Below are 55,098 nucleotides of genomic sequence, written 5' to 3' on the forward strand. Positions count from 1 at the left end.
AGCGCGATCGTGCCGATGAATTTGCGGGTGCGGATTCTCATGGCGGCCTTTCACTACCGCCATTTGCCGGGCGGCGGAGCGGACTATATGGTCCGCGGCGTCTCCTGCAAGCCGAAGTCGAGCGATGTCTGACTTGTCTCTGTCCCGCCTGCGTCCGGTGCGGCTTTGGCTCCTTGCCGCCGCCGCCATGATCTTCCTGACGCTGATCGTCGGCGGCGCGACGCGGCTCACGGAAAGCGGCCTGTCGATCACCGAATGGAAGCCGGTCACCGGCGTGGTGCCGCCTTTGACGCAGCAGGCATGGCAGGCGGAGTTCGACGGCTACAAGCAGATCCCGCAGTACCGCGAACTCAACGAGGGCATGACCCTCAACCAGTTCAAAGTGATCTATTTTTGGGAATGGACGCACCGGCTCTTGGCGCGCACGGTCGGCATGGTGTTTCTGCTGCCGTTCCTGGTCTTCCTCTGGCGCGGCATGATCCCGAAGCACCTGCAATGGCGGCTGTGGGGCATCTTCGCCGGCGGCGCCGCGCTCGGCGTGGTCGGGTGGTGGATGGTGTCGTCGGGACTTGCCGGCAGCGACCGCGTCAGCGTGTCGCAATACCGGCTCGCGTTTCATCTGACGCTGGCCTGCGCCATCTTTGCCGCCATTTTGTGGACGGCGCAGCAATTGCGGCCGCAGGCGCCGCCGATGCCGGCGCGGCTGCGCGCCACCGCGGCCGTGCTCATGCTGCTGGTGCTGCTGCAAATCTATCTCGGCGCGCTGGTCGCCGGTTCCGGCGCCGGGCTCGTCTACAACACATGGCCGACGATCGACGGATCGTTCATTCCCGCGCTCGACAGTCTCCTGCACATGACGCCGGCGTGGCGGAACTTCTTCGAAAATACACTGACGGTGCAGTTCGATCATCGCATGGTCGCCTATACGATCTGGGGCATCGCGGTGCTGCACGCGCTCGACGCGTGGACGTCGCGCCGCGGCGTCGCCGGTGCGTTGACCGTGGCGATTCTGGTCACGTTGCAGGCGACGCTCGGTATCGTCACGCTGCTCTATCAGGTGGCGCTGCCGCTGGCGCTGACGCACCAGATGTTCGCCATCGTCGTGTTCACCGCGACAATCGCACACGCCGAGCGACTGTCGCATCATGAGGTTGGCCGCGTGCCGCGCGCGGTGCCGGTGGAGCAGGGCGCATGATCGAGCTCGAAACGGTCGACGGCGTCGCCGTCCTGCGCATGCAGCACGGTCGCGCCAATGCGCTCGACATCGAATTCTGCGAGGCGCTCACCGCGCGCTTTGCCGAATTGCGCGGCGAGGGCGCCGAGGCGATCGTGCTCACCGGCGCCGGCTCGATCTTCTCCGCCGGCGTCGACTTGAAGCGCGTCAGCGCCGACGGCGCCGGTTATGTGCGCGTCTTCCTGCCGGCGCTGCACCGCCTCTACGCGGAAATCTATTTCCACCCGAAGCCCGTCGTCGCGGCCATCAACGGCCACGCGGTCGCCGGCGGCGCCATCCTCGCTTGCTGCGCCGACCGCCGCATCATGGGCCACGAATGCGGCCGCATCGGCGTCACCGAGCTCCTGGTCGGTGTGCCGTTTCCGGCGCTCGCCTTCGAAATCCTGCGCGCGTCGGTGCCGGCCGAGTATCTCGCCGAGTTTGCCTATAGCGGCGCCACCTACATGACCGACGACGCGCTCGAATGCGGCTGGGTCGACGAGATCGCCGAACCGGAAGAGCTGCTCGAGGATGCCGTTGCGGTGGCCAAGGAACTTGCGACGATTTCGCCTGCCGCCTTCGCCGAGACCAAGTCGCAGATCCGCGCGCCGGTCGCCGAGCGCTATGCCGCCACGGGCGAGGCCACCGAAGCGGCGGTGACCGATCTGTGGTGCGCCGACGACACGCTCGCGCGTCTGCGCGCTTACGTCGCGCAGCATCTGACGAGGTAGTCAGCGCACCGGAAAATCATATTCCCGCCGCGGATCGGCGGCGGGATACGAGAAGTGCCACCATTCGCGCTTGTAGTTGACGAACCCGTGGCGGGCCATCGCCCGGACCAACCGGTCGCGACGTTGACGTTGCTCCACAGTCAGCCCGCCGGCGCGGGTGTAACTCTTCGTGCTGAAACAATCGAAGCTCGTGCCCATGTCGAGACTGTCGTCCGGCGCCCGCTCCGACGCCGGGCCGGCGCAGGAGCCATAACGCGCGCTCGCGTCGAAGGCCGCCGCATGCTGTGCTCCCTGCGGCACCAGCGTCAGGTCGACGGCGACGCCGCGCGAATGCGCCGAGTGCGACGCGATGTAGCCGAGCGCGAACAGGCGGCCCTTGCGCAAGCCCGGATAGAAGCGCCGGGTGTCCGGCGTCGCGTGCGGATCGGCGGCCCAGCGTGCCATCGCGGCGACCGCGCGCGTCGGTCGGTAGCAGTCGTAGACCTTCAGCGACAGGTTCTCTTTGGCCAGATCGGCCTGCGCGCGCTTCAAGGCCAGCGCCGCCGCGCGCTGCAGGATGCACGCGCCGGCGTCGTAGCCGGGCAGGGAATGGCCGGTGAAATTGTTCGCGGTCGCGTAGCGCATGTCCTGCGCGATGGTCGGGTCGACGTCGCGCAGATGCACGAAGCCCGCCGGCAGCGGTTGCGCCGCCGCCGCGCCGGTGACGAGCGCCAGCGCGACGGCCAGCGCCGGCCGCGCGGCCCTCACGTCAGCGCCTGTTCCAGATCGGCGATGATGTCGGCCTTGTCCTCGAGCCCGACCGACAGCCGCACCACGTCCGGGCCGGCGCCGGCCTGCACCTTCTGCGCGTCGGAGAGCTGCTTGTGCGTGGTCGAAGCGGGATGGATGATCAGCGAGCGCGTGTCGCCGATATTGGCGAGATGCGAGAACAGCTTCACGTTCGACACGAGCTTCACGCCGGCGTCGTAGCCGCCCTTCAGCCCGAACGTGAACACCGCGCCGGCGCCCTTCGGCGCGTATTTCTTCGCCAGCGCATGATACCTGTCGCTGGGCAGGCCCGGATAGCTCACCCACGCCACCTCCGGCCGCTGCGATAGCCATTCGGCGACCGCCAGCGTATTGTCGCAGTGCCGCTGCATGCGTAAGCCCAGCGTCTCGGTGCCGGTGAGGATGAGGAAGGCGTTGAACGGCGACAGCGCCGGCCCGAGGTCGCGCAGACCGAGCACGCGGCAGGCGATGGCGAAAGCGAAATTGCCGAAGGTCTCGTGCAGCACCATGCCGGAATATTCCGGCCGCGGCTCGCACAGCATCGGATACTTCTTGTCGCGCGACCAGTTGAAGGTGCCGCCATCGACGATCATGCCGCCGATCGAGTTGCCGTGGCCGCAGAGGAACTTGGTGAGCGAATGCACGATCACGTCGGCGCCGTAGTCGATCGGCTTGCACAGGTACGGCGTGGCCAAAGTGTTGTCGACGATGAGCGGCACGCCGGCCTTGCGTGCGATATTGGCGATGGCCTCGATGTCGGTGATGACGCCGCCCGGGTTGGCGATTGACTCGATGAAGATCGCTTTGGTCTTCGGCGTGATCGCCTTTTCGAAGCTCGAGAGGTCGTCCGGATCGGCCCAGACTACGTTCCAGTTGAAGTTCTTGTACGCGTGGTTGAACTGGTTGATCGAACCGCCATAGAGCTTCTTGGAGGCGACGAACTCGTCGCCCGGCATCATCAAGCTGTGCATGACCAGCACCTGCGCGGCGTGGCCGGAGGCGACGGCGAGGCCTGCGGTGCCGCCTTCGAGCGCGGCGATGCGTTCCTCGAGTACGGCGCAGGTCGGATTGCCGATGCGCGTGTAGATGTTGCCGAAGGTCTGCAGGCCGAACAGCGCCGCGGCATGGTCGACGTCGTCGAACACGTAGGACGCCGTCTGGTAGATCGGCGTGATGCGCGCGCCGGTCGTGGGGTCGGGCTTGGCGCCGGCATGGATCGCCAGCGTGTCAAATCCCGGAATGCGTTCGCCGTCCGCCATGGTGATCCTCGCTCCGTCGCATGCGGCGCATGCCGCAGTGTTGACGTGGATTGAACGGGGCCCGCCGAGCAAGGTCAAGCGGGCACAGCGCGCAAGAAAGGACTATGGCGCAGCCGGGAATAGGAGAGGATCTATTCTCCCGGCGGGGACTACTGCGCGTCGCCGCGGTCGTCGTCACCGAGGCGCATCTTCTGCACGCCCTTGCCCAGCGACTGCGGCCGCTTCGACGACAATGTCCGGGAGTTGACGCCGATCCAGGAGATCTCGCTCGACAGCCGGCCGTATTCGATCTTCGGGCAGCGGTTCATCACGACTTTCAGGCCGGCATCCTCGGCGCGTTTCGCCGCCTCATCGTTGCGCACGGTGAGTTGCATCCAGATCACCTGCGGTTTGGGCGTGAGCGTCAGTGCCTCGTCGACGATCGGTGGCACATTCTCCGTGGCGCGGAAGATATCGACCATGTCGATCGGCACGGGGATGTCGGACAGCGAGGCGTAGACCTTTTGTCCGAGTACTTCCTTTCCGGCCTGACCCGGATTGACCGGGATGACGCGGTAGCCGCGCTCGAGCAGGTACTTGAACACGAAATAGCTCGGCCGGTTCTCCTTCGGCGAGAAGCCGACCATGGCCACGGTCTTCACCGTGTTGAGGATGCCGCGGATGTAGCTGTCGGGATAACTGTCGTGGTTCATTGCGTCTGAACTTGCGCGAGTTGCGCCCGCAGCGTCGCATTCTCGGCCTCGAGTGCGGCAATGTGCCGGCGGACGTCGGCAAAACCTGCCTCGAGTTGCGCCTCGGTGTAGCGCGTGACGATGTGCTGCGAGCAGTTGACGTCCCATGCCTCGATGGTGAACAGGATTGCCCGTTCCGGCTTCGCCTTGTAGCCGGCGTCGAACAACTTTTCGACCAGCGCGACGTCATTCTCGATCACGCGGGCGCGGCCCCAGATCTTGATGCGCTGCTTGCGCGCCGGGTCGAGCAGGAAGAGATAGGCGCGGTCGTTCTCGGACAGGTTGGCGAGCGTGATGTATTGCCGGTTGCCGCGATAGTCGGCAAAGCCGAGCGTCTTCTCGTCGATGACCTTGATGAAGCCGGGCGGGCCACCGCGGTGCTGGATGTAGGGCGCGCCGTCGGCGCTGGCCGTACCGAGGAAGACGGTGTCCTGCTCGGCGATGAACTTCGCGAGCTCCGGCGTCACCGTGTCCGGAAAGCCCTCGGCGACGCGCGCGGCGTAGGCGCGCGCCGAACCGCGCTCGGCCTGCGCCTTCTGCGCGGCCGGCGTGAACACAATGGAGGCATTGTTCATGGGGCTCATGTCCAGCGGGGAGAAATGCCCGCCGAACATAGGGCTTGGGGAAAGGCCCGCAAAGAGCCGCTCAAGCGCGTGCGATTATTTCTTCGCTTCGGCGACGACTTTCTTGCAGGCGGCCGAGAGCTTGCCGTCGTGCTTCGCCAGGCAGGCGAGGACGCGGCCGCCGCCCGGCATGGTGCCCTTGCAGAAAGCGTCGTAGTCGACCTTGCAGGCGGCGCGTTGCGCGGCGGTGAAGTCCTGCGCCTGCGCGGCGGCAAAGGTCAGTGCGCCGAAAGCGAGCGCGGTGAGGGTGGTGCGGATCATGGTCGTCCCCGTGATATGAAGCATCGATTCGATTGATGCCAAAGACACCGGATCTGCCGGCAGTGCGCAATTGGAGAAATTTGGGCGGATCAGGCGGTCCGGTCCATCAACGATCCTCCCATTTGGCATCACGTTTTTCGATGAATGCGCAGATGCCTTCCTCGGCGTCGCGCGCCATCATGTTCTCGGTCATCACCTCGGACGCGTAGGCGTAAGCCTCCACCAAAGGCAGTTCGAGCTGGCGGTAGAACGCCTCCTTGCCGACCTTCAGCGTGTAGGACGACTTCGACGCGATCTGCCGCGCGAGCGTCATCGCCGCGTTGCGTTCCTCGCCGGCCGGCACCACGCGGTTGACGAGGCCGATCGCCGCGGCGCGCTCCGCCGGCACCAGGTCGCCGGTGAGCAACATCTCCATCGCGTGCTTGCGCGCGACGTTACGCGACAGCGCCACCATCGGCGTTGAGCAGAACAGGCCGATGTCGACGCCCGGCGTGGCAAACATGGCGGCGGTCGAGGCGACCGCGAGATCGCAGCTCGCGACAAGCTGGCAGCCGGCGGCGCTTGCCGCGCCCTGCACGCAGGCGATCACCGGCTGCGGGAGCGCGACGATCTGCTGCATCATGTCGCTGCAGGTCGTCATGATGTGGCGGAAGAAGGCGCGGCCGCCGTCGGCGTCGCTGCGGCGTGCCGCCAATTCCTTGAGGTCGTGGCCAGCGCAGAAGGCCAGACCGTTTGCGGCGAGCACGACAGCGCGCACGCTGCCGTCGTTTTTGATCTCGCTCAGCGCGGCGGACAGCGTCTTCAGCAGGCTTTCCGACAGGCTGTTGCGCGGCTGCGGCCGGTTGAGCACGAGCACGGCAATGTCGCCTTTGCGCTCGTGCAGCAGGACGGGGATGTCGGCAGGCTTGTTCATGGCACAAACGATAGACGGCTCATGCTGTCGCGCAAGTGTCGGGAACGCGATCCTTGCCCTCACGTTTCCGCTGCGAGGAGAGGATCATGGCCAAACGCCGCCGCAAGAAGACGTCCGCCCGCCGCACCCGCCGCTGGTCACAGCGCGTCACCGACACCAGTGATGCGCTGACGCTGAAAGAGGGCGTGTTCAAGAAGAAGTCGCCGAAAGCCGTTGCCGCTTCGCTGAAGCGCTCGGCCGAGCACAGCCGCCGCCGCAAATCGGACCCGTACCGCTCGGCCATGTCGATGCTGACCTTCTACATCAACCGCGCCGGCAAGGGCCTGTCGAAGACCCGCAAGGCCAAGCTCGAGAAGGCCAAGGACGAATTGCGCGCCCTCTACGGCCGCGAGCGCAAAGGTTGACGGCCCGCCGCGCCCGCCTATGACGGAGCGGGGCCGGCCTCCTGCCGGCGACGGGGGTGACGATGAAGGCGCCGGCGCTGAATGCGGACCAGATCGCCGACCTGCTGCACCAGGAGTTCCCGCAGGCTTTCTATGAGGGCTGCGGGTTGACCCTCGAGCGGGTCGACTATGGCAGCGTGCGTGTCCGGCGGCATTTCCACGAGGACTACGTCCGCCCCGGCGGCACCATCTCCGGCCCGACAATGATGGAACTGGCTGATTTCGCCATGTACGTCGCGGTCTTTTCGGCAATCGGGCGGCAACCGCTCGCGGTGACCACCAATCTCAATATCAACTTCCTGCGTAAGCCGGCGCCCGCCGATCTGATCGCGGAGGCGAAATTGCTCAAGGTCGGCAAGAGGTTGGCCGTGGGTGAGGTGGCCATCTATTCGGACGGGCAGGACGAGCCGGTGGCGCACGTCACCTCGACTTATTCCATCCCATCCAATAGCAATTAAGCGATGGTAATATAGAACCAATAACAGGTGTCAAAATACCATTCTAGTAAGCTATTGAATTATACTGATATTACGCCAGTGAAAGCCGTTGACCGCAGCGGAATGCTCCGTTACACAGCGGCACCTTCGGAGCGCGCTGATCGCGCCCGCCTATTCCCAAGGATCTGTCATGAAGACCTATTCGGCGAAGGCCGCCGACATCGAGAAGAAGTGGGTCACGATCGACGCCACCGGGCTCGTCGTCGGCCGTCTTGCATCTATCGTCGCGATGCACCTGCGCGGCAAACACAAGCCGACCTACACGCCGCACGTCGACGACGGCGACAACGTCATCGTCGTCAACGCTTCGAAGGCCGTGTTCACCGGTCGCAAGCGCGAGCAGAAGGTTTACTACCATCACACCGGCTTTATCGGTGGCATCAAGGAGCGCACCGCGAAGGCGATCTTCGAGGGTCGCTTCCCCGAGCGCATCGTCGAGAAGGCCGTTGAGCGTATGCTCCCGCGCGGCCCGCTCGGCCGCGTGCAGCTCGGCAATCTGCGCGTCTATCCGGGTGCCGAGCATCCGCACGAGGCGCAGAAGCCGGCGAAGCTCGATGTCGCGGCCATGAACCGCAAGAACGTGAGGAGTGCCTGATCGTGGCCGAGACCGTACAGTCGCTGGAAGGTTTGGCGGGTCTCAAGACCGCCGCCCCGGAAGGCCCCAAATATGAGAAGAAGGTCGATGCGCAGGGCCGCGCCTATGCGACCGGCAAGCGCAAGAATGCGGTTGCGCGCGTGTGGATCAAGCCGGGCTCCGGCAAGATCACTGTCAATACCAGGACGGTCGAGGTGTTCTTCGCTCGTCCCGTGCTGCGCATGCTGATCCAGCAGCCGCTCGTCGCCGCCGGCCGCAACGGCCAGTACGACATCGTCTGCACCGTCTCCGGCGGCGGGCTGTCGGGCCAGGCCGGCGCGGTGCGCCACGGTCTTGCCAAGGCGCTCACTTATTTCGAGCCGGAACTGCGCGGCGCACTCAAGCGCGGCGGCTTCCTCACCCGCGACTCGCGCGTGGTCGAGCGCAAGAAGTACGGCCGCGCCAAGGCCCGCCGTTCGTTCCAGTTCTCGAAGCGCTAAACCTCGCTTCGTTCGCGATTAAAAAGGGCGCGCCCCCGCGGCGCGCCCTTTTTTTGTTGTCCACATCGTTATCGCGCGGTGCGCGGCATTGCGCGGGAAATTTTTACCCGACCGCAATGCCTGCGGCACCATGGTCGCGCCCGGGGATCACTCATCGCTGGTGACCGGACCCCGAGTCGGGGAGCGCGGTAATTCGATGCGGCTGGACATTCCGACACTCGCGGTGGTGACGGTCTTCGTCACCGCATTGCTGGGCGGCCTGTTGCTGTTCGCCGGCACCCAGAACCGCGCCATGCGCGCGCCCACGGTCTGGGGCCTCTCCTTTCTCCTTGGCGCAACGGGTCTCGGCCTGGTGATCGTGCGCGACCGCGTGCCGGACTGGCTGTCGATCGAATGCGCCAATGCGCTCGTGCTCGCCGGCATGTCGCTGATCTGGACGGGAGCGCGGCTGTTCGACCGCCGCACGGTTCGCCTCGCACACATCGTCGCGGTTCCCACGCTCTGGTTCGCCGCCTGTCTGCTGCCTGTCGTCGGCCGCGACATCAACGCGCGCACGATGCTCTGTTCTGTGCTCGCCGCCACGCTGAGCGTCCTGACCGCGCGCGAGCTCTGGCGTGGCCGCGGCGAGCCGCTGCTGTCGCGCTGGCCGACGGTGCTGACGCTGCTCGGCTACGCGACGGCGATGCTGGCGCGGATCCCCGCGACGGTGCTCATGCCGCAGATCGCGACATCGACCGATGTCCTCGGCAGCGCGCTGTTTCCGGCGCTCGCCTTCGGCACCTTGATGTTCACGATCATCCTCGCCTTCTTGCTGCTCAACATGAGCAAGGAGCGCACCGAGCTGCAGCACAAGATGGCCTCGCTGGTCGATCCGTTGAGCGGCGTGGCCAACCGGCGCGCCTTCCTCGCCGGCGCCGAGCAGATCGGGGCGCAGACCAGCGCCGGCGAGCGCCTCGGCGTGATGCTGTTCGACCTCGATCACTTCAAGGCGATCAACGACGCCAACGGACACGCGACCGGCGACGCCGTCATCAAGCTCTTCGCCCGCGAAGCCGCGCGCACGCTCGGCCACGGCGCGCTGTTCGGCCGCATCGGCGGCGAGGAGTTCGGCGCGCTGATGCGCGTCGGCGACGGTGGCGATGTCATTGACGTCGCGCAACGCATCCGCCTCACCTTCGCGGCGGCGGCCGCGCGCAGCGGGCTCGGCGTGTTGTCCACGGTGAGCATCGGCGTGGCGATCGCGGACGACGCCGGCGACGATATCGAAGACCTGCTGGCGGCGGCGGATCGCGCGCTCTACCGCGCCAAGGCGAACGGGCGCAACCGCGTGGAATATGCCGGCGCGCCCAATCCCGAGCCGGCGGCGTCGGTCGGGCGTGACGGTTTCATCGGGCCCGAGCGCCGCGCCGTCGGCGCCTGAGCGCGCCGCGTTTGATTCCAATTCGCGGCAGTGTTTCGTCGAAGCGGACGAAGCTGCGAAAGCTTTCGCCCATTCCTCATGCCTAACATGTCACCGCTCGCCACGGCCTCGAATCCGGCGATGCGGAGGAGCTATGATCGCCGGCCCGACGCCTGCTCTGTCTCTCGACGTCCCGACGCTCGCCTTCGTGTCCATCGCTCTCGCGGGGCTGCTGGGCGTCTTTCTGGTGATCTCCTGGGTGCAGGACCGTAACGTCCCATCGCTCGCCTGGTGGGGCTCGGCCTATCTGATCGGTGCCTCGTCGGTGGCGCTGTGGCTCGCCCCAGCGCCGCGCTTCCACATCCCGCCGGAAGTGCCCGAGGCGATGACGTTGCTCGCGTGCGGCGTGGTCTGGAGTGGCATCCGCCTGTTTCACGGCCGCACCCTCAAGCCACTCGTCGCCTTTGCCGGGGCCATCGCCTGGCCGGTGCTGTGCGATCTGCCCGGCGTTGCAGAAGGAAGCGACGCCCGCATGGGGCTCGGCGCCGCGCTGGTCGCCGCCTACACCTTCGTCATCGCCTTCGAGCTCTGGCGCGAGCGGCGCAAGTCGCTGTTCTCGCGCACCGCGGCGATCGTCGTGCCGTCGCTGCACGCGGCGATCTTCCTGATGCCGCTGGCGATGCAGGCCTTCATGCCCGACCAGGTCGCGGCCCAGTGGCTGACGGTCTTCGCCCTCGAGACGATGATCTATGCGGTCGGCACCGCCTTCATCATGATGCTGATGGTCAAGGACCATCACGTCTATGTCTATCGTCGCGCCGCGACCACCGATCACCTTACCGGCCTGCCGAACCGGCGCGCCTTCCTGCAGGACGCCACGACTTTGTGCGCGTTGCAGGCGCGCAAGGGCCAGCCGGTCACCCTGATGATGTTCGATCTCGACCACTTCAAGTCGATCAATGACCGGTTCGGTCACGCCACCGGCGATGAGGCGCTCAAGGTCTTCGCGCAGGTGCTGGGCACCAGCATGCGCGCGAGCGACATCATGGGTCGGCTCGGCGGCGAGGAGTTCGCGGCCATCGTCGCCGGCAACATGGAAACGACCGCCAGGATCGCCGAACGCATCCGCGCCGGTTTCGAGGCGGCCGGATTCATGATCGGGGGACATGTTTTGGGCGGCACCGTCAGCATCGGCGCCGCCACCGCGACCGAGCCGGTGGTCGACATCGACGCGCTCCTCAATCGCGCCGATGAGGCCCTCTACGAAGCCAAGCGCGGCGGCCGCAACCGCATCTGCGCCGCGCCGGACGTTGCACACGCGCCGGCCGCGCTTTCGGACGCCGCGCGGCGGCGAGCGCCGGCCGCGCGGCAGACGGCGCCGGCCCCGTCGCTCTGAACATCCTGGCACCGGGCCGAATGAAAAAGGCGCCCCGTTGCGGGGGCGCCCAGTGCGAACGCTTGGGAGCGTTGTTTCGGAGGACGGATCAGGCGGCCGCGCTGGCTTTACCGGCGGTCGACACTTCCGAGATCGTCTTCAGGATCTGCGATGCGATCTGGTAGGGGTCCCCCATGGAGTTCGGGCGGCGATCTTCCAGATAGCCCTTGTAGCCATTGTTGACGAAGGAGTGCGGCACGCGGATCGAAGCGCCACGGTCAGCCACGCCGTAGCTGAACTTGTTCCACGGCGCCGTCTCGTGCTTGCCGGTCAGGCGCATGTGGTTGTCCGGACCGTAGACGGCGATGTGGGCGTCGATGTTCTTCTCGAACTGCTTCATCAGGGCTTCGAAATAGTCCTTGCCGCCGACTTCGCGCATAAACTTGGTAGAGAAGTTCGAGTGCATGCCGGAGCCGTTCCAGTCGGTATCGCCGAGCGGCTTGCAGTGCCACTCGATGTCGATGCCGTAGGACTCGCACAGGCGCATCATGATGTAGCGGGCGATCCACATCTGGTCGGCCGCGGTCCTCGAACCCTTGCCGAAGATCTGGAATTCCCACTGGCCCTTCGCCACTTCGGCGTTGATGCCCTCATGGTTGATGCCGGCCTCGAGGCAGAGCTCGAGGTGCTTCTCAACGATCTCGCGGGCGACCGCGCCGACGTTCTTGAAGCCGACGCCGGTGTAGTAGGGGCCCTGCGGCGCCGGATAGCCGTGCTCGGGGAAGCCGAGCGGGCGGCCGTCCTTGTAGAAGAAATACTCCTGTTCGAAGCCGAACCAGGCGGCTTCGTCATCGAGGATAGTGGCGCGCTTGTTCGACGGATGCGGAGTCTTGCCGTCCGGCATCATGACTTCGCACATGACCAGCGCGCCGTTCTTGCGCGCGCCGTCCGGAAACACCGCGACCGGCTTGAGGACGCAGTCCGACGAGTGGCCTTCGGCCTGCATCGTCGAAGAACCGTCGAAGCCCCACAGCGGAAGCTGGTCGAGGGCAGGGAAGGAATCGAATTCCTTGATCTGCGTCTTGCCACGCAGGTTCGGTACCGGCGTGTATCCGTCGAGCCAAATATACTCGAGCTTATACTTCGTCATGCGATTCTCTCTGTGAGCTGAAGACACGAGTCGCGGTAAGTGAGTGCGTGCTCAGCCGCCAACGGCGCCCCGGCCGCCAACTGCCGCGGCCAGCGAAGCACGATCCGTGCCAATCAAAGGCGGCGTTTGTTCGCGGGAGGGTCGGTGGTTTGTCTCGCGTTTGAAGGCTGAACCGCGGTTTTCCGCGCGCCGTCCACCTGTCGACGCGGGCGGGCAGCGCGGGATGTGCCTAGATTGTAGGCATTACGATCATTTGATGTGCGGCTTTGCGTCGAGTCAAAGTGCCAGGCGTTCTATCGCGACACACGTCCATTCAGGCGGCCCACGAAAGGAGCCCGACATGACGACGGAATCGCAACGCGAGACGGCAACGATCTACACCTTCCCCGCGCGCGGACGCTTTGCCGTGGAGAGCGATGGCAAGGCGGCACGCCAGAGCGAGCAGCGGGCCGCGCCGACCGTGACGGGCAGCGGCTGGTATCACGACGAGGCGATCCGCGAGGAGCACGAGCGCATGGACCACTAGGTGGTTTGACGCCGACGGCTCCGTCACGCGCCGAAGACGGACCAGCCCATGCGCTTGGTGAGCGCCTCGAGCGCAACGCGCCCGAGATAAGAATTGCCATTGGCATCGAGGCCCGGCGACCAGACGGCAATCGACGCCTTGCCCGGCGCGATCGCAAGGATGCCGCCGCCGACGCCGCTCTTGGCCGGCAGCCCGACCCGGTAGGCGAACTCGCCGGAACCATCGTAATGGCCGCACATCAGCATCACCGCATTTATGCGGCGCGCGCGTTCCGGCTGCACCACCGACAGCCCGGTGGTCGGATGGCGGCCGAGATGCGCCAGGAAGCGGCCGGCCATGGCCAATTGCCGACACGACATGGCGATAGCGCAATGGTGGAAATAGACGCCGAGCGTGTAGTCGATCGGGTTCTCCAGCATGCCGAACGATTTCATGTAGTTGGCGAGCGCCGCGTTGCGGAAGCCGCTGCGCTGCTCCGACGCGGCGACCGCCTCGTCGATGCCGATGCTGTCGTCATCGGACAGGAACTGCATGAACCGCACGATCTCGCCGAGCAGCTCGCGCGGCTGATGCCCTGACAGGATCAGGTCGGTCACGGCAATCGCACCGGCATTGATGAACGGATTGCGCGGTCTGCCGCGCTCGTATTCGAGTTGCACGATCGAGTTGAACGGGCTGCCCGAAGGCTCGCGTCCGACGCGTTGCCACAGCCGGTCGCCGGCCTTGCCGAGCGCCAAGGTCAGCGTGAACACCTTCGAGATGCTCTGGATCGAGAAGGGAACGTCGCAGTCGCCGGCTGCGGCAACGTTGCCGGCGTCATCGACTACGACCAGTCCGAAGGCGTTGCGATCGACCCGCGCGAGTTCGGGAATGTAGCCTGCGACCTCGCCACGGTCCGGACGCGCCGACATCTCGTCGGCAATCTCCCTAACGACACGCTCGAGTTCTCGCGTGGCAATTGTCATGTCGGTCACAGGCGCGATGCGGCGGCGGTGCCCGCGCGGCCTTCCATAAAAAAGGGGCGCTTCCCTTGAGGGAAGCGCCCGACGAGTGACACCGCTAAACGGAGCAATGTCTTGGGAGGAAGCGCTGTTACGCCGAGTAATACATCTCGTACTCGACCGGATGCGGCGTGTGCTCGAAGCGGATGACTTCGGTCATCTTCAGCTCGATATAGCTGTCGATGAAGTCGTCGTCGAACACGCCGCCCGCCTTGAGGAAGTCGCGGTCCTTGTCGAGGTTCTGGAGAGCCTCACGCAGCGAGCCGCAGACGGTCGGGATCTGCTTGAGCTCGGCCGGCGGCAGATCGTAGAGGTCCTTGTCCATCGCGTCGCCGGGGTGGAGCTTGTTCTTGATGCCGTCGAGACCGGCCATCAGGAGCGCCGCGAAGCCGAGATACGGGTTGGCGAGCGGATCGGGGAAGCGGACCTCGACGCGCTTGGCCTTCGGGCTGTCCGTGTACGGGATACGGCACGACGCCGAGCGGTTGCGCGCCGAGTAGGCGAGCAGCACCGGCGCCTCGAAGCCCGGCACCAGACGCTTGTAGGAGTTGGTGGTCGGGTTGGTGAAGGCGTTGATCGCCTTGGCGTGTTTGATGACGCCGGCGATATAGGACAGGCACATGTCGGAAAGCCCGGCGTACTTGTCGCCGGCGAACATCGGCTTGCCGTCCTTCCAGATCGACTGGTGGCAGTGCATGCCCGAGCCGTTGTCGCCGTAGATCGGCTTCGGCATGAAGGTCGCGGTCTTGCCGTAGATCTGCGCGACCTGCTGAATGCAGTACTTATAAATCTGCAACTGGTCGGCCATGAAGGTCATCGGCGAGAACTTCAGCCCGAGTTCGTGCTGGGCCGAGGCCACCTCGTGGTGGTGCTTCTCGACCTTGGCGCCCATCTTGGCCATGGCCGCGAGCATTTCCGAGCGCATGTCCTGCGCGCTATCCTGCGGCGGCACCGGGAAGTAGCCCTTCTTGATGCCGATGCGGTGGCCGAGATTGCCGCCTTCGTAGTCGGTGTCGGAGTTGGTCGGCAGCTCGATCGAGTCGAGCTTGAAGCCGGTGTTGTAGGGATCGGCCTTGTACTTCACGTCGTCGAACACGAAGAACTCGGCTTCCGGTCCGAAGTAGATTGTGTCGCCAAGGCCCATCGACTTCACCAGCGCCTCGGCCTTCTTGGCCATGCCGCGGGGATCGCGATTGTAGGGCTCGCCGGTCGTCGGCTCGAGCACGTCGCAGACCAGGACGAGGGTGGTCTCGGCAAAGAAGGGGTCGATGCAGGCGGTGGCCGGATCGGGCATCAGGCACATGTCGGACTCGTTGATCGCTTTCCAGCCGGCGATCGAGGAACCGTCGAACATCTGGCCTTCGGCGAACGTATCCTCTTCGATCATCGTGACGTCGAAGGTCACGTGCTGCCATTTGCCGCGCGGGTCGGTGAAGCGGAAATCGACGTATTTCACGTCGTTATCCTTGATCATCTTCATGACGTCTTTGGCGGTGGTCATGGGTCTGCAGTCCCCCTTGGTGGTGGTTTTACCGGCGGGTCTTGGCCCGCGGCTCAGATGGCGTCAATCCCGGATTCACCCGTTCGGATACGAATGGCCTCTTCGATGTTGGAGACGAATATCTTGCCGTCTCCAATCCGGCCAGTCTGGGCGGCCCGCCGGATCGCATCGATCGCCTTTTCCACCATGTCGTCGCCAACCACGACCTCGATTTTCACCTTCGGGAGAAAATCCACGACGTATTCGGCACCCCGGTAGAGCTCCGTGTGCCCCTTCTGGCGGCCGAAACCCTTCGCCTCGGTCACAGTGATCCCCTGCAGGCCGACCTCCTGCAACGCCTCTTTCACCTCGTCGAGCTTGAAAGGTTTAATGATGGCTTCGATTTTCTTCATTGCGTTGTCCTGACCTCCCGCTCGCCGGGTGACATCCGGAGAACCGACGTTTCGTTAGCAGAACCCGTGCCAAACGGGCAGAAGCGAAAACCCCATTTTTGTTCAGATGCTTGGGGGTAGGAAGCAACTGTATTGGGCGGGTGCCGCAAATGTGTGGCCTCAATATTAGGCAAGATGACGAAAAAGTAGGCAGAAAAGACGATCAATTGAAAGCAGACCGGCGCGGTTTGTCGGATATCCGCTGCATCGCTAGGGTCCGGGGCATGCTCGAACTGCTCACCAGCGCCGAGATGAGCGACGCCGACCGGCGCACGATCGCCGGCGGCACGCCCGGCGTTGCGCTGATGGAGGCGGCCGGGCGCGTGGTCGCCGACGCCGTCTCGAGGCTGCGGCGCGGGCGGCCGGTCACGGTGGTTTGCGGGCCCGGCAACAATGGCGGCGACGGTTTCGTCTTGGCCCGCATGCTGGCCGAGCGGAATACACCAGTGCGGATGATGCTGGTGGGCGAGCGTGCCAAGCTCAAAGGGGACGCCGCCATGGCGGCCGCGCGCTGGGCCGGCGCGGTCGAAGCCGCGACGCCGGACGCGGTCGATCCGGACCATGTTGTCGTCGATGCGCTGTTCGGTGCCGGCCTCGACCGCGAGGTGACGGGTCTGCCGCGCATGATGATCGAGGCGATGAACCGCGTGCATGCGCCGGTCGTCGCGGTCGATCTGCCGAGCGGCATCAACGGCACGACCGGCATGGTCATGGGCGTCGCGGTACGCGCCACCGAAACGATTACGTTCTTCCGCGCCAAGCCGGGCCACCTCTTGCTGCCGGGGCGGCTGCATTGCGGCACGCTCGCGATCGCCGACATCGGTATCCCGGCAAGCGTGCTGGAGACGATCAAGCCGAAGACCTTCGCCAACCGGCCGGCGCTGTGGCGCGACAGTTTCCCCGTGCCGAAGCCCGAGGGACACAAATACGCGCGCGGTCACGTTGTCGTGGTGTCGGGCGGGCTGTCGACCACCGGCGCGGCGCGGCTTGCCGCGCGCGGGGCGCTGCGGGCAGGGGCGGGCCTGGTGACCATTGCCAGCCCGGCCGACGCGCTGGCCGTGAACGCGGCGGCCAGCCTCGCCATTATGGTGCGGCGGGTGGACGGCGTCGCTGCGCTCAGCGAATTCCTTGCCGATACGCGTCGCAACGCAGTGGTGCTCGGCCCCGGCGGCGGCACCGGCACCGACATGGTGCGGCAGGTGCAGGCGGCGCTCGGCAGTACGGCGGCGGTTGTCCTCGACGCCGACGCCCTGACCAGCTTCGCATCGGAGCCGGAAGCGCTGTTCGCCGCCAGCCGCAGCCGCGCCGCGCCGGTCGTCATGACACCGCACGGAGGAGAGTTCGAACGTCTGTTCAATACATTAGAAAAGGATACTCAGGTTCTTTCGAAACTTGAGAAGGCGCGCGCGGCGGCGGCGCTTAGCGGAGCCGTCGTCCTGTTGAAGGGGGCCGACACCGTCGTAGCCGCCCCCGATGGCCGCGCCAGCATCGCCGATAATGCTCCCGGCACCCTCGCGACCGCCGGCGCCGGCGACGTCCTTGCCGGCATGGTGGCGGCGCTGCTCGCGCAACATATGCCGGCTTTCGAGGCGGCCAGCGCCGCCGTCTGGCTGCATGGCGAGGCTGCGGCGGCCTTCGGCCCCGGGCTGATCTCCGAAGATCTGCCCGAGGCCTTGCCGGCCGTGTACCGGCGCCTGAGCGCCGACCTGCGCTGATCCTACTGCTGCACCAGGTTGCCGTTGTTGTTGGCGATGCCGTTGAGCGACAGGCTGGTCGCGGTCGAACTGCCGTTCGACATCCGGCAAAGCGCCGACAGCGTCGTGTTCGGGCTGTTGCCGACGATGATCAGGATGTTGCCGCAGCTCTTCTGGAAAGTGCTGGCGCCGCTGCCCTGCGTCAGCTTGCCGTTCTGGTTGCTGATCCCCTGGAGGATCAGTTTGGTCGCGTTGGGGCTGCCGTCGGCCTTCAGGCACACGGCGGTGATCGCCGCGTCGTTGCCCGAATAGGCGAAAGCGATGTTGGAGCAGGTGTTCTGGTAGGTATTGCTCGCGAGGGCCGGGGTTGCGAGGAGCACAGCGGCGGTCGCGGCGAACAAAGCGATCTTCATGAGGTCCTCCCGTCAGGTTTCGGGCCGTGCCAGCCGTCGGAAAGGTGCCGGCGATAGACAACTAAAGCGCGTGTATGTAAATAATGCAACTGAATTGTCACAGGTTTACAACCCCGCCACGCGGTGCGGCGGGTGCGTTGCATTTTCGCGCGGGCCGCGCCGGTCCCCATTTTCTTGATGCCTTCCACCGCCTGCGTGATATAAGCCGCGCCGCTCGCGGGACGCGGCGTTTGACGCCTTGCCTTGGCGGGTGACGGCGCGTTAAGCCCGGTCGCGGCGCAGGGCAATCCTGCGGTCGCCCTTTGCGGGCGTGGCGGAATTGGTAGACGCGCTGGATTTAGGTTCCAGTGGCGAAAGTCGTGGGGGTTCGAGTCCCTCCGCCCGCACCAAGACAAGGGCTGATGAGATGACCTGGGCCGCAAGGCCCGCATTCCGACACGACCGGCGCGTAGGGCTTAGTGCCGATGCGACGCGAGTGCTAGCAAAGAAGCAGTGTGGCCAATGCAAGTTACCGAAACGCTCTCCGAAGGTCTCAAGCGGGAATACCGGGTCGTAGTGCCCGCCGCCGAGCTCGAATCGAAAGTCAGCGCGCGGCTGGAGCAACTGAAGAACCAGGTCCGCCTCAACGGCTTCCGTCCCGGCAAGGTGCCGGTCGACCACCTCAAGCGGCTCTACGGGCGCTCGACCATGGCCGAGGTGATCGAGGCCACCGTGCGAGACGCAAATAACCAGATCGTGTCCGAGCGAGGCTACAAGCTCGCCGCCGACCCGAAGGTGACGCTGCCGGAGGAAAAGGACGACGTCGAGAAGCTGATCGAGGGCAAAAGCGACCTCGACTACACGATGGCGCTCGAGATCGTGCCGCCGATCACGCTCGGCAACTTCAAGGACATCAAGATCACAAAGCCGGTCGCCGACGTGGCCGACTCGGAGGTCGACGAGGGCATCGCCCGCATCGCCGAACAGAACAAACCCTTCGCGGCGCGCGCCGAGGGCGGCAAGGCGGAAAAGGGCGACCGTGTCGTCATCTCCTATGTCGGCACCATCAATGGCGAGGCCTTCGAGGGCGGCACCGGCGAGGACGCGCCGGTCCTCATCGGTTCCAACACTTTCATCCCGGGCTTCGAGGATCAGCTTGTCGGCATCGCCGCTGGCGAGAGCCGCACCATCAAAGTGACCTTCCCGGCGCACTATCAGGCCGAGCATCTGGCCGGCAAGGACGCGGAATTTGCCGTCACCGCCAAGTCGGTGGAGGCGGCCGGTACGGTCACCGTCGACGACGAGTTCGCCAAGACGCTCGGGCTGGAATCCCTCGACAAGCTGCGCGAGGCGGTGCGCGAGCAACTCGGCCGCGACCACACGGCGGCGACGCGGCAGAAGGTGAAGCGCGCACTGCTCGACGAGCTCGACAAGATGCACAAGTTCGAGCCGCCGCCGTCGCTGGTCGACGAGGAGTTCAATCGCGTCTGGCACACGGTGCTCCAGGAGATGGAGAACGAGCGCAAGACCTTCGCCGACGAGAACACCACCGAAGAGAAGGCGAAGGAGGAATATCGCGCCATCGCCGAACGCCGCGTGCGGCTTGGTCTGGTGCTCGCCGAGATCGGCGAGAAGAACAACATCACCGTGAGCGAGGACGAGCTCAACCGCGCCATCATGGAGCGCATGCGCCAGTTCCCCGGCCAGGAGCAGCGCGTCTACGAGTACTTCCGCCAGAACGCCCAGGCGGTCGCCTCGATGCGCGCCCCGATCTTCGAGGAGAAGGTCGTGGACTTCCTGCTTGAACTCGCGCAGGTCACTGACAACAAGGTGTCGCGCGAGGAGCTGTTCAAGGAAGACGACACTGTGCCGGCCTGACGCCGGATCGTCCTGCCTCACTTGCGCCGGGGGGCCGGCGCAAATAGATCACCCGGCGCGGGCCGGAAGGCTAAGCTTTGCGGATGCCTTCGTGATTCGCGTCAAGGAGCAGAAATGAGAGACCCCGTCGAGACATACATGAATCTCGTCCCCATGGTGGTCGAGCAGACCAACCGGGGCGAGCGCGCCTACGATATCTTTTCGCGGCTCCTGAAGGAACGCATCATCTTCATCACCGGTCCGATCGAGGACGGGATGTCGACGCTCGTCGTGGCGCAGCTTCTGTTCCTCGAGGCGGAGAACCCGAAGAAAGAAATCTCGATGTACATCAACTCGCCGGGCGGGGTGGTGACGTCGGGCATGGCGATCTACGACACCATGCAGTTCATCCGTCCGGCGGTGGCGACTCTCTGCATCGGCCAGGCCGCCTCGATGGGCTCGCTGCTGCTCGCCGCCGGCGCCAAGGATCAGCGCTTCGCGCTGCCGAACGCCCGCATCATGGTTCACCAGCCCTCGGGCGGGTTCCAGGGTCAGGCCACGGACATCATGCTGCACGCGCAGGAAATCCTGAACCTGAAGAAGCGGCTCAACGAGATCTACGTGAAGCATACCGGCCAGTCGCTGAAGAAGATCGAAGACGCGCTGGAGCGCGACTATTTCCTGACCGCTGAGGCGGCGCGGGACTTCGGGCTGGTCGACAAGGTCATCGACCGCCGGGCCGAAGACCTGCTGCTGCCGAAGCCAGTCTGACCGGACTTGCCCGGGCGGGAGCCAGCGGCCACACTCGACGCCGGGACGGCTGCCCCGATACGGCCTTTTTTGCCGGCTGTGAGTGCTGCATTATCGTTAATAGATTCTTGATTATCAGGTCGTTAGCATGCTTCGCTTATGGTGTAGGGGAGAGAATGGGTTTGCGTGCCTCCCCGGTTAGGCCGCCGTGCCGGAAGTCCGGCGCGTAAATTGCTTCGTTCGATGCACGTACGTCTGTGTGGCGAGCGAATGTGACGGAGAATGGAATGAGCAAAGTCGGCGGCAGCGATTCAAAGAACACTCTCTACTGCTCGTTCTGCGGCAAGAGCCAGCACGAAGTCCGCAAGCTCATCGCCGGTCCGACGGTGTTCATCTGCGACGAGTGCGTCGAGCTGTGCATGGACATCATCCGCGAGGAGAACAAGTCCTCGCTGGTGAAGTCGCGCGACGGGATTCCGACGCCGAAAGAGATCCGCAAGGTGCTCGATGACTACGTCATCGGCCAGGACCATGCGAAGAAGGTGCTCTCGGTCGCGGTGCACAACCACTACAAGCGCCTCAACCATCAGGCCAAGCACAACGACGTCGAGTTGGCGAAGTCGAACATCCTGCTCATCGGTCCGACCGGTTCGGGCAAGACGCTGCTCGCGCAGACGCTCGCGCGCATCCTCGACGTGCCGTTCACGATGGCGGATGCGACGACGCTCACCGAGGCCGGTTACGTCGGCGAGGACGTCGAGAACATCATCCTGAAGCTGTTGCAGGCCGCCGATTACAATGTCGAGCGCGCGCAGCGCGGCATCGTTTACATCGATGAGATCGACAAGATCTCGCGCAAGTCCGACAACCCGTCGATCACGCGCGACGTGTCGGGCGAGGGCGTGCAGCAGGCGCTGTTGAAGATCATGGAAGGCACCATCGCCTCCGTGCCGCCGCAGGGCGGGCGCAAGCATCCCCAGCAGGAGTTCCTGCAGGTCGACACAACCAACATCCTCTTCGTCTGCGGCGGCGCCTTTGCCGGCCTCGACAAGATCATCTCGTCGCGCGGCCGTTCGACCTCGATCGGCTTCGGCGCCAAGGTCCTCGCGCCCGAGGATCGCAAGACCGGCGAGATCTTCCGCGAGGTCGAGCCCGAGGATCTGCTCAAGTACGGCCTCATCCCCGAGTTTGTCGGTCGCTTGCCGGTGGTCGCCACACTTGAGGACCTCGACGAGGCTTCGCTGAAGAAGATCCTGGTCGAGCCGAAGAACGCGCTGGTCAAGCAGTACCAGCGTCTGTTCGAGATGGAGTCGATCGACCTCACGCTCGCCGAAGAGGCGCTCGGTGCAATCGCCCGCAAGGCGATCGACCGCAAGACCGGCGCGCGCGGATTGCGTTCGATCATGGAAGGCATCCTGCTCGACACGATGTTCGACCTGCCGAGCCTGGAAGGCGTCGAGGAGGTCGTGATTTCCAAGGAAGTCGTCGAGGGGACGGCGCGGCCGCTCTACATCTACGCCGACCGCAGCGACCGCACGGCCGAATCGGGCAGCGCCAGCGCCTGATAATGATACCGACGGCGGGCCCCGGACAGCCGGTGCGGCCCGCCGCGTCGTTCCCGGGCGTGGGGAACTGCGGTCTGTATCGCGGTTTTAACTGGAAAACCGGGCGTTACTTGCAGACCCTGGCGGTCCGACATACGTATAGTGTCCGATACCGTCTCGCGTACGAATCATAGTTTTGACTGGGTAAGGGACTTCCCGCGGTAAGCGCCGGACCATCGCGTTCGGCGCGCCTTGCCCTTCCGATCGGCACTGTCGGACGATGCCGCAAGAGCGGGTCGTGGTGACAGGGGCACAACAACAAGGATACCCGCAATGACCACCAAGCCACGACCTCAGCTGCAGCCTGGCGAGACCCGGGCTTATCCCGTTTTGCCGCTGCGCGACATCGTGGTGTTTCCGCACATGATCGTCCCGCTCTTCGTCGGCCGTGAGAAGTCGATCAAGGCGCTGGAAGAAGTGATGCGCTCTGACACCTTCATCCTGCTCGCCACGCAGAAGAACGCCTCCGACGACGATCCGGCGACCGACTCTATCTTCGAGGTCGGCACGTTGGCGAGCGTGCTGCAGCTGCTGAAGCTTCCCGACGGCACCGTGAAGGTGCTGGTCGAAGGCGCGACGCGCGCGCGCGTACTCAAGTACACCGACCGCGTCGAGTACTACGAAGCCGACGCCACCGCGCTCGCCGACGATAGCGGCGACCGCGTCGAGGCAGAGGCCATGGCGCGCTCGGTCGTCACCGAGTTCGAGAACTACGTGAAGCTGAACAAGAAGGTGTCGCCGGAAGTCGTCGGCGTCATTCAGCAGATCGAGGACTACGCCAAGCTCGCCGACACCGTCGCTTCGCATCTCGCGGTGAAGATCGCCGACAAGCAGGACATCCTGGAGACGCCGTCCGTCACCCAGCGCCTGGAGAAGGTGCTGGGCCTGATGGAGAGCGAGATCTCGGTGCTGCAGGTTGAGAAGCGCATCCGCACCCGCGTCAAGCGGCAGATGGAGAAGACGCAGCGCGAGTACTACCTCAACGAACAGATGAAGGCGATCCAGAAGGAGCTCGGCGACGAGGAAGGTCGCGACGAGCTCCAGGAGCTGGAAGACAAGATCAAGAAGACCAAGCTCTCCAAGGAAGCCCGCGAAAAGGCGACGCACGAGCTCAAGAAGCTGCGCCAGATGTCGCCGATGTCGGCGGAAGCCACCGTCGTGCGCAACTATCTCGACTGGCTGCTGTCGATCCCGTGGAACAAGAAGAGCAAGGTCAAGAAGGACCTCAATGCCGCCGAGGAAATCCTCGACGCCGATCACTACGGCCTCGAGAAGGTCAAGGAGCGCATCGTCGAGTACCTCGCCGTGCAGCAGCGCGCCAACAAGCTGACCGGCCCGATCCTGTGCCTCGTCGGCCCCCCGGGCGTCGGCAAGACCTCGCTCGGCAAGTCGATCGCGAAGGCGACCGGCCGCGAGTTCGTGCGCGTGTCGCTCGGCGGCGTGCGTGACGAGGCCGAGATCCGCGGCCACCGCCGCACCTATATCGGCTCGATGCCCGGCAAGGTCATCCAGTCGATGCGCAAGGCCAAGACCTCGAATCCGCTGTTCCTGCTCGACGAGATCGACAAGATGGGCGCCGACTTCCGCGGCGATCCGTCCTCGGCGCTGCTCGAGGTGCTCGACCCCGAGCAGAACGGGACCTTCGCGGACCACTACCTGGAGGTCGAGTACGACCTCTCGAGCGTGATGTTCATCACCACGGCGAACACGCTGAACATCCCGGCGCCGCTGATGGATCGTATGGAGATCATCCGCATCGCCGGCTACACCGAGGACGAGAAGGGCGAGATCGCGCGCAAGCACCTGATCCCGGCCGCGATCGCCAAGCACGGGCTCCAACTGAAGGAATGGTCGATCGATGACGAGGCGCTGCTGACGCTGATCCGCCGCTATACGCGGGAAGCCGGCGTCCGTAACCTCGAGCGCGAGCTGTCGAACCTGATCCGCAAGGCGGTGAAGGAACTGATGACGTCGAAGAAGAAGGCGATCGCCGTCACGGCCGCCAATCTCGGCGACTATCTCGGCGTGCCGAAATATCGCTACGGCGAGATCGAGGCCGAGGATTTGGTCGGCGTCGTCACCGGCTTGGCGTGGACCGATGTGGGCGGCGAACTGCTCACGATCGAAGCCACGTCGATGTCGGGCAAGGGCAAGATGACCGTCACCGGCAATCTGCGTGACGTGATGAAGGAGTCGATCTCGGCGGCGGCGTCCTACGTCCGCTCGCGTGCGGCCGCCTTCGGCATCGCGCCGCCTTTGTTCGACAAGCGCGACATCCACGTGCACGTGCCGGAAGGCGCGACGCCTAAGGACGGCCCGTCGGCCGGCGTCGCCATGGTCACCGCCATCGTCTCGGTGATGACCGGCATTCCGGTGCGCCGCGACGTCGCCATGACCGGCGAGATCACGCTGCGCGGCCGCGTGCTGCCGATCGGCGGCCTCAAGGAGAAGCTCCTGGCCGCCGCGCGCGGCGGCATGAAGATCGTGCTGATCCCGGAGGAGAACGCCAAGGACCTCACCGAGATTTCCGATACGATCAAGAAAAACCTCGAGATCGTGCCGGTCACGCGGATGGACGAAGTGCTGGCCCGCGCGCTGGTGCGCAAGCCGGAGCCGATCACCTGGGACGAGGAGGCGGCCAAGCTTGCCGCCGCCGAGGCTAAACCGGATGAGGAAGGCTCGGGTCTGACCGCGCACTGACCGCGGTCTCGCGAGAACTCAAGAAAACGGCGCCCTCCCGCGGGCGCCGTTTTCGTCTTGAGCAAAGCCGCTTGCCGACGCCGCGGACGGGCGATAAACCGGCGGGCCAAGGGCGGTTAGCTCAGTTGGTAGAGCGCCTGCTTTACACGCAGGATGTCGGCGGTTCGAGTCCGTCACCGCCCACCGCGGTTTTTCGGCGGCCTCAGGCGTTGCTGAGTGGGTTGTTTTCGGACCGCCGTACAGGCTGAGCGCGTATGGGTCGCGTCCGGGGTCCTTCCACACGGTAGTTCGGTATGCTAAATATTGCATATGACGGACATTGAAGCCTTGAGAAAACTCTGCGCGCACGTGGAAGCATTGGCTCCCGGTGCAGTCGCGGGATTGACCATGGTCAACGAAGGTCGATCCCACATACAGCAGGCGCTTTTCCCGAGCCTCCCCCCGGATTTTTCTTTGGCTCTGACGGATGTGCCGCTGGTGCCTTCCAGTTTCGGATCGTGCGTCAAAGCCATTGCCACCGGCGAGACGATAACTTGTCCCGATGTACAAAACGATCGTTCCTTCGACGAACGGTGGCGACAAGTTTGTCTCGCGTATGGTCTCAAGTCTGTTCAGTCTCGGCCCGTGCACGTAGGCGGCGAGGCTCGAGGCACCTTCGTGATTGCGTATCGCAATCCAAGGCCCGAAAACGAGTGGAATGTTGCACTCATGAAATTCGCCGCCGATGCCGCGAGCCAGGCCCTTAGCGAGGCGCAGGAGCGATAGCGCAGGCGTCGAACAGGCACGTACAACCGCGTACGCAGGCGGGACCTGATGAAGGGTCGCAGAGCACGCCTTGCGATGATCGGTGCGTTTAGTCTGTTGCCACTAGTGCATCACGGACGCGCACGTTGTAGCCGGAAGGTGAGGGTAGCGGCCAAAAGAACAATTACGCTTCAAAGTGCCTGTTGTGCCCTTACCTTGGTCCTAAGTACTTGATGCCCCACGATTGTCCGACACTGTCACCGCCCACCATCACGAGCGCCATTCGCTTGGCGATTGCCCGGAAAATTTCTTGAATGCGCGGCTGAAGGCGGCTTCCGAGTCGTAGCCGACTTCCTGCGCCACGGCGGCGACCTTGGCGCCGCGTTCGGTCAGTCGCCGCGCCGCTAGCTGCATACGCCAGCGGGTGAGGTAATGGATCGGCGGATAGCCCATCAACTGCGTGAACCGGCCGACCAATGCCGAACGCGAGGCGCCGCAGTTGCCGGCGAGTTCGTCGAGCGTCCAGGCCCGTGCCGGCCGCGCATGCAGGAGCGCGAGCGCGCGTCCGACCAGCGGATCGCGCAGGCCCGACAGCCAGCCGGTATTGGCGCTGCTAAGCTGGTCCATGTAGGTGCGGATCGCCTCGATGAAGAGCAGCTCGGAGAGCTTGTTGAGCACGCTCTGCGCGCCGGCGCGCTTGTCCGCGTTGTCGATCGAGGCGAGATGCAGGAAGTGCTCGAGCAGCGCGTCGGTCGCCGCCGAGGTGCCGCGGCCGATGCGCATGAAGCGCGGCAAGGCGTCCAGCAGCGGATTGAACGGCCGCACGTCGCAGGTGAAGAAGCCGCACATCAGATGCGCGTCGGTGGCGCCGCCGCCGCCGGTGCGCAATTTGAACGGCAGGTCGCTCTCGTCCGGGGGCCGCCGGTGCGAGGCGAGGTCCGGTTCGGCGCGCATGCGCGGCGCGCTCGACACAACGTGCGGCTCGCCGTGCGGAATAACCGCGATGTCGCCCTCCTGCAATTGCACCGGTTCGAACGGCGCGCCGTCGACGATGGAGATCCAGCAGGAACCGCGGGTGATCACGTGATATTCGATCGCGTGCTGCGCGCCCGGCTTGATGGCGTCGGCGATCTGCGCCGACGGCGGCGCTTCGGCGACCCAGGGTGGGGCCGTCGTGACGTCGAAGAACACCGAGCCGGTGAGCCGCACCGCCGACAGCACTTCCGATAGCACGTCGGCCGCCATGATCAGGAAGCTCCGGGTCGGCAGCGTTTTTCAAGCCCCTGGCGCAGACTAGCGCGCTTTGGGGCGAAGAAAAGCACGGCGCCGGCCATTTTGGACGCATGAGCAAGAACTCCGGCAGCACGGTCATTCGCCGCGGCGGCGCATCGTCATAGTCATCCCGGGCCACCAAGACCGCATGGCCCGCCCCCCGGGCCGCAACACACCGGAGTTTGACCATGACCACGATCATCGACTGTCGTCCCGAAGCGACGACGCCCGACCTGAAAGCGATCAAGACGAAGCAGCAGGCCGCCTGGTCGTCGGGCGACTACGCCGTCGTCGGCGCCACGCTGCAGATCGTCGGCGAGCAGCTGGCCGAAGCCATGGATCTGCGCGCCGGCGCCAAGGTACTCGACATCGCCGCCGGCAACGGCAACTTCACGCTCGCCGCCGCGCACCGTTGGTGCAACGTGACCTCGACCGACTATGTCGAGGCCCTGCTCAACCGCGGTCGTCTGCGTGCGGAGGCGGAAGGCCTGAAGGTGACGTTCCAGAAGGCGGACGCCGAGGAGCTTCCGTTCGGCGACGGCGCCTTCGACGCGGTCGCGTCGACATTCGGCGCCATGTTCAGCCCCGACCAGGGCCGCACGGCGAGCGAGATGCTGCGCGTGTGCCGCTCGGGCGGCCGCATCGGGCTCGCCAACTGGACCCCGGATGGCTTCATCGGACAGATGTTCAAGACGATCGGCAAGCATCTGCCGCCGCCGGCCGGGCTGAAGTCGCCGGCGCTGTGGGGCACGTCGGAGTGGATGGAAAAGGCGTTCGGCGCCGAGTCGTCTGCGCTGAAGGCCAAGCCGCGCAATTTCGTCTTCCGCTACCGCTCGCCGCAGCACTTCCTCGACGTCTTCCGCGACTATTACGGCCCAATGCTCAAGGCCTTCGAGGCGCTCAACGCGGCCGGGCGGAAGGCGCTGTCGCAGGACATCATCGAACTGATCGGCCGCTTCAACACGTCCGGCGACGGCACGGTGGTCGTGCCGGGCGAGTACCTCGAAGTGGTTGTGACGAAGCGCTGAGGCAAGGCAACAACCATCGCCGCGCCCGCTCCCTCACGGCGCGGCGATATCTCGCTCTGGACCTGCGTCCGCCGTTCCAGCGGGCGCCGCACATGGACATGAAAGATGAAACGCTTCGTGATCGAGCGTCATATTCCCGGCATCGGCCGGCTCAACGCCGCCCAGTTCAATGAGCTGGCGGCGACCTCGAATGGCGCCGTGGCGAAGCTGGCGGGCAAGGTGCAGTGGGTGCACTCCTACGTGGCCGGCGACAACACCTTCTGTGTCTATCTCGGCGATAGCGAGGACGCCGTGCGCGAGCACTCGCGGCTCGCCGGCTTTCCGATCACGCGGGTCAACGAGATCGTCACCGTGCTCGATCCGATGACGGCGTTTTCCTGATAGGATGACGCTGGTCAGGAAGGGAGAGCCGATGATCGAGTGGTTCGAGGATCTGACTCTGGGCATGCATTTCAAGAGCCCGGAGAAACGGCTGACGCGCGACGACATCAAGCGCTTCGCCGCCGAGTTCGACCCGCAGCCGTACCATCTCGACGAGGCCGCCGCCGAGCAGACGCCGCTCAAAGGCCTGGCCGCCTCCGGTTGGCACACGGCCGCGATCGCGATGCGCTTGTTTGTCGAGGTGCGGCCGTTCGGGCCGCATCCTCTTCTTGGCATTGGCGTCGACGAATTGCGCTGGCTTGCGCCTGTCCGGCCGGACGACGTTCTCCACCTCGAAGGGGAGGTGGTGAAGCTCGTCCCGTCGGAGAAGAAGCCGCAGGGGCTGGTCTGGATCAAGTGGACGGCCTTCAATCAGCGCAGCGAACCGGTCTATACCTTCACGCCGATCGGCGTGGTGCCGCGTCGGCCGGCATAGGCAACCGCGATGGAGCACGCATGAAAGTCGACGGCCGGTGTCATTGCGGCGCCATTGCGTTCGAAGCCGAGGTCACGCCGGGCTCAGGCATGGTCTGCCATTGCGCCGATTGCCAGACGCTGACCGGTTCGGCCTTCCGCGCCAACATCCAGTCGATACCGGGAACGTTCCGCATCCGGCGCGGCGAGCCGAAGGTCTACATCAAGGTTGCCGATAGCGGCGCGCACCGGGCGCATGCCTTCTGCCCGAACTGCGGCACGCCGATCTATGCAACGGCTGCCGAAAACCCGACGCGCTATTCGCTGCGCATCGGCACGCTGACAGAACGCGCCGCGCTCGGCGGCCCGGCGCGCGAGATCTGGACCAAGCGGCGGCTCGCCTGGGTTCCGCGCGTCGCGGGTGCCGCCCAGTCCGACGGGCAGCCCTGAACGAAGGCCGTTTGCAGACGGGGACCGGGCAACGTCGGGCACCTGACGCACCGCAGGTTGCGCCATGCGCGACGTTTTGTCGTGGCGCCGCCGGGCGTTTGCCGCGGCAAATTCATGCGGGGCGGCATCGCATTGGCGGACGGATTGGTCCGGTGCATGCCATTGACACGTTGTACGCCGAGCACCTGATCCGGCGGGCGCTTCCGCAGCGCGCGGGGCTCGAGCGACTGACTGGCCGAGTCACCGACGAGGGCGTCGCCCGCGCCGTTGCCGGCCGCTACGCCTGCGCGCTGCCGAGCGCCGAGGCGCTCGATTATCTGCGCCACCACCTGCGCGGCCCCCTGCTGTCGGTGGCGGCGGGCATCGGCTTCTGGGCGCATTGCGCGCACCATATCGACGGCATCGATACCGTCGCCACCGATCGCTACGCGCCCGAAGAGAACCCGCGCTTCCGCCGGCCGGGCTGGCATCCGGTCGCGCGCATGGATGCGGTCGAGGCGTTGCGCCGCTATCCAGACCACGACGTCCTCGGTGTCTGCCTGCCGCCGGGCTTGAGCCTGCAGCAGATCTACGAGGCGGCGCCGCAGGCCGTCTCGCGGCAGATCTTCGTCGTCGGCTACTTCACGCGCCAGGCCTTCGGCGGCACGCCGGAAGGGGTCATGTCGGAGGAGCACGGCCTCCGGTTCCGGCGTGTCGATTGCATCGCCCGCTGGGGCCTCGAGGCGCCGGAGTATCAGACCGTGCTCATCCACGTCTGGCGGGCGTGACCCTCACAGCACGGTCAGGTCGTGCGCGACGACGATGTCTCCCTTGAACGTCGTCGCCGCGGCGGCACGCCATTTGTCGTCGGTGAGCTTGTCGATCGCCGGTGTCAGGTGCGAGAGCACCAGCGTCTTCACGCCCGCTTTCTGCGCGATGCGGCCGACATCCTCGACCGGCGTGTGATCGGCCTTCATGTGCGCCATGAAGTCCTCGAGCTTGACGGGGCGTCCGCGCGCGATCTGGCCCTTGATGTAGGTCTCGACTGCCGGCACGAACATCGCCTCGTGCACCAGCACGTCGGCCCCCTTGGCCATCGTCGCGACCGCGTCGAGCGGCGCAGTGTCGCCGGAGAAGGCGATCGAGCGATCCTTGAAATCGAAGCGATAGGCCAACGCCGGCGTCACCGGCGGATGCTGCACGACGATGGACGACACCTTCACATTCTCGTCCTGCATCACCGGGCCGGCGCCGGACACTTCCTTCACCTCGAGCGAAACGAGCGGTTTCATCTTGAAGTCCTCCGCCCAGAAATCGACCGTCGTTTTGTAGGCGCGCAGAAAGTCGTCGGTCATCTGCTTGAGCGGCGGCGGTCCAAACGCGCGCACCGAGAGCGGCATGCCTTGAATCCAGCCGACGATGAGCAGAGGTCCGTACTCGATGTTGTGATCGGCATGGTGATGGGTGATGAAGATCGACTTGAGCGCGCCGAACGGGATGCCGGTGCGCGCATACTGGTTGGTGACGCCGAGGCCGCAATCGACCACGTAAGCCGCGCCGTTGCTCACCATGACATGCGAGGTCATGCGCCGCGTGCGGCCGGGGACCGGGCCGGCGCCGCTGCCGAGAATGACGAGCTTGGTGCCCTTGGCGTCTTTGAGCGCGGCCCGCGCTTGCGCCTCCTCGTCCTCCGTCGATTTCATTTGTGCGGCCGCCGGCGTTGCCGCCATCGTCAAGGCCGGTGCCGCCGCGAGGCCGGCGATGAGGCTACGGCGCGACAGGCCGGATGGGTGCGTTTCGTCAGTCATCGTGTTCTCCCCTGGGCGCCGGCGTTCGCTCCCGGCTTCAATAAGACGACGAGGCCATCTTAGCGAAAGCTGTTGCGGGCGCCATGGCCGGTGCATCGCCGCTCGGGAGCGAGGCCGGTAGACAGGTCCGGCGCTTTCGCTAACCTGTCGAGCAAGGGACCGTGCAAACAAAAGGCCGTGGCTGCATGCGATTACGCCAGGCTCGGGATTGAAAGCCGACCGTGCGGTGTTTCACTTCCCATAATCAGATCGCCGAGGGGAAAACATGACGCTGTCGCGCCGCCAGATGCTGGGCCACTCGCTGGGAGCGGCAATGCTCCCGTCATTGTCACGCATCGCGTTCGCCGACGACGCGTATCCATCGCGGCCGTTGCGGCTCATCGTCGGCTTCACACCCGGCTCGGCGTCCGACGTCGTCGGCCGCTTCTTCGCCAAGGGCGCCTCGACCGCGCTTGGCCAGCAGGTGGTCGTGGAGAACAAGCCGGGGGCGGGGTCCGCCATCGCCGCCAAGTACGCCGCCGCCGCCGAACCGGACGGCTACACCCTGTTCCTGATCGCCGCTTCGACGCTGACCAACCAGGTGGTCAATGCGCGGCTCGGCCTCGATCTGCTCAAGCAGTTTACGCCGGTCGCACGGCTGGCGAGCGGCCCGTATGTGCTGGTGGTCAATCCGAACGCCGGCGCGAACAGCGTCGACGAACTGGTCGCCATGGCGAAGTCGCAGCCCGGCAAGGTGCTGTACGGCTCGGTCGGGAGCGGCAGCCTGCCGGACCTCTGCTCGGAGTTGTTCGCGCAGCGCGCCGGTGCGAAGCTGACGCACGTGCCGTATCAGGGCAGTCCGCAGGTCATCAACGATCTGATTGCCGGCCGCATCACCATGGCCTTCGAGAACGCCATCGCCGTCGCGGGGCAGATCAAGGCCGGCAAGATCAAGGCGCTCGCGACCACGACGGCGAAACGCGCCTCGACGCTTCCCGATGTGCCGACTCTCGCCGAAGCGGGGATGAAGGATTTCGACGTCACCCTGTGGATCGGCGTGATGGCGCCGGCAGGCACGCCACGGCCGATCATCGACAGACTTGCCGCGGCCGGGCATGGCGCCATGCACGATCCGCAGACGATGGCGACGCTGGCGACGGAGGGTTTCGATCCCTACGACGCGGGACCCGACGCTCTCGGCGCGTTCATGCGCAGCGAACTCAAGCGCTGGGACGGCGTCGCGCGCGCAGCCGGCTTGAAGGCTTGAAGCGGTCGCCCACGGCGCGCGTGCCGGCGGCCTGAGCCGCCCGCACGTTCAGGCCGCGACCGGCTCAATAGTGGTAGTGGCGATAGTGACGGTGGTGCCTCCGCCAGTGCAGCGCGTTGTAGCTGTGCGCCCGGTAGGCGTAGGCTTTCGCCCCGCTCATCGGATGAAGCCGGCCGGACGGCGGCTTGCCGAAGGAATCGCCCTGCGCCGGCGCGTTCGGGCCAAAGTTCGGCTGGCTTTGTGCGAAGGCGGGCGCGGCCGCCAGCGCCAAGCCAACGGCAAGTACCAATGTTCCAATCCGCACGGAGAAGCCTCCTTGTTCGATTTGTAATCGAATGAACCGGAGGCTGCCGCCGGGGGTTCCGGGCGGTCTGTCAAATCGGCGATCACGAGCGCCTGATGCTGCAGCGCGTTCAGGCCCGCTCTTCCCAGATTATCGCGAGGTGCACGATGGTGCGCACCGCGGCCTGCATGTCCTGCACGCTCACCCATTCGAGCCGCGAGTGGAAGGCGTGCTCGCCGGCGAAGATGTTGGGGCAGGGCAGGCCCATGAAGGACAGGCGCGAGCCGTCGGTGCCGCCGCGGATCGAGGCTCTCCTCGGCGTCAGGCCGGCGCGGCGCACCGCCTCGATTGCATTCTCGACCACGGTCGGATGGCGGTCGAGCACCGCCTTCATGTTGCGATACTGCTCGGTGACCTTGAGCGTGTAGGACGAGCGCGGGAATCCCTCCAGCGCGCGCTTCACCGCCGTCTCCACGACCGCCGCCTTCTCCTGCAATCCCGCGGTCGTGAAATCGCGCAGGATGAATTTGAGCACGGCGCGGTCGATCTCGGCCTCGACGCTGAGCGGATGCACGAAGCCCTCCTTGCCGGACGTTGTCTCCGGCGAGCAGGTGTCCTTCGGCAAATTGTCGACGATGCGCGCGGCGATCTTGATCGCATTCTCCATCGCGCCCTTGGCGAAGCCGGGATGGGCCGGCACGCCCTGCACCGTGACGACCGCGCCGTCAGCCGAGAAGGTCTCGTCCTCGACCTGGCCGGCGGTCTCGCCGTCGATCGTGTAGGCGACTTGCGCCGCCAGCCGCTTCAGGTCGGCCTTGTCGACGCCGCGGCCGATCTCCTCGTCGGGCGTGAACAACACCTTGAGCGTGCCGTGCGGAATTTCCGGATGCGCGGCAAGGAAGCGCATGGCGTCGACGATCTCGGCGACGCCGGCCTTGTTGTCGGCGCCGAGCAAGGTGGTGCCGTCGGCAGTGACGATGTCATTGCCGATCTGGTCCTTGAGCGCCGGATGCGCGGCCGCGCGGATGACCTGCGTCGGATCGGCGGGCAGGGCGATGGTCGCCGCCCTGGTAGTTACGATGCACCTGCGGCTTCACCCCGGCACCGGGCGCGTCGGGCGAGGTGTCCATGTGCGAGCAGAAGCAGACGACCGGCACCGTCTTGGCGCTCGTCGCCGGCAGCGTCGCGTAGACGTAGCCATTCCCATCCATGTCGGCGTCGGAAAGCCCCACGTCGCGCAGCTCGGCGACCAGCAGGCGGCCGAGATCTTTCTGCTTCTCGGTCGACGGCGTCGTCGGGGAGTCGGGGTCGGACTGCGTGTCGATGGTCACATAGCGCAGAAAGCGCTCGAGCACGGTGTAGTCGAAATCGATGGACGCCATGGCCACGCCTTCCAATCAGTCACACAGCGATCATAACGGACGCCAAAGCAAAAACGGCAGGCACGGGGCGCGCTGCCCCGGACCTGCCGTCCGAAATCCCCGGAGGGTTGAGGCTCGAAACGAGCCGTCAGATCGCTTCCTTGAGATCCTTGGAAGCGCGGAAGGCGACTTTCTTCGACGCCTTGATCTGGATCTGCTCGCCGGTCGCCGGATTGCGGCCCATGCGCGCGGCGCGCTTGCGCACCTGAAGGATGCCGAGGCCGCCGATGCGGATGCGCTCGCCCTTCTTCAAGTGCTTCACGATGTTGCCGACGAGGTCGCCCAAAACCTCTTCCGCTTGCTTCTTCGACATCTCGTGCGCATCCGCGAGTGCGGCGGCGAGATGCTTCAGCGTCACAGTGGTCGGGGTCGCTGACTTACCAGGAGCCGTTGCCATAATGGGACCCTCCTCTTGAGATCCGCGAGCCTGGCCGGACGCCAGACTGCTTGTCCGAATAGACGATTCGGAGACGGTTTGACCAACGATTCTTAGCGAAAATCGGGCACTTCTTGAAAGTTGGCGGGTGGCGAGGGTTGTCCTTGACTTGGGGGTGGGGCGCCTTTAAGTCCTGCCCCACGCCCGCGGGGGCGTAGCTCAGTTGGTTAGAGCGCTGCCCTGTCACGGCAGAGGCCGCGGGTTCGAGTCCCGTCGCTCCCGCCATTCTTTCAAAGACTTAGGCTCCCTTCCGGCCGCGCCTTTGGCGCCTTTCGAGGAGCCGGTTCCGATGCCTGGACAGACCGAAGCGGCCGGCGTCGCAGCCCTGTTTTTCGACGTCTTCGGCACCCTGGTCGACTGGCGCACCTCGATCGCCCGCGAGGCGGAAAGTATCCTCACACCGCTCGGCTATCGCCTTGACTGGCTGGCCTTCGCCGACTTCTGGCGTGCCGAGTACCAGCCCGGCATGGAGGAGGTCCGCTCCGGCCGCATCCCCTTCGCCAGGCTCGACGTCCTGCACCGGCGCAATCTCGAGCGCTTCATCCCGCGCCTCGGCCTGACCGGCCTGTCCGACGCCGTGCTGCATGACCTGACCATGGCCTGGCACCGGCTCGACGCATGGCCGGACGTGCCGGCAGCGCTGGCGCGGCTCAAGCGCAAATTCATCATCGCGCCGTGCTCGAACGGCAATATCGCGCTGATGGTCGATCTCGCCCGACGCAACGCTCTGCCGTGGGATGCGATCCTCGGCGCCGAGATCGCCGGCGACTACAAGCCGAAGCCGCGCGCCTATCTCGGCTCCTGCGAAGCGCTCAACCTCGCGCCGGGGCGCTGCATGATGGTGGCCGCGCATTCGAACGACCTCAAGGCCGCCGCAGCCTGTGGCCTGCGCACCGCGCACACCGCGCGGGTGAATGAGTATGGTCCGAACACCGGCGAGGCTGCGCCGACCGTGCCGGTCGATTATGCGGCGGCGGATCTGGCGGCGCTGGCGGACAAGTTGGGCTGCTGAAATTCCGTGTCCCGGCTGAGGCGCAGCACGCAGTGGTGCGCCGCCGATCCGGGACACGCTGCGACTACCCCCGATACACCGGTGCCGGCTGCGAGAAGAAGCTGGCCAGGATGTGATAGACCATCATGTAGTTCTTCTGCTGGAAGCTGGCGTGCGAGATGCCCGGCATCACGGTGAACTGCTTGTCGATGGTCGCGAGCCTGGCGAAGAACTTCAACAGGTCGTCCATCGAGGCAATGCCGTCGTGCTCGCCGCGCATGATCAAGGTCGGCACCGTGATCTTCTCCGGATCCACCACCGGCAGCCGCGAGCACATGTCGACATAGGTGCCGGTCGGCACCGAGTCATCGAGCGCGACCACTGCCTCGGCGAAGGCTTCGATCACGTGCCGCTCCGCGGTGTCGGGATGGTCGCGGTCGAACACCGAATGGATGAAGGCCTTGTCCATCGGCCGCCGGTTCTTGCCGATGAATTCCGGCAGCCTTTTGCGCCGCTGCTCGAGGGTGGGCGAGCCTTCGCCGGTCCACACCATGGCGTCGAGTGCGACGCGCGCGACCAGCTCGGGATGACGTTCAGCGAACATCGCCGCGCGCAGCGCGCCGGACGAGATGCCATAGACCAGCAGCGGCCGCGGGCCGCGCAGCTTCCTGATGTAGAGCGCGGCGGCATAACAGTCGTCGGCGCCCATCGCGATCGGCGCGTTGTTGTCACGGTCCTTGGTGGAGCGGCCGTAGCCCTCCATGTCGACGAGCCAGCAGTCGTAGCCGAGCTTGGCGAAGTGATCCATCGCCGAGGAATCCGGCCGCCCGGGCACCTGCAGGTCGAAGGTCGGCTGGCCGGCCATCGAGGAGCCGTGCACGAACAGGATGGTGCCGCGCGTCTTGGCCGGATCGCCGAGGCACTTCTCGAACAGGAACAGCTTCACGCCGCCGTCCTTGCTGGTCCAGTGCTCCTCGCCCTTGATGGCGGGTGTCGTCATCTCGTTCATTCGTCACCTGTCTCGGTTTTGGTCCGGCAGCGCCGGGTTCTTAGCGTATCAGGCGGGCGCGCAAAAGCGGCGATGCCGGCGCGCGGCCGGCATCGCTTGCAGGGCCGTCGCTGGGCCGTCCGGTCAGTTTGTCAGCTTGATGTGGTTGGCCTGGATCACTTGCGCCCACTTGTCGATCTGCGCCTGCATGAACGAAGTGAACTGCGGCTGGGACATCGTCACCGGCGTGGCGCCGAGCTTTTCCCAGGCCGCCTTCATCTCCGGCCGCGAGACGATCTTGGTGATCTCGCGGTTGAGCAGGTCGACGATCGGCTTGGGCGTACCGGCCGGGGCCATGAAGCCGACCCAGAGCGTCGCCTGGAAGCCGGGCACGCCGGCCTCGGCGATGGTCGGCACGTCAGGCAGGATGGGGGAACGCGCGGTGCCGGTGGTGCCAAGCGCGCGCACCATGCCGCCCTTGATCATCGGCGCCATGGTCGGCACCGCGTCGAACAGCATCTGGATCTGGCCGCTGATGATGTCGGTGCGCATGCCGGTCGACCCACGGTAGGGGACATGCACGATATCGATGCCGGTGAGATGCTTCAGCAGTTCGGCGGCCATGTGATAGTTCGAGCCGGGACCGGACGAGCCGAAGTTCAGCTTGCCGGGATTGGCCTTGGCGTAGCTGATCAGCTCCTTCACGCTCTTGACCGGCACCTTCGGATTCACCACCAGCACCAGATCGCTCTCGATCAGCGGCGCGATCGGCACCAGATCCTTCATCAGGTGGTACTGCTTATGTGAGTAGAGGGTCTCGTTGACCGTCTGCGTGCCGGAGACCATCAGAAGCGTGTAGCCGTCAGGAGCCGCCTTCGCGACCACCTCGGTACCGATGGTGGTGCCGGCGCCCGGACGATTCTCCTGGACAACCGCGGTGTGCAGCGATTTCTGCAGTTCCTCGGCGATGGCGCGGGTGAAAACGTCGGTCGGTCCGCCGGCGCCGAAGGGTACGATGATCTTGATCGGACGGGACGGATAGTTGTCCGCCGAGGCCGCGACCGCCGGCATGATCAGCGCCAGGGCGAGCGCCAGCGTTCCCGCGATGTGACGCAGATTGGGCATAGTGTTTCCCCCACAAGTTTGTTCTTGTCGCCGCCTGCCGCGGACTATCTAGGCCCCCATTTGCGGCGTCAATCGCAGGGACGCAGCGAGGCCGCGTCCGCACCGTGGATGCATTCTAATGTCGGCTTGCCACCCCGGTTTCCCTGCGCTAAGCCTCCGGCGCTTCCCGTCCTTGAGGACTCTCCCCAAAACCAAGGGCGTTTTCGCGGTTTTGCGGCGGTGAGTCGGCTGCCGACGGTCCTTGGGCGGCAACTATTCTGGATTCGGGGGCTGCGCGAGGTCGCCATGAGCACATTGCTTCTGGATTATTTGCCCCTGGTCATTTTCATCGCCGTGGCGCTCGTCATCGGCCTCGTCCTCCTGGCGACACCGTTCTTGGTGGCTTATTCGCAGCCGGATCCCGAGAAACTCTCAGCCTACGAGTGCGGCTTCAACGCCTTCGACGACGCGCGCATGAAATTCGACGTGCGCTTCTATCTCGTCGCCATCCTTTTCATCATCTTCGATCTCGAGGTCGCCTTCCTGTTCCCGTGGGCGGTCGCCTTCCGCCAGATCGGGCATTTCGGCTTCTGGGCGATGATGATCTTCCTTGGCGTCCTCACCATCGGTTTCATATATGAGTGGAAGAAGGGGGCGCTGGAATGGGATTGATTCCATGACCCTGGTCGCACCCGCGCCGAAAGGCATTCTCGACCCGGCGACCGGCAAGCCTGTCGGTTCCGACGATACGTTTTTCCGCGGCGTCAACAACGAGCTCGCCGACAAGGGTTTCATCGTCACCGCGGTCGACGACCTCATCACCTGGGCCCGCACCGGCTCGCTGATGTGGATGACGTTCGGGCTCGCCTGCTGCGCCGTCGAGATGATGCAGATGTCGATGCCGCGCTACGACGCCGAGCGGTTCGGCTTCGCGCCGCGCGCGTCGCCGCGCCAATCCGATGTGATGATCGTCGCCGGAACGCTGACGAACAAAATGGCGCCGGCGCTGCGCAAGGTCTACGACCAGATGCCGGAACCGCGCTACGTCATCTCCATGGGCTCCTGCGCCAATGGCGGCGGCTACTATCATTATTCGTATTCGGTGGTGCGCGGCTGCGACCGCATCGTTCCCGTCGACATCTACGTGCCCGGCTGTCCGCCGACCGCCGAGGCGTTGCTTTATGGTGTGATGTTGCTGCAGAAGAAGATTCGCCGCACCGGCACGATCGAGCGGTAAAAAGGCTTTAGGCAATGGATACGCTCGAGAACCTGGGGCAGGCGATCAGGTCGGCGATGGCGGGCGCCGTGACCGGTCACGAAGTGCGGCACGGAGAATTGACGCTTACCGGCAACGCCGCCGACATCGTCAGGCTTGCGACCTTCCTGCGCGAAGATCCGGCCTGCCAGTTCGTCAACCTCGTCGACATCACGGCGGTCGACTGGCCGAGCCGCGAGCAGCGCTTCGACGTCGTCTATCATTTCCTGTCGCCGCGGCTGAACCAGCGCATCCGCGTCAAGGTGGTGACCGACGAGGCGACGCCGGTGCCGTCGATCATCGGCGTGTTCAAGGGCGCCGACTGGTTCGAGCGGGAGGCCTACGATCTCTACGGCGTGCTGTTCACGGGCCATCCCGACATGCGCCGCATCCTTACCGATTACGGTTTCGAGGGGCATCCGCTGCGCAAGGATTTCCCGCTGACCGGCTTCGTCGAGGTGCGCTACGACGACGAGGAAAAGCGCGTGCGCTACGACAAGGTGGCGCTGGCGCAGGAATTCCGCAACTTCGACTTCCTCTCGCCGTGGGAAGGCACCGACTACGTGCTGCCCGGCGACGAGAAGGCCGCCAAGCCGCCCGAGCCGGAGAAGAAGGCGTCATGAAGCCGCTTTCGCCCGGCGTGAAGCATTCGTTCTCCTACCTCGTGCCGGAGAACAAGACGGTGCCTTACACCTACCCGGAGTCGCCGATCATTTCCGGCATGCCGAAGGTGTTCGCCACCGGCTTCATGATCGTGCTGATGGAATGGGCCTGCGCCGAGCTGATCGCGCCGTATCTCGAGCCGGGCGAGGGCTCGCTCGGCACGCATGTCGACGTCAGTCACGCGGCGGCGACGCCGCCCGGCATGACCGTGCAGGTCGACGCCGAGATCGCCGCGGTGTCGGGCCGCAAGCTGACCTTCAAGGTGCGCGCCCACGACGGCGTCGACATGATCGGCGAGGGCACGCACGAGCGCGTCGTCGTCGCCTGGGACAAATTCAATTCGCGGGTCGCGCAGAAGGCGGCCGCGGCGGGAGTAGCATGATGGCCGAGACCGCCATCCGCAATTTTACGATCAATTTCGGGCCGCAGCATCCGGCCGCGCACGGCGTGCTGCGCCTCGTGCTCGAGCTCGACGGTGAGGTGGTCGAGCGCGTCGATCCGCATATCGGCTTGCTGCATCGCGGCACCGAGAAGCTGATCGAGGCCAAGACCTATGCGCAGGCGATACCGTATTTCGACCGGCTCGATTACGTCGCGCCGATGAACCAGGAGCACGCCTTCTGCCTGGCGGTGGAGAAGCTGCTCGGCATCCAGGTGCCCAGGCGTGCGCAGTTGATCCGCGTCCTCTATTCCGAGATCGGACGTCTGCTCTCGCATCTGTTGAACGTCACGACGCAGGCGATGGACGTCGGTGCGCTCACCCCGCCGCTATGGGGCTTCGAGGAGCGCGAGAAGCTGATGGTGTTCTACGAGCGCGCTTCCGGCTCGCGCATGCACGCCAACTACTTCCGTCCCGGCGGCGTGCACGAGGACCTGCCGCCGAAGCTGATCGACGATATCTGGAATTTTTGCGATCCGTTCCTCCAGGTGGTCGCCGATCTCGATGCGCTGCTGACCGACAACCGCATCTTCAAGCAGCGCAATGTCGACATTGGCGTGGTCTCGCTGGCCGACGCCTGGAACTGGGGCTTCTCCGGCGTGATGGTGCGTGGCTCGGGCGCGGCATGGGACCTGCGCAAGTCGCAGCCTTATGAATGCTATGCCGAAATGGATTTCGACATCCCGATCGGCAAGAACGGCGACTGCTACGACCGCTATCTCATCCGCATGGAGGAGATGCGCCAGTCGGCGAAGATCATGAAGCAGTGCATCGAGAAGCTGCGCGCGCCGGAAGGGCAGGGACGCGTGTCGGTCGACGACCACAAGATCGTGCCGCCCACGCGCGGCGAGATGAAGCGCTCGATGGAAGCGCTCATCCATCACTTCAAGCTCTACACCGAAGGCTATCACGTGCCGGCCGGCGAGGTTTACGCGGCGGTCGAAGCGCCGAAGGGCGAGTTCGGCGTCTATCTCGTCTCCGACGGCACCAACAAGCCGTACAAGTGCAAGATTCGAGCACCGGGCTTCGCGCACCTTCAGGCGATGGATTTCATGACCCGCGGTCATATGTTGGCGGATGTCTCCGCCATCCTCGGCTCCCTCGATATCGTGTTCGGGGAGGTCGACCGATGAGCGTCCGCCGTCTTGCGCCCGCCGAAGTGCAGCCGAGGAGCTTCGCCTTCACGGCGGAGAACCTCGACTGGGCGAAGAAGCAAATTGCCAAATACCCGGAAGGCCGCCAGTCGTCCGCAGTCATCCCGATCCTGTGGCGCGCGCAGGAGCAGCACGGCGGCTGGCTGCCCGAGGCCGCAATTCGCACCGTCGCCGACATGCTCGGCATGGCGCACATCCGCGCGCTGGAGATCGCGACCTTCTATACGCAGTTCATCCTGCAGCCCGCCGGCAGGAAGGCCCACGTGCAGGTCTGCGGCACGACGCCGTGCCGCCTGCGCGGCGCCGAGGACATCATCGAGGTCTGCCAGCACCGCATCGCGCACGATCCGTTCGCACTGTCGAAGGACGGCGACTTCTCGTGGGAAGAGGTCGAGTGTCTCGGCGCCTGCGTCAACGCGCCGATGGTGCTGATCGGCAAGGACACCTACGAGGACCTGACGCCGGAGAACTTCGAGAAGGTGCTCGACGGCTTTGCCAAGGGCAAGCCGGTGAAGCCGGGCCCGCAGATCGATCGCCAGTTTTCGGCGCCGGTCGGTGGCGCGACGACGCTCACCGATCCGGCAATCTATGCCTCCAGCCCGACGCGCGGCCAGCTGGGCACGACCGATGCGGAGGCCAAGCGTCCGGGCGCGGCGGCCAACGTCACCGAGGCGCCGGCGCCGAAGCCGCCGGCCGACGACGCGTCGGCCAAGCGCAAACCGAAACCGAACTGATCGGCGAAAGAACGAGAAATGCTCGCTGACAAGGATCGCATCTTCAAGAACCTCTACGGGCTCCACGATTGGACCCTGAAGGGGGCGCGTGCGCGCGGCGCCTGGGACGGCACCAAGGCGATCCTCGAGCGCGGCCGCGACGGCATTATCAATGAAATGAAGGCCTCGGGACTGCGCGGCCGCGGCGGCGCCGGCTTCCCGACCGGCCTGAAATGGTCGTTCATGCCGAAGGAGATCGGCGAGCGGCCGCATTACCTCGTCGTCAACGCCGACGAGTCCGAGCCGGGCACCTGCAAGGACCGCGAGATCATGCGGCACGACCCGCATCTGTTGATCGAAGGCTGCCTGATCGCCAGCTTCGCCATGGGCGCGCATGCCGCCTACATCTATGTGCGCGGTGAGTTCATCCGCGAGCGCGAGCACCTGCAGGCCGCGGTCGACGAGGCCTACGAGGCCAAGCTGATCGGCAAAAACAACGTGCACGGCTGGGACTTCGACGTCATCGTGCATCACGGCGCCGGCGCCTATATCTGCGGCGAGGAGACGGCGCTGCTCGAAAGCCTCGAAGGCAAGAAGGGCATGCCGCGGCTGAAGCCGCCGTTCCCGGCCAATGTCGGCCTCTACGGCTGCCCGACGACGGTCAACAACGTCGAGTCGATCGCCGTCGCGCCCGACATCATGCGCCGCGGCGCCGCCTGGTTCTCCTCGTTCGGCAATCCGAACAATGTCGGCACCAAGCTCTTTTGCATTTCCGGCCACGTGAACAGGCCGTGCAACGTCGAAGAGGCGATGGGCATCACCTTTCGCGAGTTGATCGATACGCATTGCGGCGGTATCCGCGGCGGTTGGGACAACCTCAAGGCCGTGATCCCGGGCGGCTCGTCGGTGCGCATGGTGCCGGCGGCGCAGATCGTTGACACGCCGATGGATTTCGACAGCCTGATGAAGCTGAAGTCGGGCCTCGGGACCGCGGCGGTCATCGTCATGGACAAGTCGACCGACCTCATTCGCGCCGTCGCACGGCTGGCCTACTTCTACAAGCACGAGAGCTGCGGCCAGTGCACACCATGCCGCGAGGGCACCGGCTGGATGTGGCGCGTTCTGACGCGCATGGCGGAAGGCCGCGCGCAGAAGCGCGAGATCGACATGCTCTTGGAAGTCACCAAGCAGGTCGAGGGGCACACGATCTGCGCGCTCGGCGACGCGGCGGCATGGCCGATCCAGGGTCTGATCGCGCATTTCCGTCATGAGATCGAGGAACGCATCGATCAGTATGCAGCCAATCCGCATTCGGAACCGGTTGCCGAGGCGGCGGAGTAGGGATGATGGAGCCTCGCCATCTCGCGGAGTTCAACATCGCGCGGATCAAGTATCCGCTCGATGATCCGCGCATGCGCGAGTTCGTCGACAATGTCGACCGCGTCAACAAAATGGCGGACAAGCTGCCGGGCTTCGTCTGGCGTCTCCAGGGCGAGAGCGGGCACGCGATGGACATGCGGGTCTATGACGATCCGGCGATCCTGCCGAACCTGACCGTGTGGGAGAACGTGGAGGCGTTGGAGCGCTTCGTGTTCAAGACCGTGCACGGCCGCTTCTTCGATCGGCGTGAGACCTGGTTCGAGCAGCCTGACCCGACCTTGGTGCTGTGGTGGGTGCCGGAAGGGCACCGGCCGACTCTGGAGGAGGGCGTCGCCCGCCTCGATCATCTCAAGGCGCGCGGCCCGAGCGATTTTGCCTTCGGCTGGGAGAGTCTCCCGGCCGCACAGACTGGACAGACGGCGCGTGCGACGCGCGCGAGTGAGCAAGCGGCATGACCAAACTGATTGTCGACGGCAAAGAGATCGACGTCCCGCCGGAGTACACACTGCTCCAGGCCTGCGAGGCGGCGGGCGCGGAAATCCCGCGCTTCTGCTTCCACGAGCGGCTGTCGATCGCCGGCAATTGCCGCATGTGTCTCGTCGAACTCAAAGGTTCGCCGAAGCCGGTCGCTTCCTGCGCCTGGGGCGTGCGCGACTGCCGCCCGGGCCCGAACGGCGAGCCGCCGGTCGTCAACACCCGGACGCCGATGGTGAAGAAGGCGCGCGAAGGCGTGATGGAGTTCCTGCTGATCAACCATCCGCTCGACTGCCCGATCTGCGACCAGGGCGGCGAGTGCGACCTGCAGGACCAGGCGATGGCCTACGGCGTCGACAGTTCGCGCTATGTCGAGAACAAGCGCGCGGTCGAGGACAAGTATATCGGCCCGTTGGTCAAGACGATCATGAACCGCTGCATCCACTGCACGCGGTGCATCCGCTTCACCACCGAAGTGGCGGGCGTGTCCGAGCTCGGCGCCATCGGCCGCGGCGAGGACATGGAGATCACCACCTATCTCGAGCACGCGATGACGTCGGAATTGCAGTCCAACGTCGTCGACCTGTGCCCCGTCGGCGCGCTGACCTCCAAGCCCTACGCGTTCACGGCGCGGCCGTGGGAATTGTCGAAGACGCAATCGGTCGACGTCATGGACGCGCTCGGCTCGGCGATCCGTGTCGACACGCGCGGCCGCGAGGTCATGCGCATTCTGCCGCGCAATAATGACGACGTGAACGAGGAGTGGATCTCCGACAAGACGCGACACGTGGTCGACGGCCTGCGCACGCAGCGCCTCGATCAACCGTATGTGCGCGTCGGCGGCCGCCTTAAGGCGGCCTCGTGGACCGAGGCCTTCGCCGTCATCGCCAATCGCGTGAAAGCGACGAGCGGCAACCGCATCGGCGCCATCGTCGGCGATCTCGCCGGCGCCGAGGAGATGTTCGCGCTCAAGGACCTGATGAGCCGCCTCGGCTCGCCGAACGTCGATGCACGACAGGACGGCGCCGTATTCGATCCGGCCTGGGGCCGCGCGTCGTATCTGTTCAACGCCACCATCGCCGGCATCGAGCAGGCCGACGCGCTCCTCATCATCGGTGCCAATCCGCGCCGCGAGGCGGCGGTGCTCAACGCCCGCATCCGCAAGCGCTGGCGGCTCGGCAATTTCCCGATCGCATTGATCGGCGAGAAGGCTGATCTCACTTACCCCTACGATTATCTCGGCGCCGGCGCGGAGACGCTCGCCGATCTCGGCAAGAGCAAATTTGCGGAAGCCTTCAAGGCGGCGAAAAAGCCGCTGATCATCGTCGGCGCCGGTGTCTTCGCACGCAAGGACGGCGGCGCGCTGGCCGCGCTCGCCGCCAAGGCTGCGGGCGAGTTCGGCGTCGTCGCGGACGGGTGGAACGGCTTCTCGGTGCTGCACACGGCCGCCTCGCGCGTCGCCGCGCTCGACATCGGCCTGGTGCCGGGTGCTGGCGGCAAGACCGCGGCGGAGATGGCGGCGGGCGGTCTCGACGTGCTGTTCCTGCTCGGTGCCGACGAAATCGACGTCGCGCCGGGAGGGTTCGTCGTCTACATCGGTACGCACGGCGACCGCGGCGCGCACCGCGCCGACGTCATCCTGCCGGCGGCGGCCTACGCCGAGAAGTCGGCGATCTACGTCAACACCGAAGGCCGCGTGCAGCTCGCCAACCGAGCGGCGTTCCCGCCGGGCGATGCGCGCGAGGACTGGGCTATCCTGCGCGCGCTGTCCGACGTGCTCGGCAAGAAGCTGCCCTATGACTCGCTGGCGCAACTGCGGCAGGCGCTGTTCGCCGCGCATCCGCACTTCATGCGCATCGACCAGATCACCGCCGGCGATGCCGCCGACATCGGCAAGCTCGCCAAGCTTTCCGGTACGCCGGAGAAGCTCGGGTTCAAGTCAGCCGTCACCGATTTCTACTTCACCAATCCGATCGCCCGCGCCTCGGCCATCATGGCCGAATGCTCGGCGCTGGCGCACGCGGCGCACAAGACCGCGGCGGAGTAGGGCACATGGATTTCTTCTGGACCTATCTCTGGCCGCTGATCATCACGATCGCCGAATCCGTGCTGATGCTGGTCGTGCTGCTGATCGCGATCGCCTACATCCTGCTCGCCGACCGCAAGATCTGGGCGGCGGTGCAGATCCGCCGCGGCCCGAACGTGGTCGGCCCCTGGGGCCTGTTCCAGTCCTTCGCCGACCTCCTGAAGTTCATGCTCAAGGAGCCGGTGATCCCGGCCGGCGCCAACAAGGGCGTGTTTCTGCTGGCGCCGCTCGTCACCTGCGTGCTGGCGCTCGCCGCCTGGGCGGTGGTGCCGGTCAATGCCGGCTGGATGATCGCCAATATCAATGTCGGCATCCTCTACATTTTCGCCATCTCGTCGCTGATGGTCTACGGCATCATCATGGCGGGCTGGGCGTCGAACTCGAAGTACCCGTTCCTCGCCGCACTGCGCTCGGCGGCGCAGATGGTGTCGTACGAGGTCTCCATCGGCTTCGTCATCATCACGGTGCTGCTCTGCGCCGGCTCGCTGAACCTGTCGCAGATCGTCGAGGCGCAGAACTCGAGGTGGGGTCTGTTCGGCTGGTACTGGCTGCCGCTGCTGCCGATGTTCGTCATCTTCTTCGTGTCGGCGCTGGCCGAGACCAACCGCCCGCCGTTCGATCTTGTCGAGGCCGAGTCGGAACTGGTCGCCGGCTTCATGGTCGAATACGGCTCGACGCCCTACATGATGTTCATGCTCGGCGAATACGTGGCGATCGCCACGATGTGCGCCATGGCGACGATCCTGTTCCTCGGCGGCTGGCTGTCGCCGATCCCCTTCGCGCCGTTCACCTGGGTGCCGGGCATCATCTGGTTCGTGCTCAAGGCGTTCTTCATGTTCTTCCTGTTCGCCATGGCCAAGGCGATAGTGCCGCGGTATCGCTACGACCAGCTGATGCGGCTCGGCTGGAAGGTCTTTCTTCCGGTATCTCTGGCCATGGTCGCGATCGTTGCCGCCGTCATCGAGTATGGCGGCGTGGCGACCGCCGCTGTGAAGTGAGGATGCGATGACACTCGACCGCGCGGCCAAACAGATATTCTTGTGGGAATTCCTCACCGGCTTCGTGCTGGCGATGCGCTATTTTTTCAAGCCGAAGCCGACCATCAACTACCCGTTCGAGAAGAATCCGATTTCGCCGCGCTTCCGCGGCGAGCACGCGCTGCGCCGTTATCCGAACGGCGAGGAGCGCTGCATCGCCTGCAAGCTGTGCGAGGCGATCTGCCCGGCGCAGGCGATCACCATCGAGGCCGGTCCGCGCCGCAATGACGGCACGCGCCGCACCACCCGTTACGACATCGACATGGTGAAGTGCATCTACTGCGGTCTGTGCCAGGAAGCCTGCCCGGTCGACGCCATCGTCGAGGGCCCGAATTTCGAATTCGCTACCGAGACCCGCGAGGAACTCTATTTCGACAAGGACCGCCTGCTAGCCAATGGCGACCGCTGGGAACGCGAGATCGCGAAGAACATCGCGCTCGACGCGCCGTACAGGTGAGATGAGATGATCGCCGCCCTGTTTTTCTATCTCTTCTCCTGCGTCTGCATCGCCAGCGCGGTGATGGTCATCGCCTCGCGCAATCCGGTGCACTCGGTGCTGTTCCTGATCCTCGCCTTCGTTAACGCGGCGGCCCTGTTCGTGATGATGGGCGCCGAATTCCTGGCGATGATCCTCATCGTCGTCTATGTCGGCGCCGTCGCCGTGCTGTTCCTGTTCGTCGTCATGATGCTCGACGTCGACTTCGCCGAGTTGAAGCACGGCGTGCTGCAGTACCTGCCGATCGGCGTGCTGGTCGGCGGCATCTTCCTCGCCGAGCTCCTGTTCGTCGTCGGAGCCTGGGCCATCGGGCCGGCGGTGAAGACGGCGATCACCGCGCCGATCCCGACCACCATGCCGAACACCGAAGCGCTCGGCATGGTGCTCTACACCCGCTACGTCTACTTTTTCGAAGGCGCCGGCATGGTGCTGCTGGTCGCCATGGTCGGCGCCATCGTGCTGACGCTGCAGCACAAGGTCCGCGTCAAGCGCCAGAGCATCCCGGTGCAGAATGCGCGCACGCCGGCGACCGCCATCGAGGTCATCAAGGTCAAGACCGGGCAGGGGCTGGGGAGCAACACATGACCATCGGTCTCGGCCACTATCTCAGCGTCGCCGCCATCCTGTTCACGCTCGGGATCGCCGGCATTTTCCTCAACCGCAAGAACGTCATCATCATCCTGATGTCGATCGAGCTCATCCTGCTCGCGGTCAACATCAACCTGGTGGCCTTCTCGACGCATCTCGGCGACATCGTCGGCCAAGTCTACGCGCTGTTCGTGCTGACGGTGGCGGCGGCCGAGGCGGCGATCGGGCTTGCCATTCTCGTGGTCTTCTTCCGTAACCGCGGTTCGATCGCGGTCGACGACATCAATTTGATGAAGGGCTGAGCCTTCCGATGTACCAGGCCATCGTCTTCCTGCCTCTTCTCGGCGCGATCCTCGCCGGCGTCATCGCGCTCGCCGGCGCACGCGCCCGCTTTCCGGGGGAGGCGCCGCCTCCCGGCATGGATGACAACGCCACGGATCATGGCGCGCATGCGCATGAACCGGGCGCACACGGCGGGGCCGCCTTCCACAACACGCATGACGAGCCGCTCGACGGCCATGGCGACCACGGTCACGACGAGCACGGCCACGCGCCGGCGGAACCGGCCGCGGCCGGCTCGCGCATCGCCGAGCTGATCACCACGACGCTTTTGATGGTGTCGATGGTGCTGTCGTGGATCGCCTTCGTGCAGGTCGGCTTCGGCCATCACGACGTGCGCGTGCCGATCTTCACCTGGATGGCGGCCGGCGACCTCAAGGTCGACTGGGCGCTGCGCGTCGACACGCTGACCGCGGTGATGCTGGTCGTCGTCAACACCGTGTCTGCCTTCGTGCACCTCTACTCGATGGGCTACATGCACGAAGACCCGTACCGGCCGCGCTTCTTCGCCTACCTGTCGCTGTTCACCTTCGCCATGCTGATGCTGGTGACCTCCGACAACCTGGTGCAGATGTTCTTTGGCTGGGAAGGCGTGGGCCTCGCCAGCTACCTGCTGATCGGCTTCTGGTACTACAAGCCTGAGGCAAACGCCGCGGCGATCAAGGCCTTTGTCGTCAACCGCGTCGGTGATTTCGGCTTCGCGCTCGGCATCTTCGCGCTCTTCTACCTGACCAACGCCGTCGACTTCGAAACCATCTTCCACCAGGCCCCGAGCCTCGTCGGCAAGACGCTGCCGTTCTTCGGCCACCATCCCGACGCGCTGACCATCACCTGTCTGCTGCTGTTCATGGGCGCGATGGGCAAGTCGGCGCAGTTCCTGCTGCACACCTGGCTGCCGGACGCGATGGAAGGCCCGACGCCGGTCTCCGCGCTCATCCACGCCGCGACCATGGTGACCGCAGGCGTGTTCATGGTCGCGCGACTGTCGCCGTTGTTCGAACGCGCGCCCGACGCGCAGGCCTTCGTGATGTTCATCGGCGCGACCACGGCCATCTTCGCCGCAACGATCGGCCTTGTGCAGAACGACATCAAGCGCATCGTCGCCTATTCGACCTGTTCGCAGCTCGGCTACATGTTCGTGGCGATGGGGGCAGGGGCCTACTCGGTCGGCATGTTCCACCTTTTCACGCACGCCTTCTTCAAGGCGCTGTTGTTCCTCGGCTGCGGCTCGGTCATCCACGCGATGCATCACGAGCAGGACATCCGCCACATGGGCGGGCTGAAGGACCGCATCCCGTTCACCTACGCGGTGATGATCGTCGGTACCCTGGCGCTGACCGGCTTCCCGCTCACCGCCGGCTACTTCTCCAAGGATGCGATCATCGAGTCCGCCTACGTCGCGCATAACCCGATGGCGCTCTACGGCTACGGCTGCACCGTCGTGGCCGCGCTGCTCACCTCGTTCTATTCGTGGCGCCTGATCTTCAAGACGTTCCACGGCGAGCCGCACGACCGCAAGCACTGGCGCGACGCGCACGAGAGCCCGCTGGTCATGCTGATCCCGCTCGCCGTGCTGGCGATCGGCTCGATCTTCGCCGGCTATCCGTTCAAGGCGATCTTCGCCGGCCCGGGCGTCGAGGAATTCTTCCGCGGCTCGCTCACCTTCGCGCAGGGCAACCACGTGCTCGAGAACATGGAGCACATCCCGTTCTGGATCGGCTTCATGCCGACCATCATGATGGTGATCGGCTTCCTCATCGCCTGGCAGTTCTACATCCGCCGACCCGACATCCCGGTCGAGCTCGCGCGTCAGCACCGGCCTCTCTATCTGTTCCTGCTCAACAAGTGGTACTTCGACGAGCTCTACGACGTCATCTTCGTGCGCCCGGTGAAGTGGCTCGGCCGCACACTGTGGAAGGGCGGCGACGGCTGGCTCATCGACGGCTTCGGCCCCGACGGCGTGTCGGCGCGCGTGCTCGACGTCACCCGCAACGTGGTGCGGCTGCAGAGCGGCTACCTCTACCACTACGCCTTCGCCATGCTCATCGGGGCGGCGGCGATCATCACCTGGTTCATGTTCTCGGTGCACTGACGGATTATCGACAATGACCTGGCCGATCCTCTCCGTCGTCACGTTCCTGCCGCTGCTCGGCGCGCTTTTGATCGCGCTGATGGCGCACGGCAACTCGCCGATGGCGCGGGGCACTTCGCGCTGGATCGCACTGTGGGCAACGATCGTCACGTTCGCCGTGTCGCTTTTGCTTATCAAGAATTTCGACCCGGCCTCGGCCGAATTCCAGTTCGTCGAGAAGATGAACTGGCTCGGCGTCGCCTCCTATCACATGGGCGTCGACGGCATTTCGCTGCTCTTCGTGATCCTGACCACGGCGCTGATGCCGCTCTGCATTCTGGCGAGCTGGACCTCGGTGCAGCGCCGGGTGAAGGAATACATGATCGCGTTTCTGGTGCTGGAAACGCTGATGATCGGCACCTTCTCCGCGCTCGACATCGTCCTCTTCTACCTGTTCTTCGAAGGCGGACTGATCCCGATGTTCCTGATCATCGGTGTCTGGGGCGGCCCGCGCCGCGTCTACGCGTCGTTCAAGTTCTTCCTCTATACGCTGCTCGGCTCGGTGCTGATGCTGCTCGCCATCATGGCGATGTACTGGCAGGCTCACACGACGGACATCGCGGTGCTGCTGCACCACAGCTTCCCGGCGGGGATGCAGAAGTGGCTGTGGTTTGCCTTCTTCGCGTCGTTCGCGGTGAAGATGCCGATGTGGCCGGTGCATACCTGGCTGCCCGACGCCCACGTCGAGGCGCCGACCGCCGGCTCGGTGATCCTGGCCGCAATCCTTCTGAAAATGGGCGGCTACGGTTTCCTGCGCTTCTCGCTGCCGATGTTCCCCGAGGCGAGCCACCTGTTCGCGCCACTCGTCTTCACGCTCTCGGTCGTCGCCATCGTCTACACCTCGCTGGTGGCGCTGATGCAGGAGGATCTGAAGAAGTTGATCGCCTATTCGTCGGTCGCGCACATGGGCTTCGTCACCATGGGCATTTTCGCGGCGACGACGCAGGGCGTGCAGGGCGGTATCTTCCAGATGATCTCGCACGGCATCGTCTCCGGCGCGCTGTTCCTCTGCGTCGGCGTCGTCTACGACCGCACGCACACGCGCGAGATCGCGGCCTATGGCGGTCTCGTCAACCGCATGCCGCTCTACGCCTTCATCTTCATGCTGTTCACGATGGCCAATGTCGGGCTGCCGGGCACCTCCGGCTTCGTCGGCGAGTTCCTGTCGCTGATCGGCACCTTCAAGGCCAACGTCCAGGTGGCGTTCTTCGCCACGATCGGCGTCATCCTGTCGGCCTGCTACGCGCTGTGGCTGTACCGCAAGATGGTGTTCGGCACGCTCAGGCCGACGCTCGCCGCGATCCGCGACATCGGCTGGCGTGAGGCGGTGATCTTCGCACCGCTGGTCGTGCTGACGATCCTGTTCGGCGTGGCGCCGAAGCCGGTGCTCGACATGTCGGCGGCCTCGGTCGCCCAACTCCTCGCCAATTACAATCAAGCGATCAAGACGGCCGAGCAGGCTCAGCCGGTCCGCCGCATCGAGGCGGGCGAGCCTGGGATGACGATCGAGAAGGTCGCGCAAGCCGGCCGCGCAGGGATTGCCGCACGATGAACGAACTCACCCATTGGTCCGGCTACCTGCCGGTGCTGCCGGAAGTCGTACTGGCGCTTGGCGCCATGCTGATGCTGATGGCCGGCGTCATGTTCGGCGAGCGCAGCGGGCGCCTCGTGAATTCCTGGTGCGTGCTGGTGCTGGTTGCGGCGGGGGCGGCGATGCACTGGGTGCCGGCCGGGCATCTCTCGCTCTTCAACGGCAGTTTCATCGTCGACGACTTCTCGCGCTTCCTGCAGATCCTGACGCTCATCGGCTCGGCGGGCGCGCTCTTGTTGTCGCTCGACTGGCTGTCGATCGAGAAGCAGCAGCGTTTCGAGTACGGCGCGCTGTTCATCCTGTCGACGCTCGGCATGATGATGCTGATCGCGGCCGGCGACCTGATCGCGCTCTATCTCGGCCTCGAACTGATGTCGCTGGCGCTCTACGTCGTCGCGGCCTCGGACCGTGAGAACATCAAGTCGACGGAGGCGGGGCTGAAGTATTTCGTGCTCGGCGCGCTGTCGTCCGGCATGCTGCTCTATGGCGCCTCGCTGATCTACGGCTTTACCGGGACCGTGTCGTTCGTTGGCATCGCCAAGGCGACGCATGCCGGCGCCTCGATCGGCCTCGTCTTCGGCCTCGTGTTCCTCTTCGTCGGCTTCTGCTTCAAGATCTCGGCGGTGCCGTTCCACATGTGGACGCCCGACGTCTACGAGGGCGCGCCGACACCGGTCACCGCATTCTTCGCCTCGGCGCCGAAGGTCGCAGCCATGGCCATCTTCGTGCGCGCCACCATCACGGCCTTTCCCGGCATCACGCACGAGTGGCAGCAGATCGTGGTGTTCGTCTCGATCCTGTCGATGGCGCTCGGCTCCTTCGCCGCCATCGGCCAGAAGAACATCAAGCGGCTGATGGCCTATTCCTCGATCGGCCACATGGGCTTCGCGCTGGTGGGCCTCGCCGCCGCCTCGCCGGAAGGCGTGCAGGGCGTGCTGGTCTACATGGCGATCTACGTGGCGATGACGCTCGGCACCTTCGCCGTCATCGTGGCGATGCGGCGGCAGGGCGTGGCGGTGGAGCAGATCTCCGATCTCGCCGGACTGGCGCGGACGCATCCGACCATGGCGTTCTTCTTCGCCATGCTGATGTTCTCGCTGGCCGGCATTCCGCCGCTGGCCGGGTTCTTCGCCAAGTTCTACGTCTTCTTGGCCGCCATCAACGCCGGGCTCTACGTGCTGGCGGTGATCGGCGTGCTGGCGAGCGTCGTGGGCGCCTATTATTATCTGATGATCGTGAAGACGATGTACTTCGACGATCCGAAGGCGAGCTTCGATGCGATGCCGGGCCTGCTGCGGCTCGTGCTGGTGGTCAGCGGCGTCGTCAACCTGTTGTTCTTCGCCTGGCCGGCGCCGATCATTGGCGCGGCCTCGGCGGCGGCGAAATCGCTGTTTTAGAATTCCGAAAGCGCCCGGCGCGCTTTCGTCCTGAATGAACCGCGAAGCCACGGACCTGGCGGGGGTCCGATACCTGAGGTTCGACACGCTCGGCTCCACCAATGCCGAGGCGCTGACGCGTGCGCGCGCCGGCGAGCGCGGACCGCTGTGGATCGCCGCCGCTGCGCAGACCTCCGGTCGCGGCCGCCGCGGCGCGTCGTGGGCGTCGGCGCCGGGCAACCTCACCGCCACCTTGCTGCTGACCGAGCCGTCGCCGTCCGCCACGGCCCCGCAGCTCTCCTTCGTCGCCGCGCTGGCGCTGCATGACGCGGTCGCGGCAAGCGCGCCGCAACTCGGGCCGGCGCTCAAGCTCAAGTGGCCGAACGACCTGCTGCTCGGCGGCGCCAAGCTCGCCGGCATCCTCATCGAAGGCGAGAGCGATCCGGCCTTCGCCGTCGCCATCGGCATCGGCGTCAACTGCGCGCATCACCCCGACGGCACCGCTTACCCCGCGACCGATCTCGCTTCGGCCGGCGCGCGGGTGACGCCGGAGGCGCTGCTCGCCGGGCTGGCCGCCGCCATGGCACGACGGCTGGCGCAATGGGCGCAGGGCGAGGGTTTCGCGTCCATCCGCGCCGACTGGCTCAAGCGCGCCGCCGGCCTCGGCCTCGATATCCGCGTGCGCCTGCCGGAGCGCGAGTTCTCCGGCCGCTTCGAAGGGCTCGATGAGGCCGGCCGGCTGTTGGTGACCGAAGGCGGCGCGCTGACCGCCGTCGGCGCCGGCGAGGTGTTCGGCTTCACTGCAATGACAGAAGAGACACGTTGATGGCTGGACCGCAGCAGGAATTGGTGTTCGCGCCGCTCGGCGGCGTCGGCGAGATCGGCATGAACCTGTCGATCTACGGCCTTGGCTCCGGCAACCGCCGGCAATGGCTCGTGGTCGACGTCGGCGTCTCCTTCGCGGCGGAAGAACACCTGCCCGGCGTCGACCTCATTCTGCCGGACGTGCGTTACCTCGAGGCGGAGCGGAAGAATCTCGCCGGCATCGTCATCACGCACGCGCACGAGGACCATTTCGGCGCGCTGCTCGAACTGTGGCCGCGGCTGAAGGTGCCGGTCTACGCCACGCCGTTTACCGCCGCGCTGCTCGAGGCGAAATGCGCCGGCGAGCCGGGCGCGCCGGAGATCCCGGTGAAGGTGATTCCGGTCGGCGGCCGCTTCACCGTGGGCGCCTTCGACATCGAGCTCGTCACCATGGCGCATTCGATCCCCGAGGCGAACGCGCTGATGATCCGCACGCCCTGCGGCACAGTCCTGCACACCGGCGACTGGAAGATCGATCCGACGCCGATCCTCGGCGACCGCACCGATGAAGCAAAGCTGCGCGCGCTCGGAGAGGAGGGCTGTCTCGCGCTGATCGGCGACTCCACCAACTCCGTGCGCGAGGGCCGCTCTCCGTCGGAGGCCGACGTGGCGAAGACGCTCACCGAGCTGATCAAGGCGGCGAAGGGCCGCGTCGCTGTCACCACCTTCGCCTCCAACGTCGCGCGCTTGCGCGCCGTTGCGGAAGCCGCGCGCGCCGCCGAGCGCGAAGTCGTCGTCGTCGGCCGCGCCATGGACCGCGTGGCGATAATCGGGCGCGAGCTCGGTCTGTTCGGCGATCTGCCGCCGTTCCGGCCGATGGATGCCTACGGCTATCTACCACCGAACAAGGTGGTGGCGCTGTGCACCGGCAGTCAGGGCGAGCCGCGCGCGGCGCTCTCCCGCATTGCCGAGGATCAGCATCCCGAGGTGACGCTCTCGCGCGGCGACACCGTCATCTATTCGGCGCGCACCATTCCCGGCAACGAGAAGGCGGTCGGCCGCGTCATCAACGGCCTGATCGACCAGGGCATCGAG

The 55,098-nt window shown here is 65.4% G+C and carries 57 protein-coding genes, 3 tRNA genes and 2 pseudogenes (2 of these 62 only partly in view); 43 read left to right on the top strand and 19 right to left on the bottom strand.

Annotated elements, in window-relative coordinates:
- Positions 1–41: the 5' end (the start) of a DUF2842 domain-containing protein gene (locus VGV41_RS17170; RefSeq protein WP_326865172.1), read on the bottom strand. 172 nt of this gene lie to the left of the window's left edge; 41 of the gene's 213 nt are visible here — the first part of the coding sequence; it begins with the start codon at positions 39–41; the stop codon falls past the left edge of the window.
- Positions 42–124: 83 nt separating this feature from the next.
- Between VGV41_RS17170 and VGV41_RS17175 the strand changes: the two genes are divergently transcribed.
- Positions 125–1,195: a COX15/CtaA family protein gene (locus tag VGV41_RS17175; RefSeq protein WP_326865173.1), complete on the top strand. Its 1,071-nt coding sequence runs from the start codon at positions 125–127 to the stop codon at positions 1,193–1,195.
- Positions 1,192–1,944, top strand: coding sequence for an enoyl-CoA hydratase/isomerase family protein (locus VGV41_RS17180; protein WP_326865174.1), 753 nt, complete (start codon positions 1,192–1,194; stop codon positions 1,942–1,944). The genes VGV41_RS17175 and VGV41_RS17180 overlap by 4 nt, the downstream gene beginning before the upstream one ends.
- Here VGV41_RS17180 and VGV41_RS17185 read toward each other — a convergent pair whose 3' ends face one another.
- From VGV41_RS17185 to VGV41_RS17210, 6 genes are all read right to left on the bottom strand, one after another.
- Positions 1,945–2,691, bottom strand: coding sequence for a M15 family metallopeptidase (locus VGV41_RS17185; protein ID WP_326865175.1), 747 nt, complete (start codon positions 2,689–2,691; stop codon positions 1,945–1,947).
- The gene (locus VGV41_RS17190) at positions 2,688–3,971 is read right to left on the bottom strand and encodes an O-acetylhomoserine aminocarboxypropyltransferase (protein WP_326865176.1); all 1,284 of its coding nucleotides are present in this window, start codon (positions 3,969–3,971) and stop codon (positions 2,688–2,690) included. Before VGV41_RS17190 ends, VGV41_RS17185 begins: the two co-directional genes overlap by 4 nt.
- 149 nt (positions 3,972–4,120) lie before the next feature.
- Positions 4,121–4,663, bottom strand: coding sequence for a CoA-binding protein (locus tag VGV41_RS17195; RefSeq protein WP_326865177.1), 543 nt, complete (start codon positions 4,661–4,663; stop codon positions 4,121–4,123).
- Positions 4,660–5,277, bottom strand: coding sequence for a pyridoxamine 5'-phosphate oxidase family protein (locus tag VGV41_RS17200; protein WP_326865178.1), 618 nt, complete (start codon positions 5,275–5,277; stop codon positions 4,660–4,662). The genes VGV41_RS17195 and VGV41_RS17200 overlap by 4 nt, the downstream gene beginning before the upstream one ends.
- Before the next feature lie 84 nt (positions 5,278–5,361).
- Complete coding sequence (locus tag VGV41_RS17205) at positions 5,362–5,586, bottom strand: cysteine rich repeat-containing protein (RefSeq protein ID WP_326865179.1); 225 nt, start codon at positions 5,584–5,586, stop codon at positions 5,362–5,364.
- 106 nt (positions 5,587–5,692) lie between these two features.
- A complete protein-coding gene (locus VGV41_RS17210) occupies positions 5,693–6,499 on the bottom strand; it encodes an enoyl-CoA hydratase (protein WP_326865180.1) in 807 nt (268 codons plus the stop codon).
- Positions 6,500–6,585: 86 nt separating this feature from the next.
- Here VGV41_RS17210 and VGV41_RS17215 point away from each other — a divergent pair, with 86 nt between their 5' ends.
- The 6 genes from VGV41_RS17215 (at position 6,586) to VGV41_RS17240 (ending at position 11,308) form a co-directional block, all read left to right on the top strand.
- Positions 6,586–6,903, top strand: coding sequence for a DUF3175 domain-containing protein (locus VGV41_RS17215; RefSeq protein ID WP_326865181.1), 318 nt, complete (start codon positions 6,586–6,588; stop codon positions 6,901–6,903).
- A gap of 62 nt (positions 6,904–6,965) precedes the next feature.
- On the top strand, positions 6,966–7,400 hold the full coding sequence (locus tag VGV41_RS17220) for a PaaI family thioesterase (RefSeq protein WP_326865182.1): 435 nt from the start codon (positions 6,966–6,968) through the stop codon (positions 7,398–7,400).
- Between the two features lie 169 nt (positions 7,401–7,569).
- Complete coding sequence (gene rplM / locus VGV41_RS17225; RefSeq protein ID WP_326865183.1) at positions 7,570–8,034, top strand: 50S ribosomal protein L13; 465 nt, start codon at positions 7,570–7,572, stop codon at positions 8,032–8,034.
- A 2-nt stretch (positions 8,035–8,036) separates the two neighbouring features.
- Positions 8,037–8,513, top strand: coding sequence for a 30S ribosomal protein S9 (gene rpsI / locus VGV41_RS17230; protein ID WP_326865184.1), 477 nt, complete (start codon positions 8,037–8,039; stop codon positions 8,511–8,513).
- A 196-nt stretch (positions 8,514–8,709) separates the two neighbouring features.
- Positions 8,710–9,933 carry a GGDEF domain-containing protein gene (locus VGV41_RS17235; protein WP_326865185.1) on the top strand — a complete coding sequence of 408 codons (1,224 nt, stop codon included), beginning with the start codon at positions 8,710–8,712 and terminating at the stop codon, positions 9,931–9,933.
- A 133-nt stretch (positions 9,934–10,066) separates the two neighbouring features.
- Positions 10,067–11,308 carry a GGDEF domain-containing protein gene (locus VGV41_RS17240; protein ID WP_326865186.1) on the top strand — a complete coding sequence of 414 codons (1,242 nt, stop codon included), beginning with the start codon at positions 10,067–10,069 and terminating at the stop codon, positions 11,306–11,308.
- 88 nt (positions 11,309–11,396) lie between these two features.
- On the opposite strand, the gene VGV41_RS17245 is transcribed toward VGV41_RS17240, so the two are convergent.
- Positions 11,397–12,437, bottom strand: a complete 1,041-nt coding sequence (locus VGV41_RS17245) for a glutamine synthetase beta-grasp domain-containing protein (protein ID WP_326865187.1) — start codon at positions 12,435–12,437, stop codon at positions 11,397–11,399.
- A gap of 340 nt (positions 12,438–12,777) precedes the next feature.
- Here VGV41_RS17245 and VGV41_RS17250 point away from each other — a divergent pair, with 340 nt between their 5' ends.
- A complete protein-coding gene (locus VGV41_RS17250; protein ID WP_326865189.1) occupies positions 12,778–12,963 on the top strand; it encodes a DUF2735 domain-containing protein in 186 nt (61 codons plus the stop codon).
- 23 nt (positions 12,964–12,986) lie between these two features.
- On the opposite strand, the gene VGV41_RS17255 is transcribed toward VGV41_RS17250, so the two are convergent.
- The 3 genes from VGV41_RS17255 to VGV41_RS17265 form a co-directional block, all read right to left on the bottom strand.
- Positions 12,987–13,928, bottom strand: a complete 942-nt coding sequence (locus VGV41_RS17255; RefSeq protein WP_326865190.1) for a glutaminase — start codon at positions 13,926–13,928, stop codon at positions 12,987–12,989.
- A gap of 127 nt (positions 13,929–14,055) precedes the next feature.
- Complete coding sequence (gene glnA, locus VGV41_RS17260; RefSeq protein WP_326865191.1) at positions 14,056–15,465, bottom strand: type I glutamate--ammonia ligase; 1,410 nt, start codon at positions 15,463–15,465, stop codon at positions 14,056–14,058.
- Between the two features lie 53 nt (positions 15,466–15,518).
- Positions 15,519–15,857, bottom strand: a complete 339-nt coding sequence (locus VGV41_RS17265; protein WP_326865192.1) for a P-II family nitrogen regulator — start codon at positions 15,855–15,857, stop codon at positions 15,519–15,521.
- 263 nt (positions 15,858–16,120) lie between these two features.
- On the opposite strand from VGV41_RS17265, the gene VGV41_RS17270 reads away from it, so the two are divergent.
- The gene (locus VGV41_RS17270) at positions 16,121–17,611 is read left to right on the top strand and encodes an NAD(P)H-hydrate dehydratase (protein WP_326865193.1); all 1,491 of its coding nucleotides are present in this window, start codon (positions 16,121–16,123) and stop codon (positions 17,609–17,611) included.
- Between the two features lie 2 nt (positions 17,612–17,613).
- Here VGV41_RS17270 and VGV41_RS17275 read toward each other — a convergent pair whose 3' ends face one another.
- The gene (locus VGV41_RS17275) at positions 17,614–18,003 is read right to left on the bottom strand and encodes a CVNH domain-containing protein (protein WP_326865194.1); all 390 of its coding nucleotides are present in this window, start codon (positions 18,001–18,003) and stop codon (positions 17,614–17,616) included.
- A gap of 304 nt (positions 18,004–18,307) precedes the next feature.
- On the opposite strand from VGV41_RS17275, the gene VGV41_RS17280 reads away from it, so the two are divergent.
- The 7 genes from VGV41_RS17280 (at position 18,308) to VGV41_RS17310 (ending at position 25,658) form a co-directional block, all read left to right on the top strand.
- Positions 18,308–18,392: transfer RNA gene (locus VGV41_RS17280), tRNA-Leu, on the top strand.
- A 112-nt stretch (positions 18,393–18,504) separates the two neighbouring features.
- Entirely contained in the window at positions 18,505–19,860 is a 1,356-nt protein-coding gene (gene tig, locus VGV41_RS17285; protein ID WP_326865195.1) for a trigger factor, read from the top strand.
- Positions 19,861–19,974: 114 nt separating this feature from the next.
- Entirely contained in the window at positions 19,975–20,610 is a 636-nt protein-coding gene (clpP, locus tag VGV41_RS17290) for an ATP-dependent Clp endopeptidase proteolytic subunit ClpP (RefSeq protein WP_326865196.1), read from the top strand.
- A 266-nt stretch (positions 20,611–20,876) separates the two neighbouring features.
- A complete protein-coding gene (gene clpX, locus VGV41_RS17295) occupies positions 20,877–22,154 on the top strand; it encodes an ATP-dependent Clp protease ATP-binding subunit ClpX (RefSeq protein ID WP_326865197.1) in 1,278 nt (425 codons plus the stop codon).
- A 312-nt stretch (positions 22,155–22,466) separates the two neighbouring features.
- Positions 22,467–24,893: an endopeptidase La gene (gene lon, locus VGV41_RS17300; protein ID WP_326865198.1), complete on the top strand. Its 2,427-nt coding sequence runs from the start codon at positions 22,467–22,469 to the stop codon at positions 24,891–24,893.
- A 110-nt stretch (positions 24,894–25,003) separates the two neighbouring features.
- Positions 25,004–25,076: transfer RNA gene (locus VGV41_RS17305), tRNA-Val, on the top strand.
- A 126-nt stretch (positions 25,077–25,202) separates the two neighbouring features.
- On the top strand, positions 25,203–25,658 hold the full coding sequence (locus VGV41_RS17310; RefSeq protein WP_326865199.1) for a GAF domain-containing protein: 456 nt from the start codon (positions 25,203–25,205) through the stop codon (positions 25,656–25,658).
- A gap of 249 nt (positions 25,659–25,907) precedes the next feature.
- Here VGV41_RS17310 and VGV41_RS17315 read toward each other — a convergent pair whose 3' ends face one another.
- Positions 25,908–26,882: an AraC family transcriptional regulator gene (locus VGV41_RS17315; RefSeq protein WP_326865201.1), complete on the bottom strand. Its 975-nt coding sequence runs from the start codon at positions 26,880–26,882 to the stop codon at positions 25,908–25,910.
- A 215-nt stretch (positions 26,883–27,097) separates the two neighbouring features.
- Here VGV41_RS17315 and VGV41_RS17320 point away from each other — a divergent pair, with 215 nt between their 5' ends.
- From VGV41_RS17320 to VGV41_RS17340, 5 genes are all read left to right on the top strand, one after another.
- Positions 27,098–27,937, top strand: a complete 840-nt coding sequence (locus VGV41_RS17320; RefSeq protein ID WP_326865202.1) for a class I SAM-dependent methyltransferase — start codon at positions 27,098–27,100, stop codon at positions 27,935–27,937.
- A 105-nt stretch (positions 27,938–28,042) separates the two neighbouring features.
- A complete protein-coding gene (locus VGV41_RS17325) occupies positions 28,043–28,318 on the top strand; it encodes a DUF4242 domain-containing protein (RefSeq protein ID WP_326865203.1) in 276 nt (91 codons plus the stop codon).
- Between the two features lie 31 nt (positions 28,319–28,349).
- Complete coding sequence (locus tag VGV41_RS17330) at positions 28,350–28,793, top strand: MaoC family dehydratase (protein WP_326865204.1); 444 nt, start codon at positions 28,350–28,352, stop codon at positions 28,791–28,793.
- 20 nt (positions 28,794–28,813) lie between these two features.
- On the top strand, positions 28,814–29,221 hold the full coding sequence (locus VGV41_RS17335; protein ID WP_326865207.1) for a GFA family protein: 408 nt from the start codon (positions 28,814–28,816) through the stop codon (positions 29,219–29,221).
- Positions 29,222–29,373: 152 nt separating this feature from the next.
- Positions 29,374–29,988: a hypothetical protein gene (locus tag VGV41_RS17340; protein ID WP_326865209.1), complete on the top strand. Its 615-nt coding sequence runs from the start codon at positions 29,374–29,376 to the stop codon at positions 29,986–29,988.
- 3 nt (positions 29,989–29,991) lie between these two features.
- On the opposite strand, the gene VGV41_RS17345 is transcribed toward VGV41_RS17340, so the two are convergent.
- Positions 29,992–31,008 carry an MBL fold metallo-hydrolase gene (locus VGV41_RS17345; RefSeq protein WP_326865210.1) on the bottom strand — a complete coding sequence of 339 codons (1,017 nt, stop codon included), beginning with the start codon at positions 31,006–31,008 and terminating at the stop codon, positions 29,992–29,994.
- A gap of 265 nt (positions 31,009–31,273) precedes the next feature.
- Between VGV41_RS17345 and VGV41_RS17350 the strand changes: the two genes are divergently transcribed.
- Complete coding sequence (locus VGV41_RS17350; protein ID WP_326865211.1) at positions 31,274–32,254, top strand: tripartite tricarboxylate transporter substrate binding protein; 981 nt, start codon at positions 31,274–31,276, stop codon at positions 32,252–32,254.
- A gap of 64 nt (positions 32,255–32,318) precedes the next feature.
- Here VGV41_RS17350 and VGV41_RS17355 read toward each other — a convergent pair whose 3' ends face one another.
- From VGV41_RS17355 to VGV41_RS17365, 3 genes and pseudogenes are all read right to left on the bottom strand, one after another.
- A complete protein-coding gene (locus tag VGV41_RS17355; RefSeq protein WP_326865212.1) occupies positions 32,319–32,543 on the bottom strand; it encodes a hypothetical protein in 225 nt (74 codons plus the stop codon).
- 124 nt (positions 32,544–32,667) lie between these two features.
- A pseudogene (gene pepT / locus VGV41_RS17360) lies at positions 32,668–33,919 on the bottom strand (peptidase T).
- A gap of 127 nt (positions 33,920–34,046) precedes the next feature.
- Positions 34,047–34,355, bottom strand: coding sequence for an HU family DNA-binding protein (locus VGV41_RS17365; RefSeq protein WP_326865214.1), 309 nt, complete (start codon positions 34,353–34,355; stop codon positions 34,047–34,049).
- Positions 34,356–34,542: 187 nt separating this feature from the next.
- Here VGV41_RS17365 and VGV41_RS17370 point away from each other — a divergent pair.
- Both VGV41_RS17370 and VGV41_RS17375 read left to right on the top strand, forming a co-directional pair.
- Positions 34,543–34,619 (top strand) — tRNA-Asp (locus VGV41_RS17370).
- A gap of 64 nt (positions 34,620–34,683) precedes the next feature.
- Positions 34,684–35,406, top strand: coding sequence for a haloacid dehalogenase type II (locus VGV41_RS17375; RefSeq protein ID WP_326865215.1), 723 nt, complete (start codon positions 34,684–34,686; stop codon positions 35,404–35,406).
- Between the two features lie 64 nt (positions 35,407–35,470).
- On the opposite strand, the gene VGV41_RS17380 is transcribed toward VGV41_RS17375, so the two are convergent.
- Both VGV41_RS17380 and VGV41_RS17385 read right to left on the bottom strand, forming a co-directional pair.
- The gene (locus VGV41_RS17380) at positions 35,471–36,385 is read right to left on the bottom strand and encodes an alpha/beta hydrolase (RefSeq protein ID WP_326865217.1); all 915 of its coding nucleotides are present in this window, start codon (positions 36,383–36,385) and stop codon (positions 35,471–35,473) included.
- A 132-nt stretch (positions 36,386–36,517) separates the two neighbouring features.
- Entirely contained in the window at positions 36,518–37,498 is a 981-nt protein-coding gene (locus VGV41_RS17385; RefSeq protein ID WP_326865218.1) for a tripartite tricarboxylate transporter substrate binding protein, read from the bottom strand.
- A gap of 285 nt (positions 37,499–37,783) precedes the next feature.
- On the opposite strand from VGV41_RS17385, the gene VGV41_RS17390 reads away from it, so the two are divergent.
- The 18 genes and pseudogenes from VGV41_RS17390 to VGV41_RS17475 all read left to right on the top strand — a co-directional run.
- Positions 37,784–38,149, top strand: a complete 366-nt coding sequence (locus VGV41_RS17390) for an NADH-quinone oxidoreductase subunit A (protein ID WP_326865219.1) — start codon at positions 37,784–37,786, stop codon at positions 38,147–38,149.
- A gap of 4 nt (positions 38,150–38,153) precedes the next feature.
- Positions 38,154–38,714 (top strand): NuoB/complex I 20 kDa subunit family protein, encoded by a 561-nt coding sequence (locus VGV41_RS17395; RefSeq protein WP_414705144.1) that lies wholly within the window; start codon positions 38,154–38,156, stop codon positions 38,712–38,714.
- Between the two features lie 14 nt (positions 38,715–38,728).
- Complete coding sequence (locus VGV41_RS17400; RefSeq protein ID WP_326865221.1) at positions 38,729–39,355, top strand: NADH-quinone oxidoreductase subunit C; 627 nt, start codon at positions 38,729–38,731, stop codon at positions 39,353–39,355.
- A complete protein-coding gene (locus VGV41_RS17405) occupies positions 39,352–39,777 on the top strand; it encodes a thioesterase family protein (protein ID WP_326865222.1) in 426 nt (141 codons plus the stop codon). Before VGV41_RS17400 ends, VGV41_RS17405 begins: the two co-directional genes overlap by 4 nt.
- A complete protein-coding gene (locus VGV41_RS17410) occupies positions 39,777–40,967 on the top strand; it encodes an NADH-quinone oxidoreductase subunit D (RefSeq protein ID WP_326865223.1) in 1,191 nt (396 codons plus the stop codon). The genes VGV41_RS17405 and VGV41_RS17410 overlap by 1 nt, the downstream gene beginning before the upstream one ends.
- Positions 40,964–41,722 (top strand): NADH-quinone oxidoreductase subunit NuoE, encoded by a 759-nt coding sequence (gene nuoE / locus VGV41_RS17415; protein ID WP_326865224.1) that lies wholly within the window; start codon positions 40,964–40,966, stop codon positions 41,720–41,722. The genes VGV41_RS17410 and nuoE overlap by 4 nt, the downstream gene beginning before the upstream one ends.
- 18 nt (positions 41,723–41,740) lie before the next feature.
- Positions 41,741–43,042: an NADH-quinone oxidoreductase subunit NuoF gene (nuoF, locus tag VGV41_RS17420; protein ID WP_326865225.1), complete on the top strand. Its 1,302-nt coding sequence runs from the start codon at positions 41,741–41,743 to the stop codon at positions 43,040–43,042.
- A 2-nt stretch (positions 43,043–43,044) separates the two neighbouring features.
- Positions 43,045–43,536, top strand: a complete 492-nt coding sequence (locus VGV41_RS17425) for a DUF3291 domain-containing protein (protein ID WP_326865227.1) — start codon at positions 43,045–43,047, stop codon at positions 43,534–43,536.
- On the top strand, positions 43,533–45,602 hold the full coding sequence (gene nuoG / locus VGV41_RS17430) for an NADH-quinone oxidoreductase subunit NuoG (RefSeq protein WP_326865228.1): 2,070 nt from the start codon (positions 43,533–43,535) through the stop codon (positions 45,600–45,602). Before VGV41_RS17425 ends, nuoG begins: the two co-directional genes overlap by 4 nt.
- A gap of 5 nt (positions 45,603–45,607) precedes the next feature.
- Entirely contained in the window at positions 45,608–46,639 is a 1,032-nt protein-coding gene (gene nuoH / locus VGV41_RS17435) for an NADH-quinone oxidoreductase subunit NuoH (protein WP_326865229.1), read from the top strand.
- Positions 46,640–46,646: 7 nt separating this feature from the next.
- Entirely contained in the window at positions 46,647–47,135 is a 489-nt protein-coding gene (gene nuoI / locus VGV41_RS17440) for an NADH-quinone oxidoreductase subunit NuoI (RefSeq protein ID WP_326865230.1), read from the top strand.
- A 6-nt stretch (positions 47,136–47,141) separates the two neighbouring features.
- Positions 47,142–47,759: an NADH-quinone oxidoreductase subunit J gene (locus VGV41_RS17445; RefSeq protein ID WP_326865231.1), complete on the top strand. Its 618-nt coding sequence runs from the start codon at positions 47,142–47,144 to the stop codon at positions 47,757–47,759.
- Entirely contained in the window at positions 47,756–48,064 is a 309-nt protein-coding gene (gene nuoK / locus VGV41_RS17450; RefSeq protein WP_326865232.1) for an NADH-quinone oxidoreductase subunit NuoK, read from the top strand. Before VGV41_RS17445 ends, nuoK begins: the two co-directional genes overlap by 4 nt.
- Before the next feature lie 8 nt (positions 48,065–48,072).
- Positions 48,073–50,193, top strand: a complete 2,121-nt coding sequence (gene nuoL / locus VGV41_RS17455) for an NADH-quinone oxidoreductase subunit L (protein WP_326865233.1) — start codon at positions 48,073–48,075, stop codon at positions 50,191–50,193.
- 13 nt (positions 50,194–50,206) lie between these two features.
- Positions 50,207–51,694 (top strand): annotated as a pseudogene (locus VGV41_RS17460) (NADH-quinone oxidoreductase subunit M); the annotation flags it as partial.
- 86 nt (positions 51,695–51,780) lie between these two features.
- Positions 51,781–53,220 carry an NADH-quinone oxidoreductase subunit NuoN gene (gene nuoN / locus VGV41_RS17465; protein WP_326865234.1) on the top strand — a complete coding sequence of 480 codons (1,440 nt, stop codon included), beginning with the start codon at positions 51,781–51,783 and terminating at the stop codon, positions 53,218–53,220.
- A 34-nt stretch (positions 53,221–53,254) separates the two neighbouring features.
- The gene (locus tag VGV41_RS17470; RefSeq protein WP_326865236.1) at positions 53,255–54,025 is read left to right on the top strand and encodes a biotin--[acetyl-CoA-carboxylase] ligase; all 771 of its coding nucleotides are present in this window, start codon (positions 53,255–53,257) and stop codon (positions 54,023–54,025) included.
- Positions 54,025–55,098: the 5' portion of a ribonuclease J gene (locus VGV41_RS17475; RefSeq protein ID WP_326865237.1), read on the top strand. It continues 597 nt past the right edge of the window; 1,074 of the gene's 1,671 nt are visible here — the first part of the coding sequence; the start codon lies at positions 54,025–54,027; its stop codon lies beyond the right edge, outside the window. The genes VGV41_RS17470 and VGV41_RS17475 overlap by 1 nt, the downstream gene beginning before the upstream one ends.

Source organism: Pseudolabrys sp. (assembly GCF_035943735.1).
Taxonomy (GTDB): Bacteria; Pseudomonadota; Alphaproteobacteria; order Rhizobiales; family Xanthobacteraceae; genus Pseudolabrys.

Coding starts and splice junctions, on each gene's coding strand:
- nuoK (WP_326865232.1), top strand. CDS start 47,756: ATGACCATCGGTCTCGGCCACTATCTCAGCGTCGCCGCCATCCTGTTC.
- nuoG (WP_326865228.1), top strand. CDS start 43,533: ATGACCAAACTGATTGTCGACGGCAAAGAGATCGACGTCCCGCCGGAG.
- VGV41_RS17250 (WP_326865189.1), top strand. CDS start 12,778: ATGACGACGGAATCGCAACGCGAGACGGCAACGATCTACACCTTCCCC.
- VGV41_RS17390 (WP_326865219.1), top strand. CDS start 37,784: ATGAGCACATTGCTTCTGGATTATTTGCCCCTGGTCATTTTCATCGCC.
- nuoE (WP_326865224.1), top strand. CDS start 40,964: ATGAGCGTCCGCCGTCTTGCGCCCGCCGAAGTGCAGCCGAGGAGCTTC.
- VGV41_RS17445 (WP_326865231.1), top strand. CDS start 47,142: ATGATCGCCGCCCTGTTTTTCTATCTCTTCTCCTGCGTCTGCATCGCC.
- VGV41_RS17270 (WP_326865193.1), top strand. CDS start 16,121: ATGCTCGAACTGCTCACCAGCGCCGAGATGAGCGACGCCGACCGGCGC.
- VGV41_RS17400 (WP_326865221.1), top strand. CDS start 38,729: ATGGATACGCTCGAGAACCTGGGGCAGGCGATCAGGTCGGCGATGGCG.
- VGV41_RS17320 (WP_326865202.1), top strand. CDS start 27,098: ATGACCACGATCATCGACTGTCGTCCCGAAGCGACGACGCCCGACCTG.
- nuoN (WP_326865234.1), top strand. CDS start 51,781: ATGAACGAACTCACCCATTGGTCCGGCTACCTGCCGGTGCTGCCGGAA.
- VGV41_RS17310 (WP_326865199.1), top strand. CDS start 25,203: ATGACGGACATTGAAGCCTTGAGAAAACTCTGCGCGCACGTGGAAGCA.
- VGV41_RS17395 (WP_414705144.1), top strand. CDS start 38,154: ATGACCCTGGTCGCACCCGCGCCGAAAGGCATTCTCGACCCGGCGACC.
- nuoH (WP_326865229.1), top strand. CDS start 45,608: ATGGATTTCTTCTGGACCTATCTCTGGCCGCTGATCATCACGATCGCC.
- VGV41_RS17255 (WP_326865190.1), bottom strand. CDS start 13,928: ATGACAATTGCCACGCGAGAACTCGAGCGTGTCGTTAGGGAGATTGCC.
- VGV41_RS17215 (WP_326865181.1), top strand. CDS start 6,586: ATGGCCAAACGCCGCCGCAAGAAGACGTCCGCCCGCCGCACCCGCCGC.
- rplM (WP_326865183.1), top strand. CDS start 7,570: ATGAAGACCTATTCGGCGAAGGCCGCCGACATCGAGAAGAAGTGGGTC.
- clpP (WP_326865196.1), top strand. CDS start 19,975: ATGAGAGACCCCGTCGAGACATACATGAATCTCGTCCCCATGGTGGTC.
- VGV41_RS17220 (WP_326865182.1), top strand. CDS start 6,966: ATGAAGGCGCCGGCGCTGAATGCGGACCAGATCGCCGACCTGCTGCAC.
- VGV41_RS17375 (WP_326865215.1), top strand. CDS start 34,684: ATGCCTGGACAGACCGAAGCGGCCGGCGTCGCAGCCCTGTTTTTCGAC.
- VGV41_RS17275 (WP_326865194.1), bottom strand. CDS start 18,003: ATGAAGATCGCTTTGTTCGCCGCGACCGCCGCTGTGCTCCTCGCAACC.
- nuoI (WP_326865230.1), top strand. CDS start 46,647: ATGACACTCGACCGCGCGGCCAAACAGATATTCTTGTGGGAATTCCTC.
- glnA (WP_326865191.1), bottom strand. CDS start 15,465: ATGACCACCGCCAAAGACGTCATGAAGATGATCAAGGATAACGACGTG.
- lon (WP_326865198.1), top strand. CDS start 22,467: ATGACCACCAAGCCACGACCTCAGCTGCAGCCTGGCGAGACCCGGGCT.
- VGV41_RS17345 (WP_326865210.1), bottom strand. CDS start 31,008: ATGACTGACGAAACGCACCCATCCGGCCTGTCGCGCCGTAGCCTCATC.
- nuoL (WP_326865233.1), top strand. CDS start 48,073: ATGTACCAGGCCATCGTCTTCCTGCCTCTTCTCGGCGCGATCCTCGCC.
- VGV41_RS17410 (WP_326865223.1), top strand. CDS start 39,777: ATGGCCGAGACCGCCATCCGCAATTTTACGATCAATTTCGGGCCGCAG.
- VGV41_RS17335 (WP_326865207.1), top strand. CDS start 28,814: ATGAAAGTCGACGGCCGGTGTCATTGCGGCGCCATTGCGTTCGAAGCC.
- VGV41_RS17330 (WP_326865204.1), top strand. CDS start 28,350: ATGATCGAGTGGTTCGAGGATCTGACTCTGGGCATGCATTTCAAGAGC.
- VGV41_RS17350 (WP_326865211.1), top strand. CDS start 31,274: ATGACGCTGTCGCGCCGCCAGATGCTGGGCCACTCGCTGGGAGCGGCA.
- VGV41_RS17190 (WP_326865176.1), bottom strand. CDS start 3,971: ATGGCGGACGGCGAACGCATTCCGGGATTTGACACGCTGGCGATCCAT.
- VGV41_RS17175 (WP_326865173.1), top strand. CDS start 125: ATGTCTGACTTGTCTCTGTCCCGCCTGCGTCCGGTGCGGCTTTGGCTC.
- VGV41_RS17405 (WP_326865222.1), top strand. CDS start 39,352: ATGAAGCCGCTTTCGCCCGGCGTGAAGCATTCGTTCTCCTACCTCGTG.
- nuoF (WP_326865225.1), top strand. CDS start 41,741: ATGCTCGCTGACAAGGATCGCATCTTCAAGAACCTCTACGGGCTCCAC.
- VGV41_RS17385 (WP_326865218.1), bottom strand. CDS start 37,498: ATGCCCAATCTGCGTCACATCGCGGGAACGCTGGCGCTCGCCCTGGCG.
- VGV41_RS17470 (WP_326865236.1), top strand. CDS start 53,255: ATGAACCGCGAAGCCACGGACCTGGCGGGGGTCCGATACCTGAGGTTC.
- VGV41_RS17200 (WP_326865178.1), bottom strand. CDS start 5,277: ATGAACAATGCCTCCATTGTGTTCACGCCGGCCGCGCAGAAGGCGCAG.
- VGV41_RS17325 (WP_326865203.1), top strand. CDS start 28,043: ATGAAACGCTTCGTGATCGAGCGTCATATTCCCGGCATCGGCCGGCTC.
- VGV41_RS17210 (WP_326865180.1), bottom strand. CDS start 6,499: ATGAACAAGCCTGCCGACATCCCCGTCCTGCTGCACGAGCGCAAAGGC.
- VGV41_RS17180 (WP_326865174.1), top strand. CDS start 1,192: ATGATCGAGCTCGAAACGGTCGACGGCGTCGCCGTCCTGCGCATGCAG.
- VGV41_RS17235 (WP_326865185.1), top strand. CDS start 8,710: ATGCGGCTGGACATTCCGACACTCGCGGTGGTGACGGTCTTCGTCACC.
- VGV41_RS17265 (WP_326865192.1), bottom strand. CDS start 15,857: ATGAAGAAAATCGAAGCCATCATTAAACCTTTCAAGCTCGACGAGGTG.
- VGV41_RS17240 (WP_326865186.1), top strand. CDS start 10,067: ATGATCGCCGGCCCGACGCCTGCTCTGTCTCTCGACGTCCCGACGCTC.
- VGV41_RS17425 (WP_326865227.1), top strand. CDS start 43,045: ATGATGGAGCCTCGCCATCTCGCGGAGTTCAACATCGCGCGGATCAAG.
- VGV41_RS17205 (WP_326865179.1), bottom strand. CDS start 5,586: ATGATCCGCACCACCCTCACCGCGCTCGCTTTCGGCGCACTGACCTTT.
- VGV41_RS17365 (WP_326865214.1), bottom strand. CDS start 34,355: ATGGCAACGGCTCCTGGTAAGTCAGCGACCCCGACCACTGTGACGCTG.
- VGV41_RS17380 (WP_326865217.1), bottom strand. CDS start 36,385: ATGACGACACCCGCCATCAAGGGCGAGGAGCACTGGACCAGCAAGGAC.
- clpX (WP_326865197.1), top strand. CDS start 20,877: ATGAGCAAAGTCGGCGGCAGCGATTCAAAGAACACTCTCTACTGCTCG.
- tig (WP_326865195.1), top strand. CDS start 18,505: ATGCAAGTTACCGAAACGCTCTCCGAAGGTCTCAAGCGGGAATACCGG.
- VGV41_RS17195 (WP_326865177.1), bottom strand. CDS start 4,663: ATGAACCACGACAGTTATCCCGACAGCTACATCCGCGGCATCCTCAAC.
- VGV41_RS17245 (WP_326865187.1), bottom strand. CDS start 12,437: ATGACGAAGTATAAGCTCGAGTATATTTGGCTCGACGGATACACGCCG.
- VGV41_RS17315 (WP_326865201.1), bottom strand. CDS start 26,882: ATGGCGGCCGACGTGCTATCGGAAGTGCTGTCGGCGGTGCGGCTCACC.